The sequence below is a fragment of the Nonomuraea sp. CX421 genome, from assembly GCF_059358955.1.
The window spans coordinates 622,703-680,244 of sequence record NZ_JCADBK010000001.1 but is presented as its reverse complement, the minus strand read 5'-3'; the positions used below and the strand labels follow the sequence as shown (position 1 = coordinate 680,244).

Annotated in this window: 48 protein-coding genes and 1 pseudogene (2 of these 49 running past the window's edge); 28 read left to right on the top strand and 21 right to left on the bottom strand. The window is 71.1% G+C overall.

Features of this window, described 5'->3' with window-relative positions; all coding sequences use genetic code 11:
• From AC5L3X_RS03155 to AC5L3X_RS03145, 3 genes are all read right to left on the bottom strand, one after another.
• On the bottom strand, positions 1-826 hold the 5' portion of the coding sequence (locus tag AC5L3X_RS03155; protein ID WP_494854937.1) for a 1,4-dihydroxy-2-naphthoyl-CoA synthase. The gene continues 53 nt to the left of window position 1, outside the view; 826 of the gene's 879 nt are visible here — the first part of the coding sequence; its start codon is at positions 824-826; its stop codon lies beyond the left edge, outside the window.
• 10 nt (positions 827-836) lie between these two features.
• Positions 837-1,349, bottom strand: a complete 513-nt coding sequence (locus AC5L3X_RS03150; RefSeq protein ID WP_494854936.1) for a PadR family transcriptional regulator — start codon at positions 1,347-1,349, stop codon at positions 837-839.
• Positions 1,350-1,446: 97 nt separating this feature from the next.
• Positions 1,447-1,779, bottom strand: coding sequence for an ArsR/SmtB family transcription factor (locus AC5L3X_RS03145; RefSeq protein ID WP_189122310.1), 333 nt, complete (start codon positions 1,777-1,779; stop codon positions 1,447-1,449).
• A gap of 87 nt (positions 1,780-1,866) precedes the next feature.
• Here AC5L3X_RS03145 and AC5L3X_RS03140 point away from each other — a divergent pair, with 87 nt between their 5' ends.
• Positions 1,867-2,037 (top strand): DUF3073 domain-containing protein, encoded by a 171-nt coding sequence (locus tag AC5L3X_RS03140; protein ID WP_189122309.1) that lies wholly within the window; start codon positions 1,867-1,869, stop codon positions 2,035-2,037.
• Between the two features lie 146 nt (positions 2,038-2,183).
• On the opposite strand, the gene AC5L3X_RS03135 is transcribed toward AC5L3X_RS03140, so the two are convergent.
• Positions 2,184-3,590 (bottom strand): LCP family protein, encoded by a 1,407-nt coding sequence (locus AC5L3X_RS03135; RefSeq protein WP_494854934.1) that lies wholly within the window; start codon positions 3,588-3,590, stop codon positions 2,184-2,186.
• Between the two features lie 244 nt (positions 3,591-3,834).
• On the opposite strand from AC5L3X_RS03135, the gene AC5L3X_RS03130 reads away from it, so the two are divergent.
• From AC5L3X_RS03130 to AC5L3X_RS03120, 3 genes are read left to right on the top strand one after another with little or no spacing between them, the layout of a single operon-like run.
• The gene (locus AC5L3X_RS03130; protein ID WP_494854933.1) at positions 3,835-4,050 is read left to right on the top strand and encodes a hypothetical protein; all 216 of its coding nucleotides are present in this window, start codon (positions 3,835-3,837) and stop codon (positions 4,048-4,050) included.
• 46 nt (positions 4,051-4,096) lie between these two features.
• Positions 4,097-6,400 carry a xanthine dehydrogenase family protein molybdopterin-binding subunit gene (locus AC5L3X_RS03125; RefSeq protein WP_494854932.1) on the top strand — a complete coding sequence of 768 codons (2,304 nt, stop codon included), beginning with the start codon at positions 4,097-4,099 and terminating at the stop codon, positions 6,398-6,400.
• Between the two features lie 10 nt (positions 6,401-6,410).
• Positions 6,411-7,967, top strand: a complete 1,557-nt coding sequence (locus tag AC5L3X_RS03120) for a phospholipase D family protein (protein ID WP_494854931.1) — start codon at positions 6,411-6,413, stop codon at positions 7,965-7,967.
• Between the two features lie 42 nt (positions 7,968-8,009).
• On the opposite strand, the gene aroQ is transcribed toward AC5L3X_RS03120, so the two are convergent.
• Both aroQ and AC5L3X_RS03110 read right to left on the bottom strand, forming a co-directional pair.
• Positions 8,010-8,459: a type II 3-dehydroquinate dehydratase gene (aroQ, locus tag AC5L3X_RS03115; RefSeq protein ID WP_494854930.1), complete on the bottom strand. Its 450-nt coding sequence runs from the start codon at positions 8,457-8,459 to the stop codon at positions 8,010-8,012.
• Between the two features lie 159 nt (positions 8,460-8,618).
• The gene (locus AC5L3X_RS03110) at positions 8,619-9,437 is read right to left on the bottom strand and encodes an NAD(P)-binding domain-containing protein (protein WP_494854928.1); all 819 of its coding nucleotides are present in this window, start codon (positions 9,435-9,437) and stop codon (positions 8,619-8,621) included.
• A gap of 301 nt (positions 9,438-9,738) precedes the next feature.
• On the opposite strand from AC5L3X_RS03110, the gene AC5L3X_RS03105 reads away from it, so the two are divergent.
• The 6 genes from AC5L3X_RS03105 to AC5L3X_RS03080 are packed head-to-tail and all read left to right on the top strand — an operon-like array spanning position 9,739 to position 17,828.
• A complete protein-coding gene (locus AC5L3X_RS03105) occupies positions 9,739-9,831 on the top strand; it encodes a potassium-transporting ATPase subunit F (RefSeq protein ID WP_189122302.1) in 93 nt (30 codons plus the stop codon).
• Complete coding sequence (gene kdpA / locus AC5L3X_RS03100) at positions 9,828-11,489, top strand: potassium-transporting ATPase subunit KdpA (protein ID WP_494854927.1); 1,662 nt, start codon at positions 9,828-9,830, stop codon at positions 11,487-11,489. The genes AC5L3X_RS03105 and kdpA overlap by 4 nt, the downstream gene beginning before the upstream one ends.
• Position 11,490: 1 nt before the next feature.
• Positions 11,491-13,728, top strand: coding sequence for a potassium-transporting ATPase subunit KdpB (gene kdpB, locus AC5L3X_RS03095; RefSeq protein ID WP_494854926.1), 2,238 nt, complete (start codon positions 11,491-11,493; stop codon positions 13,726-13,728).
• Positions 13,729-14,568, top strand: coding sequence for a potassium-transporting ATPase subunit C (locus AC5L3X_RS03090; protein WP_494854925.1), 840 nt, complete (start codon positions 13,729-13,731; stop codon positions 14,566-14,568). It abuts the gene before it with no gap.
• Between the two features lie 13 nt (positions 14,569-14,581).
• A complete protein-coding gene (locus AC5L3X_RS03085; RefSeq protein WP_494854924.1) occupies positions 14,582-17,122 on the top strand; it encodes a DUF4118 domain-containing protein in 2,541 nt (846 codons plus the stop codon).
• Between the two features lie 37 nt (positions 17,123-17,159).
• Positions 17,160-17,828, top strand: coding sequence for a response regulator (locus tag AC5L3X_RS03080; RefSeq protein WP_494854923.1), 669 nt, complete (start codon positions 17,160-17,162; stop codon positions 17,826-17,828).
• Here AC5L3X_RS03080 and AC5L3X_RS03075 read toward each other — a convergent pair.
• Positions 17,810-19,003 carry a site-2 protease family protein gene (locus AC5L3X_RS03075; protein ID WP_494854922.1) on the bottom strand — a complete coding sequence of 398 codons (1,194 nt, stop codon included), beginning with the start codon at positions 19,001-19,003 and terminating at the stop codon, positions 17,810-17,812. The genes AC5L3X_RS03080 and AC5L3X_RS03075 overlap by 19 nt on opposite strands.
• Before the next feature lie 89 nt (positions 19,004-19,092).
• Here AC5L3X_RS03075 and AC5L3X_RS03070 point away from each other — a divergent pair, with 89 nt between their 5' ends.
• From AC5L3X_RS03070 to nrfD, 5 genes are all read left to right on the top strand, one after another.
• Positions 19,093-21,345: a polysaccharide lyase 8 family protein gene (locus AC5L3X_RS03070; protein WP_494854920.1), complete on the top strand. Its 2,253-nt coding sequence runs from the start codon at positions 19,093-19,095 to the stop codon at positions 21,343-21,345.
• Positions 21,346-21,396: 51 nt separating this feature from the next.
• On the top strand, positions 21,397-22,353 hold the full coding sequence (locus tag AC5L3X_RS03065; protein ID WP_494854919.1) for a hypothetical protein: 957 nt from the start codon (positions 21,397-21,399) through the stop codon (positions 22,351-22,353).
• Between the two features lie 79 nt (positions 22,354-22,432).
• Complete coding sequence (gene fdh, locus AC5L3X_RS03060; RefSeq protein WP_494854918.1) at positions 22,433-25,597, top strand: formate dehydrogenase; 3,165 nt, start codon at positions 22,433-22,435, stop codon at positions 25,595-25,597.
• Positions 25,590-26,471 carry a 4Fe-4S dicluster domain-containing protein gene (locus AC5L3X_RS03055; protein WP_494854916.1) on the top strand — a complete coding sequence of 294 codons (882 nt, stop codon included), beginning with the start codon at positions 25,590-25,592 and terminating at the stop codon, positions 26,469-26,471. Before fdh ends, AC5L3X_RS03055 begins: the two co-directional genes overlap by 8 nt.
• Positions 26,468-27,427 (top strand): NrfD/PsrC family molybdoenzyme membrane anchor subunit, encoded by a 960-nt coding sequence (gene nrfD / locus AC5L3X_RS03050; RefSeq protein ID WP_494854914.1) that lies wholly within the window; start codon positions 26,468-26,470, stop codon positions 27,425-27,427. The genes AC5L3X_RS03055 and nrfD overlap by 4 nt, the downstream gene beginning before the upstream one ends.
• A 66-nt stretch (positions 27,428-27,493) precedes the next feature.
• On the opposite strand, the gene selD is transcribed toward nrfD, so the two are convergent.
• Positions 27,494-28,468: a selenide, water dikinase SelD gene (gene selD, locus AC5L3X_RS03045; protein ID WP_494854913.1), complete on the bottom strand. Its 975-nt coding sequence runs from the start codon at positions 28,466-28,468 to the stop codon at positions 27,494-27,496.
• A gap of 302 nt (positions 28,469-28,770) precedes the next feature.
• Between selD and selA the strand changes: the two genes are divergently transcribed.
• From selA to fdhA, 4 genes are all read left to right on the top strand, one after another.
• A complete protein-coding gene (gene selA / locus AC5L3X_RS03040) occupies positions 28,771-30,060 on the top strand; it encodes an L-seryl-tRNA(Sec) selenium transferase (protein WP_494854912.1) in 1,290 nt (429 codons plus the stop codon).
• A complete protein-coding gene (gene selB, locus AC5L3X_RS03035) occupies positions 30,060-31,922 on the top strand; it encodes a selenocysteine-specific translation elongation factor (protein ID WP_494854911.1) in 1,863 nt (620 codons plus the stop codon). Before selA ends, selB begins: the two co-directional genes overlap by 1 nt.
• A gap of 66 nt (positions 31,923-31,988) precedes the next feature.
• On the top strand, positions 31,989-32,882 hold the full coding sequence (locus tag AC5L3X_RS03030) for an MIP/aquaporin family protein (protein WP_494854909.1): 894 nt from the start codon (positions 31,989-31,991) through the stop codon (positions 32,880-32,882).
• 56 nt (positions 32,883-32,938) lie between these two features.
• A complete protein-coding gene (gene fdhA / locus AC5L3X_RS03025; protein WP_494854907.1) occupies positions 32,939-34,162 on the top strand; it encodes a formaldehyde dehydrogenase, glutathione-independent in 1,224 nt (407 codons plus the stop codon).
• A gap of 66 nt (positions 34,163-34,228) precedes the next feature.
• Here the strand turns inward: fdhA and AC5L3X_RS03020 are convergent, their stop codons facing one another.
• On the bottom strand, positions 34,229-36,667 hold the full coding sequence (locus tag AC5L3X_RS03020) for a PEP/pyruvate-binding domain-containing protein (protein WP_494854906.1): 2,439 nt from the start codon (positions 36,665-36,667) through the stop codon (positions 34,229-34,231).
• Positions 36,664-37,323 (bottom strand): TetR/AcrR family transcriptional regulator, encoded by a 660-nt coding sequence (locus AC5L3X_RS03015; RefSeq protein ID WP_494854905.1) that lies wholly within the window; start codon positions 37,321-37,323, stop codon positions 36,664-36,666. Before AC5L3X_RS03015 ends, AC5L3X_RS03020 begins: the two co-directional genes overlap by 4 nt.
• 143 nt (positions 37,324-37,466) lie before the next feature.
• On the opposite strand from AC5L3X_RS03015, the gene AC5L3X_RS03010 reads away from it, so the two are divergent.
• Together AC5L3X_RS03010 and AC5L3X_RS03005 are read left to right on the top strand one after the other, a co-directional pair.
• The gene (locus AC5L3X_RS03010; protein WP_225262058.1) at positions 37,467-37,847 is read left to right on the top strand and encodes an ArsR/SmtB family transcription factor; all 381 of its coding nucleotides are present in this window, start codon (positions 37,467-37,469) and stop codon (positions 37,845-37,847) included.
• 159 nt (positions 37,848-38,006) lie between these two features.
• The gene (locus tag AC5L3X_RS03005) at positions 38,007-38,990 is read left to right on the top strand and encodes a cation diffusion facilitator family transporter (protein WP_494854903.1); all 984 of its coding nucleotides are present in this window, start codon (positions 38,007-38,009) and stop codon (positions 38,988-38,990) included.
• Positions 38,991-39,102: 112 nt separating this feature from the next.
• On the opposite strand, the pseudogene AC5L3X_RS03000 reads toward AC5L3X_RS03005, so the two are convergent.
• The 6 genes and pseudogenes from AC5L3X_RS03000 to tnpA form a co-directional block, all read right to left on the bottom strand.
• A pseudogene (locus AC5L3X_RS03000) lies at positions 39,103-39,402 on the bottom strand (response regulator); the annotation flags it as partial.
• Positions 39,403-39,513: 111 nt separating this feature from the next.
• Positions 39,514-40,362: a phosphate ABC transporter ATP-binding protein PstB gene (gene pstB / locus AC5L3X_RS02995; RefSeq protein ID WP_494854902.1), complete on the bottom strand. Its 849-nt coding sequence runs from the start codon at positions 40,360-40,362 to the stop codon at positions 39,514-39,516.
• 7 nt (positions 40,363-40,369) lie between these two features.
• Positions 40,370-41,260: a phosphate ABC transporter permease PstA gene (gene pstA, locus AC5L3X_RS02990; RefSeq protein ID WP_494854901.1), complete on the bottom strand. Its 891-nt coding sequence runs from the start codon at positions 41,258-41,260 to the stop codon at positions 40,370-40,372.
• Positions 41,260-42,159: a phosphate ABC transporter permease subunit PstC gene (gene pstC / locus AC5L3X_RS02985; RefSeq protein ID WP_494854900.1), complete on the bottom strand. Its 900-nt coding sequence runs from the start codon at positions 42,157-42,159 to the stop codon at positions 41,260-41,262. The genes pstA and pstC overlap by 1 nt, the downstream gene beginning before the upstream one ends.
• Positions 42,160-42,198: 39 nt before the next feature.
• On the bottom strand, positions 42,199-43,197 hold the full coding sequence (locus AC5L3X_RS02980) for a PstS family phosphate ABC transporter substrate-binding protein (protein WP_494854899.1): 999 nt from the start codon (positions 43,195-43,197) through the stop codon (positions 42,199-42,201).
• A gap of 258 nt (positions 43,198-43,455) precedes the next feature.
• The gene (gene tnpA, locus AC5L3X_RS02975; RefSeq protein WP_494854898.1) at positions 43,456-43,884 is read right to left on the bottom strand and encodes an IS200/IS605 family transposase; all 429 of its coding nucleotides are present in this window, start codon (positions 43,882-43,884) and stop codon (positions 43,456-43,458) included.
• Between the two features lie 24 nt (positions 43,885-43,908).
• Here tnpA and AC5L3X_RS02970 point away from each other — a divergent pair, with 24 nt between their 5' ends.
• Positions 43,909-45,051 (top strand): RNA-guided endonuclease InsQ/TnpB family protein, encoded by a 1,143-nt coding sequence (locus tag AC5L3X_RS02970; RefSeq protein ID WP_494854897.1) that lies wholly within the window; start codon positions 43,909-43,911, stop codon positions 45,049-45,051.
• A 53-nt stretch (positions 45,052-45,104) separates the two neighbouring features.
• On the opposite strand, the gene AC5L3X_RS02965 is transcribed toward AC5L3X_RS02970, so the two are convergent.
• The 4 genes from AC5L3X_RS02965 to AC5L3X_RS02950 form a co-directional block, all read right to left on the bottom strand.
• Positions 45,105-45,866: a FadR/GntR family transcriptional regulator gene (locus AC5L3X_RS02965; protein ID WP_494854896.1), complete on the bottom strand. Its 762-nt coding sequence runs from the start codon at positions 45,864-45,866 to the stop codon at positions 45,105-45,107.
• Between the two features lie 30 nt (positions 45,867-45,896).
• The gene (locus AC5L3X_RS02960; protein ID WP_494854895.1) at positions 45,897-46,637 is read right to left on the bottom strand and encodes a hypothetical protein; all 741 of its coding nucleotides are present in this window, start codon (positions 46,635-46,637) and stop codon (positions 45,897-45,899) included.
• 228 nt (positions 46,638-46,865) lie between these two features.
• Positions 46,866-47,054 (bottom strand): hypothetical protein, encoded by a 189-nt coding sequence (locus AC5L3X_RS02955; protein ID WP_358469055.1) that lies wholly within the window; start codon positions 47,052-47,054, stop codon positions 46,866-46,868.
• Between the two features lie 61 nt (positions 47,055-47,115).
• Positions 47,116-48,036: a DUF4437 domain-containing protein gene (locus AC5L3X_RS02950; protein WP_494854894.1), complete on the bottom strand. Its 921-nt coding sequence runs from the start codon at positions 48,034-48,036 to the stop codon at positions 47,116-47,118.
• A 544-nt stretch (positions 48,037-48,580) separates the two neighbouring features.
• Here AC5L3X_RS02950 and AC5L3X_RS02945 point away from each other — a divergent pair.
• From AC5L3X_RS02945 to AC5L3X_RS02920, 6 genes are all read left to right on the top strand, one after another.
• Positions 48,581-49,474 carry an isocitrate lyase/PEP mutase family protein gene (locus tag AC5L3X_RS02945; RefSeq protein WP_494854893.1) on the top strand — a complete coding sequence of 298 codons (894 nt, stop codon included), beginning with the start codon at positions 48,581-48,583 and terminating at the stop codon, positions 49,472-49,474.
• A gap of 46 nt (positions 49,475-49,520) precedes the next feature.
• Positions 49,521-50,972, top strand: coding sequence for a 3-isopropylmalate dehydratase large subunit (gene leuC / locus AC5L3X_RS02940; RefSeq protein ID WP_494854891.1), 1,452 nt, complete (start codon positions 49,521-49,523; stop codon positions 50,970-50,972).
• A 2-nt stretch (positions 50,973-50,974) separates the two neighbouring features.
• A complete protein-coding gene (locus tag AC5L3X_RS02935; protein WP_494854889.1) occupies positions 50,975-53,026 on the top strand; it encodes a hydantoinase/oxoprolinase family protein in 2,052 nt (683 codons plus the stop codon).
• Between the two features lie 23 nt (positions 53,027-53,049).
• Complete coding sequence (locus AC5L3X_RS02930; RefSeq protein WP_494854888.1) at positions 53,050-54,786, top strand: hydantoinase B/oxoprolinase family protein; 1,737 nt, start codon at positions 53,050-53,052, stop codon at positions 54,784-54,786.
• Complete coding sequence (locus tag AC5L3X_RS02925) at positions 54,783-55,418, top strand: isochorismatase family protein (protein WP_494854886.1); 636 nt, start codon at positions 54,783-54,785, stop codon at positions 55,416-55,418. Before AC5L3X_RS02930 ends, AC5L3X_RS02925 begins: the two co-directional genes overlap by 4 nt.
• 274 nt (positions 55,419-55,692) lie before the next feature.
• On the top strand, positions 55,693-56,454 hold the full coding sequence (locus AC5L3X_RS02920) for a FadR/GntR family transcriptional regulator (protein ID WP_494854885.1): 762 nt from the start codon (positions 55,693-55,695) through the stop codon (positions 56,452-56,454).
• Positions 56,455-56,526: 72 nt separating this feature from the next.
• Here AC5L3X_RS02920 and AC5L3X_RS02915 read toward each other — a convergent pair whose 3' ends face one another.
• A protein-coding gene (locus AC5L3X_RS02915; RefSeq protein WP_494854883.1) for an FAD-binding oxidoreductase crosses the window boundary here: on the bottom strand, positions 56,527-57,542 show its 3' portion. The gene runs 619 nt beyond the window's last position; only the last 1,016 of its 1,635 coding nucleotides appear in the window; its start codon lies off the right edge, out of view; its stop codon occupies positions 56,527-56,529.

Sequence of the window (57,542 nt, the reverse complement as noted above, 5' to 3'; positions counted from 1 at the left end):
AGTCGCGCCCCTCGGCGGCCTCGTCGGTCATGTAGGCGAGCCGGGTCGCCTCGCCGGCGAGCACCTGCTGCCCCACCAGACCGTCGTCGATCAGGTTGAAGGAGAACTTCAGCATGCGCTGCGACGTGGGCGACTTGCCGTTGATCTTGCGGCCCCACTCCAGGGCCGTGGTCTCCAGGTCGGCGTGCGGCACGACGGCGTTGACCATGCCCATCCGGTGGGCGTCGGCGGCCGAGTAGGTGTCGCCCAGGAAGAAGATCTCCCTGGCGAACTTCTGGCCCACCTGCCGCGCCAGGTAGGCGGAGCCGAAGCCGCCGTCGAAGCTGGCCACGTCGGCGTCGGTCTGCTTGAAGCGGGCGTGCTCCTCGCTGGCCAGCGTCAGGTCGGCCACCACGTGCAGGCTGTGCCCGCCGCCCGCGGCCCAGCCGGGCACCACGCAGATCACGATCTTGGGCATGAACCGGATCAGCCGCTGCACCTCGAGGATGTGCAGCCGCCCGGTCGAGACCGTGCCGTCGGAGTACTGATAACCGTCCTTGCCCCTGATGCGCTGGTCGCCGCCGGAGCAGAAGGCCCAGCCGCCGTCCTTGGGCGAGGGGCCGTTGCCGGTGAGCAGCACGCACCCGACGTCGGTGGTCTGCCGGGCGTGGTCGAGCGCCCGGTAGAGCTCGTCGACCGTCCGCGGCCGGAAGGCGTTGCGCACCTCGGGACGGTCGAACGCGATGCGGACGGTGCCCTGGTCGACCGCGCGGTGGTAGGTGATGTCGGTGAAGTCGAATCCCTCGACAGCCTGCCACGCTTTGGGATCGAACAGTTCGGAGACCATGGGCGAGAGCCTACCGAATCTGCTCTTCGGCCCATGCGGCCCACTCCTGCTGCGCCCTGCTGATGCGCAGGCCGTACTCGAGGGCGATGCGGCCGTAGACGGACAGGTTGTCGGTGCCGCTCTCGACGAACCCGCGGAGGCCCTCCAGGCGCTCTGCCTCCTTGCCGGACAGCTCGGCCTGGCGGTGGAGGTAGCCGCGGGCCCGCTCGGGTGAGATCTGGGCGAGGAAGAAGACCCGCAGCAGCATGTCGCTGCGCGTCGCCCTGGCTGGCTCGACGTCGGTGATCCAGCGGCGCAGTTCGGTCAGCCCCTCGGGGGTGATCGCGTATTCCTTGCGGCCGCGCGGCCCCTCCGCCACCACGTCCACGAGGCCGGCGTCGGCCAGCTTGCCCAGCTCGGCGTAGAGCTGGCTCTGCGTGGCGGGCCACGTGTTGGAGAGCGAGACCTCGAACAGCTTCATCAGGTCGTATCCGCTCGCGGGTCCCTCGGACAAAAGCCCGAGTGCGGCGTGTCGAAGACTCATATTCCTATGCTGACATATCTCGACAGGAGGTTCTAGCTTCGACCTGTCTCTATAGGAATGTTGAAGGAGCTCCGTCCGCGCCGCCGGCCGGAGTCGGTCAGGGGACCTCGGCGCGCAGCTCCGCCAGCAGCTCGCCCTGATCGGCCAGCATGTCGGTGAGGATGCGCCGGGCCGCGCCGAGCAGGTCGGCCAGCTCGGGGGTGGCCAGGGTGTAGACGACGGTGCTGCCTTCGCGGATGGCGCTCACGATCCCGGCTCTGCGCAGGACCGCCAGCTGCTGGGAGAGGCTCGAAGCCTCGATGTCGATCTGAGTCAGAAGATCCCGGACGGGAAGCGGGCCTTCCTGGAGTAGCTCCAACACTCGGATGCGAGCGGGGTGGCCGAGAGTTCGGAAGAAATCAGCCTTGGCCTGATAGACCTCCACGTGCATACTGCCCACACTAATCCAGTTCAGTTGCATAATTCTTCAAGTCGTAAGGTTGTTGGCTAGGATGAGCGCGGGGACTAGGGAGTAGCCATGGGTCGAGGAAGAGCCAAGGCGAAGCAGACGAAGGTCGCTCGCCAGCTGAAGTACACCAATCACAACATCGACTACGATCGGCTCCGCGAGGAACTAGGCGCGGACACCGGGCGAGACGAGATGCACGCGAACGCGGGGTCCGAGCAGGAGTCCGAGCGCGCGCAATGACGCGGGCCAGCCTGGTCGGCGCGCGCAGGTGACGTGTCGGGCCGTCCGGCCTCCGGAGCCCGCTCGGGTCCCGAGGGCCGCGGACGGCTCCGCACCTCACGGCGGCGAGGCCGGCCGGCCCTCCACACCCATCGCTTCCGCGACCGTCACGCGGCGCAGGTGTCGTGGGTGGCGTCGAACCCGTCGAGCGCGTCGGTGTCACCCGTGCGCAGGGCCTTGAGCCCCTTCCAGTCGTCGCCGACGACCAGCACCAGGCGGCTGGTCCGCGCGCCGGGCACCGGCCTGGGCGTGGCGGTGATCAGATCCTTGGCCAGCGTGGGCACTCTCGTCTCGCCGTTCGGCGAGTAGAGAATCAAGGTCTTCGCCTGCGGCTTTCGCGCCGCGTCGGTGACCTTGGTGATGTGATAGCCCCGCTGCTCCAGCGCGGCGGCCACCTGCGAGCCGAGACCGCCCCGATAGGTGCCGTTGCGCAGCTCGATCTGGACCTTCGACCGGGAGACCTTCGTCTGGCCCCCCTTGACGCGCTCCGGCCCACTGTCCCTGGCGACGAGCCGGAAGAGCCGCGTCGCCTGCGGCTGGACCCACTCGACGCGGCCTGGCTGGCTCAGTGAGTAGTGCCACGGCGTGGTGATGAAGCGGATCTGCCCGGCGGTGAGGCCCTGGAGGCTGCCGGCCAGGTCCTTCATCACGCCGGGCGTGAGGCCGGGGTCGGTGGTGACGGCCTTGGTGCCGGCGTCGAGGAAGCCGAGGAGTCTGGCGGGGTTGGTCAGCGTCTCGCCGCTCATCACCTTCTGGACCATCGACGCGATGAACATCTGCTGGCGCTGGATGCGGCCGATGTCGGAGCCGTCGCCGAGGCTGTAGCGGGCTCGGACGTAGCCGAGCGCCTGCTCGCCGTCGAGCGTCTGCCGCCCGGCGGGCAGGTGGAGAAGCGCCTTGGTGTCGTCGACCCGCTCCGGCAGGCAGACCTCGACGCCGCCGACGGCGTCGACCATGCTCTTGAAGCCGGTGAAGTCGACCTTGACGAAGTGGTCGATGTGGATGCCGGTCAGCGCCTCGATCGTCTTCCAGGTGCAGGTGATGCCGCCGGAGTTGAACGACTCGTTGATCATGCCGAGGTGCGGCCGCTGGCCGGGCAGGGCGCCCTTCGCGCGGCAGAAGGGGAGCTGCACCAGCGAGTCGCGGGGGAAGCTGACCACGATCGCGGTGTCACGCCGGGACGAGACGTGCGCGAGCATGATCGTGTCGGTGCGCTCGCCCGGGGTCCGGCCGTACCTGGCGTTCTTGCCGTCACGCTGGTCGGAGCCGACGATCAGCACGTTCATCGCGGTGCCCGCCACCTTGGGCGGGCGGGTCGCGCCCAGGTCGTCCTGGGTGACCTCGATGTGCTTGACGTTGCCGGTCAGTTTGACGTAGATGACGGCCGTGGTGCCCACGACCAGCAGCACCAACGCCAGCGCGATCGCGATCGACCAGTGCAGCCAGCGCACGCCGGCGCGGCGCGACGTGCTCGGTGACGGGGAAGGCGGCGCATCGACAAGCCCGCGGCTCACGTGACTCCCAAACAGGACGGGGCCGAGCGCGCCGCCCGTGGCGAGAGCCTCTCCGTGCAGATGTCGGCCGGTTGAACCTCGCCGAGTCTACTCAGGCGGTGCGCGAGCCACATGGGGACGGCGAGATCTCCCGTTAGTCCGGCCCGTTCACCCGTAGGGAGACCCGCGGGCTCTGGGTAGCCGCAACGAGGCCACCGACGAGCTGTGGTGGATCAAGCAGAAGCTGGAGAGCGAGCACCTCTCCATGCCGTTGCCGCCGACGCTCGCCCTGCGCAAGGAGGCCGAGCAGGCCCTGGCCGACGCGTTGGGCGCCCGGACCGAGGCCGAGGCCAGGCGGATCGTGGAGGAGATCAACGCGAGGATCCGCGAGGCGATCAGGACAGGACTGTCCGGCCCGCCGCTCAACCTGATGCCCTTCGACGTCGAGCGCGTCGTGTCCGACTGGCGGCGCGCCCGGTAGCCCTCGGCGTCTGGACCGCCCGTGTGAGCGAGTTCACAATCGGTCCATGGGTGACGGGACACAGATAGGCACCAGGAAACCGCGCAGGGAGGACGCCCGGCTGCTCACCGGCCGGGCCGGATACGTCGGCAACGTACGGCTGCCGGGCATGGCCCACGCCGTCGTGGTCCGCAGCCCCATCGCCCACGGGCGGCTGGTCGGCTGCGACGCCAAGGCGGCCTGGACGGTCGAGGGCCTGCTCGACGTCATCACCCCGGCCGAGGCGGACGCCGTCCGCCTGCCCTGCGTCACCCTCGCGGCCGGCCAGCGTCACACGTCCTATCCGGTGCTGGACGAAGCGGTCCGCTACGCGGGCCAGCCGCTCGTGCTGGTGGTCGCCGAGACGCCGGAGGCCGCGGCTGACGCGGCCGGGCTGGTCGACCTGGAGTTCGACGAGCTGCCCGCGGTCATCGGGATCGAGCGGGCGCTGGATCCCGGGGCTCCGCTGCTCTATCCCGAATGGGGCACGAACCTGGTCACCGACTCCGTGCTCGGCGACCCCGACTGCGACGAGGCCATCGCGGGCGCGGAGCACGTCGTGGAGCTGACGTTCGGCTTCGGCCGGGCCACGCCCCACCCCATCGAGCCGCGCGGGATCGTCGCGTCCTTCGACGGCGATGAGCTCACCGTCCGCACGTCCACGCAGGCTCCGCACCACGTGCGCGAGCACGTCGCGGAAGCGCTCGGGCTGACGCAGGACCGGGTGCGCGTGGTCAGCCGCGAGGCCGGCGGCGGGTTCGGCGGGAAGGAGCACCTCTACCCGGACGAGGCGCTCGTCTGCCTGGCCGCGATGCGGCTGATCCGCCCGGTGAGCTGGACCGAGTCGCCCGGCGACCGGCTGGTCGCCACGCTGCCGGCGCGGCCCGCCGTGCACCGGGCCCGGCTGGCGCTCGACGCCGACGGGCGGTTCGTCGCCCTGCACGCCGACGTGGTCGGCGACCTCGGCGGTCACCCGTCCAACGTCGGCATCTCGCCGTTCGCGGTGACGGCCATCATGCTGCCCGGCCCCTACCGCTTCGACCGGGTCGCGGTACGGCTGCGCGGCGTCGTCACCACGACCACGCCGACCGGCTCCTACCGGGGCTTCGGCCAGCCCGAGGCCACCTGGACCCGCGAGCGGCTGGTCGACGAGGCGGCCCGGCGGCTCGGCGTTGACCCCGTGGAGCTGCGGCTGCGCAACCTTCTCGGGCCGGACGAACTGCCCTGCACCACCAGGACCCATCAGCCGTACGACTCCGGCGACTATCCGCGCGCCCTGCGGACGCTCCGCGACCTGGTCGAGCCGCCGGCGGGAGGCGACGGGCGCCGCCGTGGGATCGGGTTCTCCTGCCACGTGGAGGCCACCGGTCTGGGCCCGTCGATGGCCATGAAGGCGACCGGCATGCTGGCGGGCGGTTACGAGACCGCGGTGCTGCGGATGGAGCCGGACGCGTCGGTCGTGGTCTCGTCGGGCGTGGCGGCCATGGGGCAGGGCATCGAGACGGCGCTGGCCCAGATCGCCGCTGACCGGGTCGGGGTGCCGTTCGAGCGGGTGCGGGTGGTGCTCGGCGACACCGCCGTCACGCCGTACTCCTCGATCGGGTCCATCGCCAGCCGTTCGCTCGCGGTGGGCGGGGGCGCGCTCACGCAGGCCGCGGCGCGGCTCCGGGACAAGATCGTGGCCATCGCGGCCCACCGGCTGGAGGCGGCCCCGGAGGACCTGGAGTTCGCGGGCTCCGCCGTACAGGTGAAGGGGGACCCGCAGGCGGCCCTGACGTTCCGGGAGATCGCGACGTCGGCGTGGCGCGGCTGGGACCTGCCCGAGGGCATGTCGCCGGGGCTGGAGGAACGGGTCAGCTACGACCCCGTGGCCTACACCTTCGCCTACGGGGCGCACGCCGCGGCCGTCGCGGTCGATCCCGAGACGGGGGCCGTGGAGGTTGAGGGCTACTGGGCCGTCGGCGACTCGGGCGTGCAGGTGAACCCGGCCATCGTCGAGGGCCAGCTGCGCGGCGGCATCGCGCAGGGCATCGGCATGGCGCTGACCGAGGAGATCGTCTACACCGACGACGGGCAGCCCGTCAGCGAGTACCTCCTGCCGACGACGCGCGAGATCCCCGACATCCACGTCGTGATGCTGGAGACACCCTCGCCGATCACGCCCGGCGGCATGAAGGGCGCCGGTGAGGCCGGGACGATCGGGCCGCCCGCCGCCATCGGCAACGCGTTGGCCGCCGCCCTCCCGGAGATCGCCGACCGGGTCACCAGAACGCCGCTGACCCCGGAGGCCGTCTGGTCGCTGCTGACGCATGAACCCAGGGCGACCGGGTAGCCCGGGTCGGATGGGGCTCACGGACTGGTTCCTCACTGAGGAGGAACGCGACAATCCGTCCACCCGGCTGGCCGCCTGGTCGACGGGAAACCTGGTGCGCCCGCTCGCCCACGGCGCCACGTACTTCACCGAACTTCAGGAGCGGCTCGACGGGCTCGGCCGCGACGACCTGCTGCTGTTCGCCGACTGGCGCGGCGATCCCGACGAGCGGCTGAGCGACGGCGGCCCGCGGGTGGCGAGCGCGATGGCCCGCGCGGCGGGCAAGGGAGCGCTGGTCAGGGGGCTGATCTGGCGATCGCACCTCGACCTGCTGCGGTTCAGCGCCGCCGAGAACCGGCGCCTCGGCGCGGACATCGAGGAGGCCGGCGGGCAGGCCGTGCTCGACACGCGGGTACGGCCCGGCGGCTCGCACCACCAGAAGTTCGTCGTGCTGCGCCACTCGTCGAGTTCGGCGCGGGACGTGGCCTTCGTCGGCGGCATCGACCTGTGCCACAGCCGCCGCGACGACGCCCGGCACGGCGGTGACCCGCAGGCCGCGCCCATGCCCGACGTGTACGGCGAGCGCCCGCCCTGGCACGATCTCCAGGTGGCGATCCACGGGCCGGCCGTGGCCGAGGTGGAGAAGGTTTTCCGCGAACGCTGGGAGGACCCGGCCCCCGCGACCCGCCAGCCGCTCCGGCGATTACGCGACCACTTCCAGCGGATGGACGACGTGCCGCCGCTGCCCCCGCCCGGACCGCCGCCGGACCCGGCCGGGACCCATGCCGTGCAACTGCTGCGCACCTATCCCCACCGGCGCGGCGCCTACCCGTTCGCCCCGAGGGGGGAGCGGAGCGTGGCGCGCGCCTACCAGAAGGTGCTGCGCCGGGCGAGCACGCTCGTCTACCTGGAGGACCAGTACCTGTGGTCGACCGAGGTGATCGAGCCGTTCGCCGAGGCGCTGGAGCGCGAGCCGGAGCTTCGCATGGTCATCGTGGTGCCGCGCTACCCCGACCAGGACGGCTGGCTGGCCGGTCCCGCCAGCCTGATCGGCAGGAGCGAGGCGCTCGCCCGGCTCCGGCAGGCGGGCGGCGACCGGGTCGCGGTCTACGACCTGGAGAACCACGCGGGTACGCCGGTGTACGTGCACGCGAAGGCGTGCGTGGTCGACGACGTGTGGGCGAGCGTCGGGTCCGACAACGTCAACCTGCGGTCGTGGACGTACGACTCGGAGCTGAGCTGCGCGGTCGTGGACGAGGAGCGGGACCCGCGCCCGCCCGGCGGTGCCCGCGTGTTCGCCAGGCGGCTGCGGCTCGCGCTGGCCGCCGAGCACCTCGACCGCGACCCGGACGACGTGGACGAGCTGTGCGATCCGAAGGTCGCCTTCGAGGCGTTCGCCGAGTCGGCGCGGCGCCTGGAGTCCTGGCATCGCGGTGGTCGCCGGGGGGCGCGCCCGCCCGGGCGGCTGCGCCCGCACCCTCAGCCGGAGCTGGGGCGGCTGAGGCGGGCGCTGGCCATGCCGTTGTACCGGCTCGCGGTCGATCCCGACGGCCGTCCCCCGGACCTGCGCCGGTCGCGCCGGTTCTGACGGCCGGTCTGCTCACGGTCAGGCCGGCCGGTCTGCTCACGGTCAGCGGGTGGCCTGGAACAGGCCGTTGATGGCCAGGACGTAGCCGTACACGCCGAAGCCGACGACGATGCCGCGGGCGACCGGCGACAGGTAGGAGTGGTGCCGGAACGGCTCGCGCCGGTGCACGTTGGAGATGTGCACCTCGATCACGGGCAGCTCGACGCTCTCGACGGCGTCGTGCAGGGCGACCGAGGTGTGGGTGTAGGCCCCGGCGTTGAACACCGCGCCGATGGACCGGCCGGCCTTCACCTCGGCGCCCGCCTCCTGGATCCAGTCGATCAGCTGGCCCTCGTGGTTGGACTGACGGAAGTCGACGTCGAGCCCGAGCTTCCCGGCCTCCTGCCGGCACAGCTCCTCGACCTCGGCCAGCGTGGTCGAGCCGTAGACCTCGGGCCTGCGGGTGCCGAGCAGGTTGAGGTTGGGGCCGTTGAGTATCAGGACCGATGCCATGGGTGCCTCGATTCGGGTGGACTTCTCGGAGCTGCGCCCAATCCTCTCCGATCCGTTCCTCGTCTCCTGCCCAGCCGGGTCCGATCCGCTCCTTTTCCCTGCCCGGCCGTACGGCGAAGCTTCCCTGCCCGGCCGTACGGCGAAGCCGACCCGGGGCGGTCAGTGGGCGAAGGAGAACCCGGCGGCCCGGAGCTTGGCGGAGCTCAGCGGAACGGTCGGCGTCCTGATCTCGCCGCGGAAGGTCAGCGCCGGCCACCCCTCGGCGGCGCAGATCTCGCCGAACAGCTCTTGGTTCGTCCGAGGCGTGACCGCGTCGGGGACGGCGTTGTAGATGCCGGTCAGGCCCTCGCTCACCACGAAGTCGAGCGCCGCCGCCGCGTCGCGGTAGTCGATCCGGTAGAGCAGCGCGTCGGCGGAGAAGGGGACGCTGCCGCCGAGCATCTCGTGGGCGAGCTTGACCCGGGTGGGGTAGTCGAGGTCGCGGGGGTGGCCGTAGACGTCGGGGATGCGGACGACCGCGCCGCCGGCCGTGGCGAGCACGGCCTGCTCGGCGGCGACGAAGTTGCGCGGCGAGGCGTCGGGATCGGTGGTCGTCGGCGTCTCCTCGTCCACCACGGCTCCCGTGCCGGCGCCGTACACGGAGACCGAGCTGGTGAAGATCACCCGAGGGTGCGCCTCGGCGGCGGTCCGCGCGCTCGCGGTCAGCGTGTCCGCGTATTCGGCGACGCGCTGGCCGGCGTCGAAGGAGCGGGCGAGGCGCGGGCTGACGGTCAGTACGACGGCGTCGGCCCCGTGGGTCACCCGCTCCACGGCCGGCCGGTCGCTGCCCCGCAGGACCGCCACGTCGGAGCAGACCTCCCGCAGCTCCTCGATCCGTCCGGGTGTGGTGGTGGTGCCGGTCACCTGATGGCCCGCCCCGGTCCAGCGGCGGGCGAGCTCCATGCCCACGTTGCCGCAGCCGATGATCACATAACGCACGTCACGACCTCCTAGGGAAACGCTGTTTCACTTTGCCCCAAGAGGTGCCCTCGCCGCCACCATGGAGGGGTCGCTCCGTAGAGATCGCGTCAACTTCCTGTCGCTGCGCGTATGGAACCCGTCAAGAAGTGAAAAACCGCCCGATTCCGGGGCTTTGCTAGCCATGTCGCCACCTGTCCTGGTGGTCGACAGGCAACTCTGTCCCGAACCGAGGAGTGGGGATGACCGACGTCATCTTCGTCGCCCTGACGATCGCGGTCTTCGCGATCCTCGGGCTGGTCGTGAAGGCGGTGGAGCGCCTGTGAGCGCGATCAACGCCGCCGGTCTGGCCGTGGCCGTCGTCCTGGTGGTCTTCATGGTGGCCGCCCTGCTCTTCCCGGAGCGGTTCCAGTGAGCACGACCGTCGCCGGGATCATCTTCATCGTTTCGCTGATCGTCGTACTGGCCCTGGTGCACCGGCCGCTGGGCGACTACATGTACCGGGTCTACACCGGCACCCGGCACAACCGGGTCGAACGCGGCGTCTACCGCCTGCTCGGCGTCCGGCCCGAGGTCGAACAGACGTGGGGCGTCTACGCGCGCAGTCTCCTGGCGTTCTCGGTGGTCTCCGTCCTCGTCCTGTACGCCCTGCAGCGCCTGCAGGACAAGCTCTTCCTCAGCCTGGGTCTCGGCCCGGTGACCGACCACGTCGCGTGGAACACCGCGATCAGCTTCGTCACCAACACCAACTGGCAGGCGTACGCCGGCGAGTCCACGATGGGCCAGTTGACGCAGATGGCCGGGCTGGCGGTGCAGAACTTCGTGTCGGCCTCGGTCGGCATGGCCGTGGCGATCGCGCTCGTCCGCGGGTTCGCCCGGAACAGGACCGACCTGCTCGGCAACTTCTGGGTGGACCTGGTCCGCGGCTGCGTACGCGTCCTGCTGCCGATCGCCTTCGCGGGAGCGCTGGTGCTGGTGGCCGGCGGCGTGATCCAGAACCTCGCCGAGCCCCAGACCGTCACCACGCTGACCGGCGGCACCCAGGCGATCACCGGAGGGCCGGTGGCCAGCCAGGAGGCCATCAAGGAACTGGGCACCAACGGCGGCGGCTTCTACAACGTCAACTCGGCCCACCCGTTCGAGAACGCCACGAGCTGGACCAACTGGTTCGAGATCTTCCTCATCCTGCTGATCCCGTTCGCGCTGCCGCGCACCTTCGGCCGGATGGTCGGCCAGGTCCGGCAGGGGCACGCGATCCTCGCCGTGATGGCGACCATCGCGCTGGCCAGCGTGGTGCTGACGAACGTCTTCGAGCTGGCGGGCAACGCGACCGTGCCGCAGGCCGTGGGGGCGGCGATGGAGGGCAAGGAGGTCAGGTTCGGCGTCTCCAACTCCGCCACCTTCGCGGCGGCGACCACGCTCACGAGCACCGGCGCGGTCGACTCCTCGCACGACTCCTTCACGCCGCTCGGCGGCATGATGACCCTGACCAACATGATGCTCGGCGAGGTCGCGCCGGGCGGCGTGGGCGCCGGCCTGTACGGCATGCTGATCCTCGCCGTCATCACCGTCTTCGTGGCCGGCCTGATGGTCGGCCGTACCCCCGAATACCTGGGCAAGAAGATCGGCGCCCGGGAGATCAAGCTGGCCTCGCTGTACTTCCTGGTCACCCCGGCGCTGGTGCTGACCGGCACGGCGCTGGCCATGGGGTCGGCCGAGCTGCGCGCGAGCATGCTCAACTCGGGGCCGCACGGGTTCTCCGAGGTGCTCTACGCCTTCACCAGCGCCTCCAACAACAACGGCTCCGCCTTCGGCGGCCTCACGGTCAACACTCCCTGGTACGACGTGGCCCTCGGACTGTGCATGGCCTTCGGCCGGTTCCTGCCGATCATCCTGGTGCTCGCCCTGGCCGGTTCGCTGGCCCGGCAGGCGCCCGTCCCGGCGTCCGCCGGAACGCTGCCCACCCACCGGCCGCAGTTCGTCGGCATGGTCGTCGGCGTCACGGTCGTCCTCGTGGCCCTGACGTTCCTGCCCGCTCTGGCCCTCGGTCCCCTCGCAGAAGGGCTCGTCTGACATGTCATCCCCAGTGCTCCCGGCGCCGGGACCGGCCCGGGGGCCGAAGAGGAACGGCCGGATCGGCGGTGGCCTGCTCGACCCCAAGCAGGTGATGAGGTCGCTGCCGGACGCCGTGAAGAAGCTGAACCCGGCCACGCTGTGGCGTAAGCCGGTCATGTTGATCGTGGAGATCGGCGCGGTGTTCAGCACCGCGCTCGCGATCCTCGATCCGTCGGTGTTCGCCTGGGCCATCGTGGTCTGGCTGTGGCTGACCGTGCTCTTCGCCAACCTGGCCGAGGCCGTGGCCGAGGGGCGGGGCAAGGCGCAGGCCGCCACGCTGCGGGCGGCCAAGCGCGACACCATGGCACGCCGGCTCCGCCCCGGCGCCACCGCGGGCGACGGCTCCGCGAGGGACGGCTCCACGGGCGACGGCTCCACGGGCGACGGCTCCGCGAAGGACCGCTCCGTGGGTGAGGGTTCCGCGGGGGAAAGTTTCACGTGGGACGTCGTCGGCGCGGGTGAGCTGAGGCCGGGCGACCGCGTGATCGTCGAGGCCGGGGAGATCATCCCGGGCGATGGCGACGTCATCGACGGGATCGCGTCGGTGGACGAGTCGGCGATCACCGGCGAATCCGCCCCGGTGATCCGCGAGTCGGGCGGCGACCGGTCGGCCGTGACCGGCGGCACCAAGGTGCTGTCCGACCGGATCATCGTCGCGATCACCCAGAAGCCCGGCGAGAGCTTCATCGACCGCATGATCGCCCTGGTGGAGGGCGCGAACCGGCAGAAGACGCCGAACGAGATCGCGCTGGACATCCTGCTGGCCGCCCTGACGATCATTTTCCTGGTCGCCACCGTCACCATGCAGCCGCTGGCGATCTATGCCAAGTCCGTCAATCCCGGCATCGCGGACTCCGTGGCGCTCGGCGCCGACGGAGTCACCGGCATCGTGCTGGTCTCGCTGCTGGTCTGCCTGATCCCGACCACGATCGGGGCGCTGCTGTCGGCCATCGGCATCGCCGGGATGGACCGCCTGGTCCAGCGCAACGTGCTGGCGATGAGCGGGCGCGCGGTCGAGGCGGCGGGCGACGTGTCCACGCTGCTGCTGGACAAGACCGGCACCATCACCCTGGGCAACCGGCAGGCGTCGGAGTTCCAGGCCGCCTCCGGTGTCGCCCCGGCCGACCTGGCCGAGGCCGCGCAGCTGGCCAGCCTCGCGGACGCGACGCCCGAGGGCCGCTCGATCGTGGTCTACGCCAAGCAGGCGTACGGTCTGCGTGAGCGGCAGGCCGGCGAGCTGGCTCAGGCCGCGTGGGTGCCGTTCACCGCGCAGACCCGCATGTCGGGGGTGGACGTGGACGGACGTCAGGTGCGCAAGGGCGCCGCGACCGCCGTGATGAAGTGGATACGCGACAACGGCGGCCACCCCACCGACGAGGTCGGCCACCTCGTGGACGGCATCTCGGCGTCCGGTGGCACCCCGCTCGTGGTCGGCGAGGTCGCCGACGGCAAGGCGCGGGTGCTGGGCGTGATCCATCTCAAGGACGTGGTCAAGCAGGGCATGCGCGAACGGTTCGACGAGATGCGCCGCATGGGCATCCGGACCGTGATGATCACCGGTGACAACCCGCTGACCGCCAGGGCCATCGCCGGCGAGGCCGGGGTGGACGACTTCCTGGCCGAGGCCACGCCGGAGGACAAGCTGGCGCTGATCAGGAAGGAGCAGGAGGGCGGCCGGCTGGTCGCGATGACCGGCGACGGCACCAACGACGCGCCGGCGCTCGCGCAGGCCGACGTCGGGGTGGCGATGAACACCGGCACCTCGGCCGCCAAGGAGGCCGGCAACATGGTCGACCTCGACTCCAACCCGACCAAGCTGATCGAGATCGTCGAGATCGGCAAGCAACTGCTCATCACCCGCGGCGCGCTGACCACCTTCTCCATCGCCAACGACGTCGCCAAATACTTCGCGATCATCCCGGCGATCTTCGCGGCGGTCTATCCCGGCCTGGACGCGCTCAACGTCATGCGCCTGGCCAGCCCCCAGTCGGCGATCCTGTCGGCGGTCGTCTTCAACGCCCTCGTGATCATCGCGCTCATCCCGCTGGCGCTGCGCGGCGTGCGCTACCGCCCGTCCAGCGCCTCCAAACTGCTCAGCCGCAACCTGTACGTCTACGGCCTGGGCGGCATCGTCGCGCCGTTCATCGGCATCAAGATCATCGATCTGTTCGTTCGATTCCTTCCGGGGATGTCATAAATGGAACGTCTACCCAGCTGGCTGCGTCTGCATCTCGCCGCGATCCGGGCGGTCGCCGTCCTCACCGTGCTGCTCGGCCTGATCTACCCGCTGGTCACCACCGGCGTCGCCCAGGCGCTGTTCAACGACAACGCCAACGGCTCGATCGTCCAGGCCCGAGGCAAGGACGTGGGCAGCGCGCTCATCGGCCAGTCCTTCACCGACGCCGACGGCAACCCGGTCCGGAAGTACTTCCAGTCGCGTCCGTCGGCCGCCGGAGACGGCTACGACCCCCTCGCGACCAGCGCGAGCAACCTGGGACCCGAGGACGTTCTGGACGTCCTGCCGGTGCCAGGCGTCGAAGAGGGCAGGCAGTCGCTGCTCACCCAGGTCTGCGCCCGCTCCAAGGCGATCGGCGAGCTGGAGGGCGTCAGCGGCGCCCGGCCGTACTGCACGCCCAGCGGGGTGGGCGCGGTGCTGAAGGTCTTCCCCGACCGGGCGGTCAGCGTCAACCAGGCCTGTCCGGAGGCTCCCTTCGTCACCACCTACGATGGCCTCAAGGTGGAATGCGGCAAGCCGGGTGAGGACTATGCGGCAGGCAGGACCGTCTCCGTCAGGGGCGACACGAGGACACCCGTGGTGCCTCCCGACGCGGTGACGGCGAGCGGATCCGGGCTCGACCCGCACATCTCGGCCGCCTACGCCGAGCTGCAGGCGGCCAGGGTGGCCGCGGCGCGCGGCCGGTCCCTCGACGAGGTCAGGCGGCTCATCGAGGCCAACACCACCGGCCCGGCGCTCGGCTTCATGGGCCGGCCCGCCGTGAACGTGCTCCGGCTCAACCTGGCGCTCGACCGGTCATGACCAGGAGCCGCACGTGACCAGGGGGCGTCTGCGGGTCTACCTCGGGGCCGCTCCCGGGGTGGGCAAGACCTACGCCATGCTCAGCGAGGCCCGCCGGGCGCGCGAGCGCGGCAGGGACGTGGTCGTGGGGCTCGTCGAGACCCACGGCCGGCCCCGCACCGCCGAGCTGCTGGAGGGCCTGGAGATCGTCCCCCGCAGGAGCATGAGCCACCGGGGCGCCGTCTTCACCGAGCTCGACGTCGAGGCGGTCATCCGGCGGGCGCCCATGATCGCGCTGATCGACGAGCTGGCCCACACCAACGTGCCCGGCTCGCGCAACGTCAAGCGCTGGCAGGACATCGACGAGGTGCTGGACGCCGGGATCGACGTGATCTCCACGGTCAACATCCAGCACCTGGAGTCGGTCAACGACGTGGTGCAGGAGATCACCGGCGTCCCGCAGCGCGAGACGGTCCCCGACGAGGTGGTGCGGCGGGCCGACCAGGTGGAGCTGGTCGACATGTCGCCCGAGGCGCTGCGCCGCCGGATGTCCCACGGCAACGTCTACGCTCCCGAGAAGCTGGACGCCGCGCTCGCCAACTACTTCCGTGTCGGCAACCTCACCGCGCTGCGCGAGCTGGCCCTGCTCTGGGTGGCCGGCAAGGTCGACGACCAGCTCGACCGCTACCGCGCCGAGCACGGCATCGCCGGCACCTGGGAGACCCGCGAGCGCGTCGTGGTCGCCCTGACCGGCGGCCCCGAGGGCGACACGCTGGTACGGCGGGCCGCCCGCATCGCCGCCAGGAACAAGGGCGCCGACCTGATCGCCGTGCACGTCACCAGCGCCGACGGGCTGGCCGGAGGCGACCCGGCCCACCTGGCCCGCCAGCGCACCCTGGTCGAGAGCATGGGCGGCACCTACCACCAGGTCGTCGGCCACGACATCCCGCGCGCCCTGCTCGACTTCGCCCGAGGGGTGAACGCGACCCAGCTCGTGCTCGGCGCGTCGAGACGGGGCCGGCTGGCGCAGATCTTCTCGCGCGGGGTGGGCGTCACGACCACGGCGCTGTCCGGCTCGATCGACGTCCACATGATCACGCATGCCGAGGTGAGCAGGGCCGGCACCCGCCGGCCGCGTTCCCGGGCGGCGCTCACCCGCAGGCGGCGGCTGGCCGGGTGGATCATGGCGGTCGCCGGGATGCCCGCGCTGACCGCGGTGATGCTGCCGTTCGCCGGGATGCTGGCGCTGCCCAGCGAGATCCTGCTGTTCCTGCTCATGGTCGTCGGGGTGGCACTGGTGGGCGGCATGTGGCCGGCGCTGACCGCGGCCGTCGGCGGCTCGCTGCTGCTCAACTGGTTCTTCACGCCGCCGTCCGGCCAGTTCACCGTCTACGATCCGCAGAACTTCCTGGCACTGACCGTGTTCGTGCTGGTCGCCGCCGCGGTGAGCGTGATCGTGGACCTCGCGGCCCGGCGCACCCGCGAGGCCGCCCGCGCCGGCGCGGAGGCGGAGCTGCTGTCCACCCTGGCCGGGCATGTCCTGCGCGGCCAGGCCGCGGTGCCGTCGCTGCTCGCCCGGATGCGGGAGACGTTCGGGCTGGGCTCGGTGACGCTGCTGGAGCGGCTCGGCCGGCCGAGCCCGGAGGACCGCTCCGAGCCCGGGGCGTGGCGGATCGTGGCCACGTCGGGCGGCGCTCCGGCCACCTGCCCGGACACCGCCGACACCGACGTGGTGATCGACGACGACCTGGTCCTCGCGGCGCGCGGCCGGCTGACCGAGGCCGCCGACCGGCGGGCGCTGGAGGCGTTCGCCGCCGAGACCGCCGTGGCGCTGCGCCAGGAACGCCTCCAGGAGGAGCTCAACCGGGCCAAGCCGCTGGCCGTGGTGGACCGGATGCGCACAGCTCTGCTCGCGGCCGTCAGCCACGACCTGCGCACCCCGCTGGCCGCCGCCAAGGCGGCGGTCGAGAGCCTGGGCAACACCGACGTCGACTGGTCGGAGCGGGATCGCGTGGAGCTGCTGGCCACCGCCGAGGAGTCGCTGGAAAGGCTGGAGCGGCTCGTCGTCAACCTGCTCGACATGAGCCGCCTGCAGGCCGGGGTGCTGGGAGCCGACCTCCAGCCCGTGCTCGTCGAGGAGGTCCTGCCCCGGGCGATCGACGACCTCGGTCCGGTCCGCGACGAGGTCGAGGGCGACATTCCAGCCGGACTGCCCGAGGTCCTCGCCGATCCGGCGCTGCTGGAACGGGTGCTGGTCAACCTGATGGCCAACGCGGCCCGCTTCAGCCCGCCCGGCGAACACGTGCTGATCACCGCCAGCCAGTACGCCGGCCAGGTCGAGATCCGCGTCATCGACCGCGGCCCCGGCATCCCGCCCGAGGCGCACGACCGCGTCTTCCTGCCCTTCCAGCGCCTCGGCGACCGCGACAACCATTCGGGGGTCGGCCTCGGTCTCGCGCTGTCCCGAGGGCTGGCCGAGGCCATGGGCGGCACCCTCGTGCCGGACGAGACGCCGGGCGGTGGCCTCACCATGATCCTGACGCTGCCCGTCGCGACGGAAGCGGGACTCCCATGACCCGCGTGCCGGTCGTCACAGCGGAAGGGAACCTACCGTGACCCGTGTGCTGGTCGTCGACGACGAACCCCAGATCCTGCGGGCCCTCCGGATCAACCTGGCGGCCCGGCACTACGAGGTCGCGGTCGCCGCGGACGGCGGCACCGCCCTGCGCGAGGCCGCCGACTGGCATCCCGACCTGATCATCCTCGATCTCGGGCTGCCCGACCTCGACGGCGTGGACGTCATCCACGGCCTGCGCGGCTGGACCAGCGTCCCGATCATCGTGCTGTCCGGCCGGGCCGGCGGCCACGACAAGATCGAGGCACTCGACGCGGGGGCCGACGACTACGTCACCAAGCCGTTCGGGGTCGACGAGCTGCTCGCCCGGATCCGCGCCGTGACCCGCCGGACCAGCGCCCAGGAGCCGGAGCCCGCCCAGGTCCGGCTCGGCGAGCACGTGGTGGACCTGGCCGGCAAGACGATCTCCGGCGACGTACGGCTGACGCCCACGGAGTGGCACATCCTGGAGCTGCTGCTGCGCCACCCCGGCAAGCTGATCAGCCAGCGGCAGATCCTCACCGAGGTGTGGGGCGCGCAGTACGTCAAGGAGACCCACTACCTGCGCCAGTACCTGGCCCAGCTACGCCGCAAGCTGGAGCGCGACCCGGCGCGCCCGGTTCATCTGATCACCGAGCCGGGCATGGGCTACCGCTTCCAGCCCTGAGGGTGGTCGGTGTACGGAGGGGCCAGGTCAGCGCCGCCCGGCCGGCGGGGCCGCAGGTCGGCGGTCTGGATCACCCGGCTGATGTCGCTGGGCGTGATCAGCCCGACCAGGTGACCGGCGTCGTCGAGGACGACCGCCCGCCCGTCGGCGCTCCCGTCCATCCGCGTCAGCAGGTCGGTCAGCAGGTCGTCCGGCCGCGCCGTGGGCACGTCGCCCGGCGGGCAGGCGATGTCCCGCAGCAGGGTCGAGGCGCGCCGGTCGGCGGGCACCCGGCGGAGCCGGTTGAGCGTCACCAGGCCGGCGAAGACGCCGTGCTCGTCCACCAGCGGATAGGTGGACAGGTGCGAGACCATCACCACGTGGTCGATCAGGGTGGCCACGGTCTCGTCGGGGTGGGCCGTGACAGGGTGCGCCGACATCACCCGGCTCACCGGGAGGCCGTGCAGGGCGGGGGCGAGCACGGCCTGCTGCTCCTCGGCGCTGGCCGCGTTCACCAGGAACAGGCCGATCAGGGCCAGCCACAGCCCCTGGAAGCCGAGCCCGGTGACGAGCTGGGCGAAGCCCAGGGCGATGAGCACGTAACCGAAGATCCGGCCCGCGCGGGCGGCGGTGATCGAGGCCCTGGACTGGTCGCCGTGCCACTTCCACAGCACCGCGCGCAGCACCCGCCCGCCGTCCAGCGGCGCGGCCGGGATCAGGTTGAACACGGCCAGCAGCACGTTGATCGCGGCCAGGTAGGCGAACACGCCGACGATCAGGGACGTCGCGCCGGCCACGCCGGCCAGCCAGGCCGCCAGCCCGAACACCGCCCCGGCGACCACGCTGGTGAGCGGTCCGACGGCGGCGATCCAGAGGTCGGCGCCCGGCGTGCGGGCCTGGCCGCGCAGCCGGGCCACGCCGCCGAGCAGCCAGAGCGTGATGCCCGCCACCTCGATGCCGTGCCGCTTGGCGACCAGGGCGTGGGCCAGCTCGTGGGCGAGCAGCGAGGCCAGGAACAGCACCGCGGTCACGAGCGCGGCGATCACGTAGACCGCCACCGAGTGCCCTGGAAAGGCGACCGGGAACCGGCCGAAGGCCAGTCCGACCACCAGGATCACCACGATGACAAGCACACTGACGTTGAGACCGACCGGCACTCCACCGATCCGGCCCAGACTGATGGAGGAGCGCATCATCTCTCCCGTGCTAGTTCACGCGTCCCCTTCCCTCCACCGGCACATGCACACAGATCACGCCACAAAGCTCACTTGGCCATAATCGTTGCGTGACGGGGTACTCCAGGCGGTTATTTCTCCAGCTCGGCGGTGTCGCCGCGGCCGGAGCGGCGGTCTCGGCGCAGGACACGCGCTCCCGGGAGTTTGACCGGCTGCGTCAACGGTGGCGGGACGTGACGGCGGGGGCGGGGTTCGACGCGGCGGCGGAGCCGTACCGGACGCGGCTGGCCCGGCTGGGCTCGACGGCGGCGGCCTACCGCGACCTGATGGCGCCGGGCGGCGGGTCGCTCTGGCCCGACCTGCCCTTCCCCTCTTTCCACGACACCCCCGCCCGACTGCGGACCATGGCGCGCGCTTTCGCCCTGCCGGGGACCGGCCTGACCGGCGACGCGGAGCTGGGCCAGGCCGTGGCGGCCGGGATCGACCACTACCGGCGGCGGGTCTACGCGGCGGGCGCGAAGGCGGCCGGCAACTGGTGGAACTGGGAGATCGGTGTCCCCAAGCGGCTGCTCGACGCGGCCGTGCTCATCGGGCCGCACCTGGCGGAACGGCAGGGCGCGGCGCTGGCGGAGGCGGTGGACCACTTCGTCCCCGAACGCCGACTGAACGACTACCGCGGCAACAGCACCGGGGCCAACCGGGTGGACCTGTGCACGGTGCTGCTGCTGCGCGCCGTCCTCACCGCCGACCCCGGCAGAGCCGCGCGGGCCGCCGCGGGGCTCTCCCCGACCTTCCCGTACGTCTCGGAGGGCGACGGCCTCTACCGGGACGGCTCGTTCGTCCAGCACACGTTCGTCCCCTACCAGGGCACCTACGGGGCGGTGCTGCTGTCCGGGCTGGCGACGCTGTTCGCGGTGCTGCGCGGCTCGCCGTGGGAGATCACCGACCCGAACCGGCAGGTCGTGTACGACTCCGTCGAGAGGTCGTTCGCGCCCGTCGTCCACGACGGCGTGTGCATGGACCTCGTCAGCGGCCGGGCGATCGGCAGGCACCCGTACGGCGACCACCGGCGGGGACGCGCGATCGCCGCCGCGATCCTGCTCCTCGCCGAGACCGCGTCCGCCGCCGAGCGGTCCCGCTGGCGGGCCATGGTCAAGGGGTGGGCGGCGCGGAACACGCACCAGCCGATGCTCGGCGCGGCGGAGGCCACCGACCTGGGGTTCCACGCCCGGCTGGCTGCGGTCATGGACGACGGCCGGATCCCTCCGGCCGCCGAGCCCGTGGGGCACCGGCTGCTCGCGATGAGCGCCCGCGCGGTGCACCGCAGGCCGGGCTGGTGCGCGGGGCTCAGCATGGCCTCCGACCGGATCGGCCACTACGAGCACGGCAACGGCGAGAACCTGCGTGGCTGGCACACCGGCTCCGGGATGCTCTACTGGTGGACCGAGGGCCACGGCGACCAGTATTCCGACGGCTTCTGGGCCACGGTCGACCCCTACCGCCTGCCGGGCACGACGGTCTCCACCAGACGCCTGCCCGACGGCGCCGGCGCGAGCTGGGGCGACACCTGCCCGCCGGGCCGCTGGGTGGGCGGCGCCAGCGACGGCACGTACGCGACGGTCGGCCAGCACCTGAACGGCCTGGAGAGCACCGTGGAGGCGTTCAAGTCGTGGTTCTTCCTCGACGACGCCGTGGTCTGCCTGGGCGCGGGCATCAGCGGTGAGGACGGCGTGCCGGTCGAGACCATCGTGGACAACCGCCGGACCGACGCGTTCCTCACCGTGGACGCGGCCGGGCACTGGGCGCACCTGGAGGGACACGGCGGCTACGTCCTGCCCGACGGCGACCGTCCGCGCGCCTCGCGCGAGCAGCGCGGCTCCGGGCCGGCCCGCCGCACCTACGTGACCCTCTGGTTCGACCACGGCGTCGACCCCATCTCGGCGGGCTACGTCTACCTGCTGCTGCCGGGGGCGGACCAGGCCGAGACCAGGGCTCGGGCCGCCGACCCCGGGTGGGCGCGGGTGCTCGTCAACACCTCCCGGCGGCAGGGGGTGCACGTCCCGTCGCTCGGGATCACCGCGGTCAACTTCTGGGACGAGGGCGCGGCCGGCGGGCTGAGCGCCGGCGCGCCGTGCGCGGTGCTCGTCCGCGAACGCGGCGACGGCACGGCCACGCTGACCGTGTCGGACCCACGGCGGGACCTGAGCGAGCTGACCGTGACCTGGGACCGGCCGGTGGCGGAGGTGCTCCGGGGGCACCGGCTCCTGGCTCGCGCGACGACCGGAGCGAAGCTCACGCTCTGCTTCGGCCGGCTGTCCGGCCAGGGCGGCTCTATGACGGTGACCGTACGGCTCCGGTCTTGATGATTGAAATTTTCATGACCCCCTGTCAAATGACCCTCTATGCTCTCGATCATGTCATTTCAGGCCCCTCCGCTGAGCTCTCCAAACGCGGACAACTACGAACCGGCGCCGCCTGTGCCGGCCCAACCTCAGAAGGACGACGAGCCTCCCGAAGAGGAGAAAGCGGGCGTTCTTGACATTCTAGAGAAGGCCGGATCGGTACTCGTCCCGCTCGGCGTCACCCTCTACGCGCTGCTCTACATCGGCTACCAAGGGATCTACTCGTTCTTCGGCGTCACTCCTGAGCAGGCGGGCATTGACCAGGCCGTGCTACTGGGGCGGCTGCTGGGCACGATCGTGCCCCTGCTGGTCGCCGGCGGGCTCGTCGTCGGGTTCATCGTCAGCCTGGGCTGGCTGCTGAACGCGATCACCCGCGGCTGGCTGGGCCGAGTGGTCCAGCGAAGCAGACAGCGCCCGTGGATCATCGCGGTCATCGCCGCCGCGTGGGCCGGCCTGTCCTACCTGGGGTACATGTACTACCTGGCCGCGCTGGCCAGCAATCTCGACTCGAAGGAACTGGAACTCGAAGCCCTGGACCTGGTCATGGTCATCGGCGTCGGTGTGCTGGCCTATGTCGTGCCCTTCCGGCTGCTGCGCCGCAAACCGCTCGGCCGCGCGGGCCTGAAGGTGCTGGTCGGAGCGCTCACCGGTGTCGGCGTCGGGTTCGCTCTCATCATCCAGATGTTCATGGGCACGCTCCAGGTGCTGGAGAAGGGCGAGACGACCGCGCTGCTGGACGCCGTGGGATTCCAGACCCAGTGGGCCAAGCTCCAGGACAGCAGCGGCAAGCCGCTCTACGACAGCCGGTGGATGATGATCCTGGGTGAGCGTGAGGGCGGATACGCGATCTACGACTGCGACAAGGCGATAACGTTCCGCAAGTTCTCCGAGAGCACGATCCTGAACGAGCTGCAGACGTATTCGCCTGACCGCGAAGCCGACTTCACCTGCGGAAGTCTCGCGGAATAGGGCCACTGCCCGCAGGAACCGCGCCGGGTGATTACTCCCGCCAGACGGGGGCAGCAATCCTGTCGTGGCAGGTAGGGGCATGTTCTCCCGGTGGTCGCTGATCAGGCAGCTACTGGGCGAGGACGGCAGGAGAGACGCGGCGCGGTCGGCGCGCACCGACGCGTTGCGCCCGCGCACCGAGCGGGCCGACACGGTCGCCCGCTCCGTCTGCCCCTACTGCGCGGTCGGCTGCGGACAGCTCGTCTACGTCAAGGACGGCCGGGTCAGCCAGATCGAGGGCGACCCCGACTCACCCATCTCGCGCGGCCGGCTGTGCCCCAAGGGCTCGGCCAGCAAGCAACTCGTCACCCATCCGGGTCGCCAGACCCACGTGCTGTACCGGCGGCCCCACGGCACCGAGTGGGAGCCGCTCGACCTCGACACCGCGATGGAGATGATCACGGATCGGGTGTTGCGGACCCGGCGCGAGACGTGGCAGCAGACCGACGAGGGCAAGGTCGTGCGTCGCACCATGGGCATCGCCGGCATGGGCGGGGCGACGCTCGACAACGAAGAGAACTACCTGATGAAGAAGCTCTACACCGCCCTCGGCGCGATCCAGGTGGAGAACCAGGCGCGCATTTGACACTCCTCCACCGTCCCCGGTCTGGGGACCAGCTTCGGGCGGGGTGGTGCCACCGGCTTCCAGCAGGACCTGGCGGAGGCCGACTGCATCGTCATCCAGGGCTCCAACATGGCCGAATGCCACCCGGTCGGCTTCCAGTGGGTGATGGAGGCCAAGGCGCGCGGGGCGAAGGTGTTTCACGTGGATCCACGCTTCACCCGCACCAGCGCGATGGCCGACGCCTACCTGCCGATCCGCGCGGGGAGCGACATCGTGCTGCTCGGCGCGCTGATCAATCACGTGCTGGGCAACGGGCTGGACTTCCGTGAGTACGTGCTGGCCTACACCAACGCCGCCACCATCGTGTCCGAGAACTTCCAGGACACCGAGGAGCTCGACGGGCTGTTCTCCGGCTTCGATCCGGAGACGCGTACGTACGACCCCGCGAGCTGGTCGTACGACGAGGATGGCGGGCCGGAGCCGGACGAGCGGCGGGAGGGCGGGCGGCGTCACGCGGAGGCCGCCGGAGCCGACCGCTACGGCTCGGGCGGAGCCGCCGCGCCCTCCAGGCCGCGGACCGACCCGACGCTGAGCGATCCGCGCTGCGTCTACCAGATCCTCAAGCGGCACTTCGCCCGCTACACCCCCGAGCTGGTGGAACGGATGTGCGGCATCCAGGAGGCCGACTTCGCCGAGCTGGCCGAGGCCATCACCGCCAACTCCGGCCGGGAGCGGACCACCGCCTGGGTGTATTCGGTGGGCTGGACCCAGCACACGGTCGGCGCGCAGTACATCCGCACCGCCTCGATCCTGCAACTGCTGCTCGGCAACATGGGCCGGCCCGGCGGCGGCATCATGGCGCTGCGCGGCCACGCCAGCATCCAGGGCTCGACCGACATCCCGACCCTGTTCAACATCCTGCCCGGCTACCTGTCCATGCCGCACGCCCACCGGCACGAGGGCCTGGACGACTACCTGGAGCACGAGGGCGGCGAGACCGGCTTCTGGGGCAACCGGCGCGCCTACCTGGTGAGCCTGCTCAAGGCGTGGTGGGGCGAAGCGGCCACCGAGGCGAACGACTTCTGCTTCGACTACCTGCCGCGCATGACCGGCGACCACGGCCACTACACGACCGTGATGAACCAGATCGACGGCACGGTGAAGGGCTACTTCGTGGTGGGGGAGAACCCTGCGGTCGGCTCCTCCGGCGGCCGGGCGCAGCGGTTCGGCCTGGCCAACCTCGACTGGCTGGTGGTGCGCGACCTGACGCTGGTGGAGACGGCGACGTTCTGGCGGGACGGCCCGGAGCTGGAGACCGGCGAGCTGCGCACCGAGGACATCGCCACCGAGGTGTTCTTCCTGCCGGCGGCGAGCCACGTCGAGAAGGAGGGCACGTTCACCAACACGCAGCGGCTGCTGCAGTGGCGCGAGAAGGCTCTCGACCCGCCCGGCGACTGCCGGAGCGACCTGTGGTTCTACTACCACCTCGGCAAGCGGATCAGGCAGCGGCTGACCGAGGACGAGATCGACCGGCCGCTGCGCGAGCTGACCTGGGACTACCCGGAGGAGGGCGAGCGCGCCGAGCCCTTGGCGACGGCCGTGCTGCGCGAGATCGGCGGCGTCGGCCCCGACGGGCGGGCGCTGTCGGCCTACACCCAGCTCAGGCCCGACGGCTCCACCCGGTGCGGCTGCTGGATCTACTGCGGGGTCTACGCCGACGAGGTCAACCAGGCCGCCCGCCGACGGCCGGGCCGTGAGCAGACCCCCGTGGCGCCCGAATGGGGCTGGGCCTGGCCGGCCAACCGGCGGATCCTCTACAACCGGGCCTCCGCCGACCCCGAGGGCCGCCCGTGGAGCGAGCGCAAGGCGTTCGTCTGGTGGGACGAGGACCGGCGTGAGTGGACCGGGCTCGACGTGCCCGACTTCGAGACGGGCAAGCCGCCCGACTACCTGCCGCCCGAGGGCGCCAAGGCACAGGACGCGCTGGCCGGGACCGACCCGTTCATCATGCAGTCGGACGGCAAGGGCTGGCTGTACGCGCCGCTGGGCCTGGCCGACGGGCCGATGCCGGCGCACTACGAGCCGCACGAGTCGCCGGTGCGCAACCCGCTCTACCGCCAGCAGGCCAACCCGGCGCGCCGGATCTACCGCCGTCCGGACAGCCCCTACAACCCGCCGGAGTCACCCCGGTTCCCGTACGTGCTGACCACGTACCGGCTCACCGAGCACCACACGGCGGGCGCCATGAGCCGGCCGCTGGCCTACCTCGCCGAGCTGCAGCCGGAGCTGTTCTGCGAGGTGTCACCCCAGCTCGCGGCCGAGGTCGGGCTGGTCAACGGCGGCTGGGCGACGATCGTGACCAGCCGCTCGTTGATCGAGGCCAGGGTGCTGGTCACGGGCAGGGTCCGGCCGCTGCGCGTCCAGGACAGGGTGATCCACCAGGTGGGCCTGCCGTACCACTGGGGGTGGGGCAGTGGCGGTCTGGTGACCGGCGACGTCGCCAACGACCTGCTGCCGATCGTGCTCGACCCCAACGTCTACATCCAGGAGAGCAAGGCGATGACCTGTCATGTCCGGCCGGGGCGGCGGCCGAGGGGGCAGGCGCTGCTCGACCTGATGGAGGAGTACCGGTATGGCTGAGCGGATGGGCTTCTTCACCGACACCAGCGTGTGCATCGGGTGCAAGGCGTGCGAGGTGGCCTGCAAGGAGTGGAACGAGCTGCCCGACGACGGGTTCGTCTTCGAGGCGACCTCCTACGACAACACCGGGGCGCTCGGCGCGAGCACCTGGCGGCATGTGGCCTTCATCGAGCAGACGCGCGCGGTGCGGGTGGACGGCCGCGAGGAGGACGTGGACCGCTGGCTGATGTCGTCGGACGTGTGCAAGCACTGCACGCACGCCGCCTGCGTGGACGTCTGCCCGACCGGCGCGCTGTTCCACACCGAGTTCGACACGGTGTTGGTGCAGCCGGACGTCTGCAATGGCTGCGGCTACTGCGTGCCGGCCTGCCCGTACGGCGTGATCCAGCGCAGGCAGGACGACGGGCGGGCCTGGAAGTGCACGATGTGCTACGACCGGCAGCTCGGCGGGCTGGAGCCGGCCTGCGCGAAGGCGTGCCCGACCGACTCGATCCAGTTCGGCCCGCTCGACGAGCTCCGCCAGCGGGCCGCCGACCGGCTGGCCGGTCTGCACGCCGACGGTCACACCGAGGCCCGGCTGTACGGCGAGAGCCCCGACGACGGGGTGGGCGGCACGGGCGCGTTCTTCCTGCTGCTGGACGAACCGGAGGTGTACGGCCTGCCGCCGGATCCCGTGGTCACCACCCGCGACCTGCCGTCCATGTGGCGCTGGGCCGGGGCGGCGGCGGTCTCCATGGCCGGCGTCGTGGCGGTCGCCTTCCTGGAGGGCAGGGTTTCGGGGAACAGGGTTCCGACGGGCAGGAGTCTGGTGGGCAGGGTTCTGGGACGTGGGGTTCTGGGCGGCAGGGTTCTGGGAGGTAGGAGGCGTTGGTGAGGCGGGAGCGGGCGATGGTGCCGGAGGCGGAGTTCCGGTCCTACTACGGGCGGCCGGTGATCAAGGCCCCGATCTGGCACGAACCCCACATGCCGACATATCTATACCTGGGTGGAATGTCGGGGGCGTCGTCCCTGCTGGCCGTCATGGCCAGGTACACCGGCCGCCCGAGGCTGGGCCGCACCGCCCGGATCGCGGCGGCGGCCGGCTCGGCCACCGGAGCCGTTCTGCTCGCCGCCGAGCTGGGCAGGCCCGAACGGTTCCTCAACATGCTGCGCGTGTTCAAGGTCACCTCGCCGATGAGCGTGGGCTCCTGGATCCTGGCCGCGCAGGGTGGGCTCTCGGCGGTCGCCGCCACCTCCGAGCTGACCGGGATCCTCCCGGTGGTCGGCGACGCGGCCGTGCTGGCCACCGGCCTGACCGGCCCGCTCACCGCCACCTACACGGCGGTGCTGGTCGCCGACACCGCCGTGCCCGCCTGGCACGAGGCCTACCGGGAGCTGCCGTTCCTGTTCGCCGGGAGCGCGCTGGCCAGCGCGGGAGCCGTCGGGCTGCTGGCCGTGCCCCGCGCCGAGGCGGCGCCGGCCCGCCTGGTGGCCGTCGCCGGGGCCGCCCTGGAGACCGCCGCCGGCGTGGTGATGGAACGCCGGCTGGGGCTGCTCGGCGAGCCGTACCGGCTGGGGCGGGCGGGCCGGCTGATGCGCGCGGCACGGGTGCTCACGGTCGGCGGCGGGGCCCTCGCCGCGATCAGTGGGCGCGGCCGGACGCTCGCCGTGCTGTCCGGCCTGGCCCTCACCGCCGGCGCCCTGTGCACCCGGTTCGGGATCCTGGAGGCGGGCCGCGCCTCCGCCGCCGACCCGAAGTACACCGTCATCCCCCAGCGGCAACGCCTCGACGCCCGCGCCGAACCGAGCGCGGCTCCACCCGACGAGCGTGAGCCCGCGAACCTGGCGTGACCCCCGGCAACCCGTCGAGGACGATGCGGCGGCCACGTTCATCCGTGGGAAACGCTTCACGGGGGGTCAGCGCAGTCGCAGGGCCGCTCCGTCGAAGGGGATGAGCTCTCCGATGACGGGGGCGCCGGGGATCTCGGCGGCCACCAGCAGGCCGCCGGAGGTCTGGGCGTCGGCCAGGAGCAGGACGTCCTCCTCGGCGGCGTCGCCGGCGTCGAGGTGCGGCCGCACCCAGGCCAGGTTGCGCCGGGTGCCGCCGCTGACGAAACCGTCGCGCACCGCCTCGCGGGCCCCCTCCAGGTAGGGGACGGCGGCCACGTCGACCACCGCCGTCACACCGCTCGCCCGGGCCAGCTTGTAGAGATGACCGAGCAGGCCGAACCCGGTCACGTCCGTGGCGCACCGCGCGCCGGCCGCCAGCGCGGCCCGGGAGGCGTCGCGGTTGAGCGTGGTCATCGAGGTCACCGCCTGCGCGAACACCTCGCCGGTCGCCTTGTGCCGGGAGTTGAGCACGCCGACGCCGAGCGGCTTGCTGAGGGAGAGCGGCAGCCCCGCCCGGCCGCCGTCGATGCGCAGCAGCCGGTCGGGGTCGGCCAGACCGGTGACGGCCATGCCGTACTTGGGCTCCGGATCGTCGATGCTGTGACCGCCCGCGACGTGGCACGAGGCGGCCCGCGCCACGTCCAGTCCGCCGCGCAGCACCTCCTTGGCCAGTTCCAGCGGCAGCCGCGTCATCGGCCAGCCGAGCAGGTTGACCGCCACCAGCGGCTGCCCGCCCACCGCGTAGACGTCCGAAAGGGCATTGGCCGCCGCGATGCGCCCCCAGTCGTACGGGTCGTCCACCACGGGCGTGAAGAAGTCGGCCGTGGCCACGATCGCCCGGCCGTCCTCCACACGTACCACGGCGGCGTCATCACCGTCGTCGAGCCCGATGAGCAGATCGCTCCCAGGGGAGGATCCACCGAGCAGGCCCGCCACGACGGCCTCCAACTCGCCGGGCGGGATCTTGCAGGCACAACCGCCCCCGTGGGCATACTGCGTCATCCGGACAGACCCGCCCCGAGGCGCGGTCTCCGTCGCCCCCGCATCCTGCCCGGCCTGAGCCGCGGTCTCCGTCGCCCCTGCTCGGGCCGAGTCCCGGCCAGCTTGCGGCGTCGTGTCTGCTCGCACCGCTGTCGGCGCGCTCGTTCCGTCGTGTCCGTCCATGCCGCCTCACCGAAGATCGATCGTGGGAACGCCGCCGGTCGGCGTGCCACCCTCAGCCGTACCCGCCTGCGAGCGAATTGTCCCGCGATCTTCGGCAGGGCGAGTTCTGTTCCGGTACGCGGCCGTTCTATGTTCGAACAGTGGACCCTCGAAGGCATGTGCCGCGCACGGATGCCGTGCTCGCCGATCCACGCCTCGCCTCGGCGGCGGAGCGGCTCGGCAGGTCGGTCGTCAAGGACGCGGTCACCCGCGCCCAGCAGCGGGCCCGTGAGGGGGAGATCCGCCCCGAGGAGGTCGCCGACGAGGCGGTGGCGGCGCTCCCGCCGCACGCCGCGAGCCTGCGGACGGTGATCAACGCGACGGGCGTGCTGATCCACACCAACCTCGGCCGGGCGTCCCTCTCGCCCGCCGCGATCGCGGCGACGGCGGCCGCCGCCGGGCCCGCGGACGTGGAGTTCGATCTGGTGACCGGCGCTCGGGCGCGGCGCGGGCGCGGGGCGCTCGACGCGCTCGCCGCGGCCGTTCCCGACGCCGAGGGCGTGCACGTGGTCAACAACAACGCGGCGGCGCTCGTCCTCGCGGCGACCGTGCTCGCGGCCGGACGGGAGATCGTGATCAGCCGGGGCGAGCTGGTCGAGATCGGCGACGGGTTCCGCATCCCCGACCTGCTCGTCTCCACCGGGGCGCGGTTGCGCGAGGTCGGCACCACCAATCGCACCTCCTACGACGACTACGCGGCGGCCGTGGGCCCGGAGACCGGCTGCGTGCTCAAGGTGCACCCGTCGAACTTCCGGATCGACGGCTTCACCGGCTCCGTGGAGGTGCCGGAGCTCACCGGGCTCGGGGTGCCCGTCGTCGTCGACATCGGCTCCGGGCTGCTCACCCGCGAGCCGCTGCTGCCCGACGAGCCCGACGCGGCGACCGTGCTCAGGCAGGGGGCGCACCTGGTGACGGCCAGCGGCGACAAGCTCCTCGGCGGACCCCAGGCGGGGCTGCTGCTGGGCCGCCGCGACCTGGTCGAGCGGTGCCGGCGTCACCCGCTCGCCCGCGCGCTGCGGGTCGACAAGCTGACCCTCGCGGCCCTGGAGGCCACGCTGCGCGGTCCCACTCCGCCGGTGCGGCAGGCACTGCACGCGGATCCGGCCGTGCTCGGCGACCGCGCCGCCGTGCTCGCCGGCAAGCTGGCCGCCGCCGGGGTCGACGCGCGGGCGGTGCCGAGCGAGGCCACGGTGGGCGGCGGCGGGGCGCCGGGCGTGACGCTGCCGAGCGCCGCCGTGAGCCTGCCCGAGCGGCTCGCGATGCCGCTCAGAACGGGCGAGCCGCCCGTCGTCGGCCGGGTCGAGGGCGGCCGGCTGCTGCTCGACCTGCGCGCGGTCCCCGCCGACCGCGACGACGACGTGATGCGCGCGATCCTCCAGGTGAGCCGCTGATGCACGTCGTCGCCACCGCCGGCCATGTCGACCACGGCAAGTCCACGCTGGTACGGGCGCTCACCGGCATGGAGCCCGACCGTCTGGAGGAGGAACGGCGGCGCGGGCTGACGATCGAGCTCGGCTACGCCTGGGCGACGCTGCCCTCGGGCCGGGTGCTCGCCTTCGTGGACGTTCCGGGCCATGAGCGCTTTCTCGGCACGATGCTGGCGGGGGTCGGCCCGGTGCCGGCCGTGATGTTCGTGGTGGCCGCCGACGAGGGCTGGATGCCGCAGTCAGAGGAGCATCTGGTGGCGCTGGAGGCCCTCGGCGTACGGCGTGGCCTGCTCGTGGTGACCCGCTGCGATCTGCGTGACCCGGCGGCGGCGATGGAGCAGGCGCGCGCTCGCCTGGCCGGCGCCGGTCTGGCCGGGGTGGAGGCGCTCGCGGTGAGCGGGCGCACCGGGCAGGGGGTCGCGGAGCTGAGCGACGCCCTGGACCGGCTGGTCGCCGCGCTGCCCCGGCCCGATCCGGCCGCTCCGGTACGCCTGTGGGTCGATCGGGCGTTCACGGTGCCGGGCAGCGGCACGGTGGTGACCGGCACCCTGCCCGAGGGCACGATCTCGGTGGGAGACCGGCTGGAGTTGGACGGTGAGACCGTCGGCGTCAGGTCGCTGGAGTCCCTGAAGGAGTCACTGACCTCGGTGGGCGGGGTGACCAGGGTGGCGGTCAACCTGCGCGGCCGGGGGCTGCCGGAGCGTGGACAGGCGCTGGTCACTCCTGGCCGATGGACCTACACCGACCTGGTCGACGTCCGGATCCACCCGGCCGGAGGCGCGGAGGGCGACCTGCCGGTCAAGCTGACCGCGCACCTCGGGTCGGCCGCGGTGGTGTGCGAGTCACGGCCGCTCGGTCCGCGCGTCGTGCGGCTGCGGCTGGCCCGGCCGCTGCCGCTGCACCTCGGCGACGTGCTGCTGCTGCGCGACCCCGGCCGCGACCGGGGCGAGGTGCGGGTGCTGGCCGGCGCGAGCGTGCTCGACGTGCGCCCCCCGGCGCTGCGCCGCCGGGGTGCGGCGCGGGCCCGCGCGGCCCTGCTGGAGTCGGCCGCCCAGGACGCCGCCTCCGCCCTGCGCTCCCACCGGCTGCTGCGCACCAGCGATCTGCTCGCGATGGGCGCCATCCCCGGCGGAGGCTCGGGCCCCGTTTCCGGCGGAGGCTCGGGTGCCGCCCAGGGCGGAGGCTCGGGTGCGGTCCAGGGCGACGGCGTGGGGGCCGTGGCGGGGAGTGCGCCGGTGTGCGGCGACTGGCATGCCGATCCGGATTACTGGGCCGAGCTGGCGGACCGGCTGGCGGAGGTGGTGGGGCGGCACGCCGCGGAGCATCCCCTGGAGCCCGGCATGCCGGTCGAGGCGGCCCGGCACGCGCTGGGCCTGCCCGACCGGCGGCTGGTCGTAGCCCTGGTCCGCGCGCCGTTCGCGGTCGTCGAGGGCCGGATCCTGAGCCGCCCGCCGGGACTGCCCACACCTGTGGCGCGGGCGGTCGAGCGGCTCGGCCTGGAGCTGGCCGCGAGTCCCTTCCAGGCGCCGGAGGCCGGGCGGCTGGCGGAGCTGGGGCTGGGCATCCGGGAGCTGGCGGCGGCCGTACGAGCCGGGCGGCTGCTGCGGGTGGGCGAGGGAGTCGTGCTGCTGCCCGGTGCCGACGCCCAGGCGGCGGAGTTGCTGCGGGACCTGCCCCAGCCGTTCACGGTCAGCCAGGCCAGGCAGGCCCTCGGCACCAGCCGCCGGGTCGCGGTCCCGCTGCTCGAACACCTCGACCGCACCGGGCTCACCGAGCGGGTGGACGACGTCCACCGCCGCTGCCGGATGCCGTCGTCCGCTCACTGAATGGCTCCAAGAGAGCTGGGTAGGGTCGAAACCAAGGCACAAAACCATCGTTATCGGGAGGTTGCGATGGTTGGAGACCTGCTGCGGCGTCTCGTCGCGGAAGCCATCGGGACGATGTTGCTCGTGCTCTTCGGCGCCGGCTCGATCGTGGCGGCGCTGGTGCTCGGCGACGGCAAGCTGGACTACGCCGGACTCGGGGTGATCTCGCTGTCGTTCGCCGTGGTCGTCGCGATCGTCATCTACGCGTTCGGCAGCACGTCGGGCGCGCACATCAATCCCGCCGTCACCATCGCTCTCGCGGTGAGCCGCCGGTTCCCGTGGGCCGAGGCGCCGTTCTACATCGTCGCCCAGCTCGTCGGGGCGTTCGTCGGAGGGCTGCTCATCGTGGCCGGGTTCGGGCAGCGGGCGGTCGACCTGGCCGGGGTCGGGCTGACCAAGCTCGGCGCGGGCGTCAGCTACGGGCAGGGCATCCTGCTGGAGGCGCTCGGGACGTTCCTGCTGCTGCTCACGATCATGGCACTGGCCGTCGACCGCCGGGCGCCGTCCGGCTGGGCCGGCCTGGTCATCGGCCTGGCCGTGGCCTGCGAGATCTTCCTGATCGGCCCGTTCACCAACGGCTCGGTCAATCCCGCCCGCACCTTCGGGCCGTACCTGACGAACAGCCTGTTCGGCGGCGACACGCCCTGGGCGCAGTTCGGCGTCTACATCGCGGGGCCGGTCATCGGCGCGGTGCTCGGCGTGCTCGTCTACGACCTGGTCGCCCGCCCGGTGCGCGAGCTGCCCGAGACGGCCGAGCAGGGCACCGCCGGGGAGATCGTCGGCGAGCGAGAGCCACTCGACGGCAGCCCGGGAGGCACCGTGTGCGAGATCCCGGAGGCCCGCCTCCCGCAAGAGGACCGCATCCGCGACCGCGAGGCCCACGGGGTCCGCCGTCGATGGCGTCCGGGCCACGGGAGGTGATGCCGTTTCGGTGAGACGACCGGTCAACCATCACGTCGTACGAGGGAAGGAACGTCATGCCTCGCAACAGAGCCGTCATCTACGAAGGCCCGGGCAAGGTCGAGGTAGAAGAGGTCAGCTATCCCGAGTTCGAGCTGAAGGACGGCCCAGGGGTCAACCCGGCCAATGTGGGGCGCAAGCTGCCGCACGCCGCGATCCTCAAGGCCGTCGCGACGAACATATGCGGCAGCGACCAGCACATGGTCCGCGGCCGCACCACGGCCCCGCATGGGCTCGCCCTGGGACACGAGATCACCGGCGAGGTCGTCGAGACCGGGCCGGACGTGGAGTTCATCAAGGTCGGCGACCTCGTGTCCGTCCCGTTCAACATCTCCTGCGGCCGCTGCCGCAACTGCAAGGAGGGCAAGACCGGCATCTGCGAGAACGTCAACCCCGACCGGCCGGGCTCGGCGTACGGCTACGTCGACATGGGCGGCTGGGTCGGCGGGCAGGCCGACTACGTCCTGGTCCCGTACGCCGACTGGAACCTGCTCAAGTTCCCGGACAAGGACCGGGCCATGGAGAAGATCCTCGACCTGGCCATGCTGTCCGACATCTTCCCGACCGGCTACCACGGCTGCGTGAGCGCGGGTGTGGGGCCGGGCTCGACCGTCTACATCGCGGGCGCGGGCCCGGTGGGACTCGCCGCCGCGGCCTCCGCGTACCTGCTCGGGGCCGCCGTGGTCATCGTCGGCGACCTGAACAAGGAGCGGCTGGACCAGGCCCACAGCTTCGGCTGCGAGACCGTCAACGTGGCCGCGGGGGAGCCGAAGGACCAGATCGAGCAGATCCTCGGCGTGCCGGAGGTCGACTGCGCCGTCGACGCGGTGGGCTTCGAGGCCCGTGGGCACGGGCGCGAGTCGGAGGAGGAGCACCCGGCCACCGTGCTCAACACGCTCATGGGCGTCACCCGGGCGGGTGGTGCGCTGGGCATTCCCGGCCTGTACGTGACCGGGGACCCGGGAGCGCGTGAGGAGGCGGCCAAGCACGGGTCGCTGTCGATCCAGCTGGGTCTCGGCTGGGCCAAGTCGCTCAGCTTCGTCACCGGCCAGTGCCCCGTCATGAGGTACAACCGGCAGCTCATGATGGCGATCCTGTACGACCGGGTGCAGATCGCGAAGGCGGTCAACGCCACGCCGATCCCGCTCGACGACGCGCCGCGCGGCTATCACGAGTTCGACGAGGGAGCCGCCCGCAAGTACGTGCTCGACCCGCACGGCATGCTCGCCTCGGCGTCCTGACGAAGCGGTCCAGACGACGCCCGCGAGCGACGCGCCCGCGCCGCTCGCGGCGGGTGTCCGGACCGGTTACGGGCCGAGCGTGACGGTGCCGGCGGCGCCGTCGATGGTCACCCGATCACCGGTGCGGATCTCCCGCGTGGCGTCGCGCACGCAGATCACGGCGGGAATGCCGTACTCGCGGGCCACCGTGGGCCCGTGGGCCATCGGCGAGCCGGTCTCGGTCACCAGCCCGGCGGCCGTCAGGAACAGGGGCGTCCAACCGGGGTCGGTGGTGGGCGCCACCAGGATCTCGCCAGGCTCCACGCGCGCCCCGGCGGGGTCGAGGATCACCCGAGCCGGGCCGCTGGCGGTGCCCGGCGCCGCCGCCAGGCCGACGAGCGTGCCCTCGGCGGGCGGCGTGTCCGGCGCGAGAGCCTCCAGGTCGGTGCCGTCGGAGAGCAGCAGCACCGGGACGCCGCGACGGCGCGACTCCCGCTCGTGCACGGCCCGGCGGGAGGCGACCAGCTCGCGGTGATCAGTGCCCTCGGCCGCCGCGGCCGCCTCCCGGAGGTCGAGGAACATGATGTCGTCGGCCCGGTCGAGCAGGCCGCGCCCGGCCAGCTCGGCCCCGGCCAGCAGGAGCTGGCGGCGCGTCTCGGCCAGTGGATACAGCCAGGCGAACTTGCCGAGCTCCCGCAGGCCGCTCAGCGCGCGGGCCCGGAGCAGGAAGAACCTGGCCAGCCGGGCCCGGACCGGTCGCCGCCGGGCACGCCGTACCAGCTCGTCGATCTTCTGCTCCGCCTCGCGGGCCGCTCGGGCGAAGCGCCGGTCCGGCGCCTGGCCGGGGTCGGTGAGACGGAGGTAGTTGGCGATCGCGGAGAAGAGCGGCGCCGGGTCCTCGGCCCACCGGGGCACGCCGACGTCGGCCTCGGCGGCGCCCCGCATGCCGTACTCGGCGAGGAACGCCTCCAGGCCGATGCCGGGCAGCCCGCCCTCCCGGTAGCGTCGCGCGAGCTCGGTCGCGGGCGTGTCGAGCAGCAGGTCGCGATGCTCGCCGATGTTCGCCGCGAGCCGCCACAGGGTCAGGTCCATCTCGGTGGTGACGTTGTACGGCATGCCGCGCTGCACGGTCTCGATCTCGCCCTCGGCGGTGACGCCCTTGAGCAGCCAGGCGCCCAGCTGGACGGAGAGCATGCCCGCGTACAGCGCCGACATCGACCGCATCATGCTCCCGGTCACGAAGGAACGCTGGAGGCCGGCGGCGAGGCGCACCCGCTCGGCCGCCGTGGCCCCGTTCGCGAAGCCGGGGGGCGGCGCGGCCAGCCGCCGGGCCTCCTCCGCCACCCGGAAGGCCCTCTCGCGGGCCGGAGCCGGGCGGACCAGGGCCCGCACGACTCCGGCCGTGATCAGCGGGGCGAACCGCAGCGTCATCCTGACCACGGTGCTCAGCCGGTACGGCCGGCCGGGCAGCGGCGCGAACCGGGGATCCCCTGACAACCGCTCCATCGCCACGGCGGCCCGGGGCCCGTAGATCCGCAGCACCTCGGGCAGTCGCTCGCGGCTCGCCCGGTGCCGGACGAGATCCGTCAGGTCGACGTAGAGGCGCCCGCCCACGGAGACGACCGACCTGGGCCCGTCGATCGGATCGACCCTGACCCCGCAGACGGCGGCCAGGCCGGCGATGACCACCTTGAACGCCGACATCCCCATGGGGGTGAACGGTCGCAGCATCCCCTCCATGTGGCCGAACTCGAAGTAGACGCGGGGCCCGGGCCGGTCGCTCTCCGGCGGGAGGGGGAAGAGCGTGGTGATGGGCCGGGACTGCAGCAGCCAGAGGGCTCCGTCGCGATCGAAGGCCCACTCGACGTCCTGAGGCGCTCCGAAGTGCTCCTGAAGCCGCTGCCCGGCGTCGTACAGCGCGGTCAGGTGTCGCGGGCCAAGGCAGCCGTGCGCGCCGGTCGGCTCGCGGCCGTCCAGCAGGTAGTGGTCGGTGTCGGCCGACCCGTCGACCACGGCGGTGCCGAGACCGGGGGCGGCGTCGACGACCATCTGGGTGCGGGCGCCGGTGATCGGGTTGGCGGTGAAGAGCACTCCGGCGACCTCGGGGTCGACCATGCGCTGCACCACGACCGCCATGGAGACCGAGTCCTCGTCGATCCCGTTGGCCTTCCGGTAGGCGATCGCGCGCTCGGACCACAGCGAGGCCCAGCAGGCGCGGACGGCGTCGACCAGGTCGGCGGCTCCGCTCACCCCGAGGAAGGTGTCCTGCTGCCCGGCGAAGCTGGCGTCCGGCAGGTCCTCCGCGGTGGCGCTGGACCGGACGGCCACCGGGCCGCCGCCCAGCCTGGTGTAGGCCTCGACGAGCTCGCTCTCGGGGATGACGCCCGCGGCGTGCGCCTCGGTGGTCAGGCAGAAGCCCGCGGGCACCGCCTCACCTGCCCCGATCAGCTCGCCGAGCCCGGCGGCCTTGCCGCCCACCAACTCGACCATCCTCGCGTTCACCCGGGCGAGTTCGATCACGTTCATGGGGGGCCTCCTTGTGGCGGAGCGGGGCTCCGCGAGGTGAGGTCAAGGGCCTGCTCCATGGCGGCCCGGTATTCGGCGGCCTCGCGCGGGGTGAGCATGGGGTGGGACTGGATGTCGAGCAGGGCACGGTAGAACAGCCGCTCGCCCTCCGGGGAGAAGACGTCGGCGCCGAGGCCGCGTGACACGTGCTGGTGCAGGATCCCGATGGCCAGCCCCATCGCGGTGGCCACCGTCGCGCGGGCCTTCCGGTCGACGTCTGACGGGTCGGGCCGTTGCTGGTCGAGCTCGGCGAACCACTCCTCGCTCATCTCGACCATCTCGTCGAACAACTGGGTGGCGCCGCCCTCGGTGAGGGAGCGCGCGAGATAGCGCTGGTAGGGCCCGATCACTCTGATAGGGCTCAGGTTTCCGGGGGTGGGCCCGGCGTGGGCCTGGGCGTTGAGCCGACGGACGATCTTCGCCAGGTGGTCGTCGCAGGCCTCGCGGAGCGCCTGCTTGGAGCCGAAGTGGTGGCGTACCAGCCCCGGTGACACGCCGGCCGTCTCGGCGATGGCGCGGATGGTGGCCCGTTCGAAGCCCAGCTCGCCGAAGTGCTGCACCGCCGCGTCCCTGATGCGGGCGCGAGCGGTGAGGTCTTCGGGGTCAGGTCGGGTCATCTTCATCCTATTCGCCGGTATCGCTAACTGTTCGTCCACATAGCACGCTATACAGCTGTATAGCGGTAAGTCCAGCCCTGGCTTGACGGTTACCGCCACGCCGTACCTATGGTCTTCATGTGAAGGCTTCTTCAACTAACGAGGTGTCCGACATCGAAAGCTGCAGCGCCCGGGTGGTGGACGCGGAGCGCGTGGCCCTGGTGTCCTCGCGGATGCCCGCCGACGGTGACCTGGCCGACACGGCCGACGTCTTCGGCCTGCTCTCCGATCCGGGCAGGCTCCGCCTCCTCCTCGCGTTGCTCGAAGGAGAGCTCTGCGTCTGCGACCTGGCCGTGGTCAGCGGGTTGAGCGAGTCCGCCACCTCGCACGCGCTGCGTCTGCTCCGGGCGCACCGCGTGGTCTCGGTACGGCGGGCCGGCCGGATGGCCTACTACCGGCTCGACGACGCGCACGTGCGGATGCTGCTCGACCTGGCCGTCGCCCACACCGAGCACACCCAGGCGGTGCATCCCGAGCGCGACTGAGCGCCCGGTGGACGGCGCATTGACAGAACCGGATTCGATCGTGCACCCTCACATATGAGCAATCATTCATGCGTTTGAGTGATGTCGTGCCCGCAGGGCAGAAGAGCAGAGAGCCTGGCCTGCGGTGACGCGCGGCTGCCCATAGGAGAGGACGCGACCATGACCGGTCATGGCCACAACGAGCACAACGGTCACGGGCACGGGCATGGTCACGCCGTCACCATCGACGCGGACCGCCGCTACCTCGGCGGCGCCCTGGCGCTGATCGTCGGGTTCATGGCGATCGAGGTCGTCGTCGGTCTGGCGGCCCAGTCGCTGGCCCTGATCTCCGACGCCGGCCACATGCTGACCGACGCGGTGGCGATCATCCTGGCCCTGGTCGCGATGCGGATCGCGGCCAGGCCCCCGCGCGGCGGCTTCACCTACGGGCTGAAGCGGGCCGAGATCATCTCGGCCCAGGTCAACGGCATCACGTTGCTGCTGCTGAGCGCCTACTTCATCTACGAGGGCGTGCGCCGGGTGATCGAGCCGCCGCACGTGGAAGGTCTCTACGTGGTGGTGACCGGCCTGGCCGGCATCGTCGTCAACCTGGCCGCCACCTGGCTGCTGTCGCGGGCCAACCGGTCCAGCCTGAACGTCGAGGGCGCCTACCAGCACATCCTCAACGACCTGTTCGCGTTCACGGCGACCACGGTGGCGGGCACGGTCGTGTGGCTGACCGGCTGGGCCCAGGCCGACGCCCTCGCCGCCCTGGTCGTGGCGGCGCTGATGCTGAAGGCCGGCTGGGGGCTGGTGCGAGACTCGGGCCGGGTGTTCATGGAGGCCGCCCCGGTCGGCATGAACCCCGCCGAGATCGGGCAGCGGGCCGCCGCGCTGGAGCACGTGGTCGAGGTGCACGACCTGCACGTCTGGGAGGTGACCTCCGGCTACGCCGCGCTGTCCGCGCACATCCTGGTCACGCCGGGCGTCGACTGCCATGCCGTACGGCTGGCCGCCGAGCGGCTGCTGCACGACACGTACGGGATCGAGCACACCACGCTGCAGGTGGACCACGCCCCGGACCGGCCACTGCCACCCGGCGAGGTGGACGTCCACTGTGCCGACCCGCACGGTCCCGCGCACCGGGGCAGCTCGGCGGTGTGAGCCCGGTCAGGCGTGCGCGGAGACCAGGCGGTAACCGACCCCTCGCACGGTCTGGATCACGGCCGGCCGCCTCGCCCGACGCGGTGGCCTGGAGCAGCGGCAGCAGCTCGTGCACGCGGTACGGCCTGGCGACGCAGGCCGTCGCGCCGGCGGCGAGCGCCCGCACCGCCAGCTCGGCGTGGCCCTCGCCCACGCCCAGCAGCACGGGGGTGAGCCGGCTGAGGCGGACCGCGCGGACGAAGTCGACGGCGCCGATGAGCGGCAGTGTGGCGCTGACCAGCACGGTGTCCGGCCGCAGCGCTCCGGCCTGGATGAGCGCCTGGGCGCCGTCAGGCACGCCGGTGACGTCGATGCCCTCTCGCCCCAGCGCCTCCGCGAGCTCCCGGACCCCGGCCGTGTCGGGGTCGGCCACCAGCAGCAGGGGCACCCCCGGTTGGCCTCGGGTCCGGCACTCGCCGTTCCGTGCCTCCTCGCCCGGTGTCGCCGGCGGCTGGTTCACCCGGGTTCTCCTCTGCAGAGTGGGTCACCCGAAGCGCCCGGTGATGTAGTCCTCGGTGCGCTTGTCGGTGGGATTGGTGAAGATGCGGCTGGTCTCGTCGAACTCCACGAGGCGCCCGTGCCGCTCGCCGCGCTCGTCGACGTCGGCGGTGAAGAACGCGGTGCGGTTGGAGACGCGGGCCGCCTGCTGCATGTTGTGCGTGACGATCACGATCGTGTAGTCGCGCGACAGCTCCTGCATCAGGTCTTCGATCTTGGTGGTGGCGATCGGGTCGAGGGCCGAGCACGGCTCGTCCATCAGGATCACCTCGGGCTTGACCGCGATGGCCCGCGCGATGCAGAGGCGCTGCTGCTGGCCGCCCGACAGCGACAGGGCGTTCTGCTTGAGCTTGTCCTTGACCTCGTCCCACAGGGCGGCCTGGGTGAGCGCCTCCTCGACGAGGTCGTCCGTCTTGCCCTTCATACCGTTGACCCGCGGGCCGTAGGCGATGTTGTCGTAGATGGACTTGGGGAAGGGGTTCGGCTTCTGGAAGACCATGCCGATGCGCCGCCGTACCTCGATCGGGTCGACGTGCGCGCCGTAGAGGTCCTCGCCGTGGTACATGATCTTGCCGGCCGCGCGGGCGCCGGGGATGAGGTCGTTCATCCGGTTGAAGCAGCGCAGCACCGTGCTCTTGCCGCAGCCGGACGGGCCGATCATCGCGGTGATCTCGCGGTTGCCGATGGTCAGATCGACCTCGCGCACGGCCTCGTACTCGCCGTAGAAGACGCTCAGGCCGGTGACGGTGAAGACCGGGTCGAGGGCTTCGGCGGTGCGGGGGGCCACCGGGCCGCGGACCGTGACGTTCGGCATGGAGGTTCCTATCTCAGTCATCTTTCCCTCACCAGCGCTTCTGGTAGCGGTTACGGAGCCAGATGGCGGCGGAGTTCATCAGCAGCAGGATCACCAGCAGGATCACGATCGCCGCCGAGGCCAGGATGTGGAACCCCTCACGCGACTGGGAGATCCAGTTGAAGATCTGGATCGGCAGCACGGTGTAGCTGGCGAAGATCCCGTCCGGGTTGAACCTGATGAACGACACGGCGCCCAGCATGAGCAGCGGGGCGGCCTCGCCGATCGCCCGCGACAGGGCCAGGATCGAGCCGGTCGCGATGCCCGGGATCGAGGCGGGCAGCACCTGCCGGGAGATCGTCTGCCACTGCGTCGCGCCCAGGGCCAGCGAGCCCTCGCGGATGGACGGCGGGACCGCGCGGATCGCCTCACGCGAGGCGATGATCACGATGGGCAGCACCAGCAGCCCGAGGGTGATCGACGCGGTGATCACGCTGAATCCGAGCCCGAAAGTCCGGGCGATGATGCCGAGGCCCAGGATGCCGTAGACGATCGACGGGATCGCCGCCAGGTTCTGGATGTTGAGCTCGATGACCCGGTTCCACCAGCGGTCCCTGTCCGCGTACTCCTCCAGGTAGATCGCCGCGGCGATGCCGGTGGGCAGGGTGAGGAGCGCGGTGATCGAGATGACCCACAGGGTGCCGGTGATGGCCGACTGGGCTCCGGCGATGTCCGGGTTGCGGACCGACGGCATGTTCTCCCACAGGCGGGAGTCGAGCCGCGGCCAGCCCTCGATGAGGACGTAGGAGAGCAGGGCGAGCAGGAAGACGAACGCGATCGCCAGGCTGGCGATCAGGGCGATGCGGAACAGGTGCTCCCTGAGCGGCTGCCCCTTGCTCGCCAGCTGGACGGCCGAGCGCGGCGTCGAGAGAACGGCCATCACTCGTACACCTCACGGTACTTCCGCACCAGACGGGCGCTGACGTAGTTCATCGCGAACGTCATCACGAAGAGCAGTGAGCCGACCGCGAAGATGGTGTTGTAGTCGACGGTGCCGATGGGCACGTCGCCCGAGCCCGCCTGGGCGATGAACGCGGCCATGGTCTGCATCGCCTTGCCGAGGTCGAGGGTGAAGTTGGGCTGGCCGCCGCCGGCGATGTAGACGATCATCGTCTCGCCCGCGCCCCGCGAGATCGCCAGGATGACGGCCGCGACGATGCCGGAGAAGGCCGCCGGGAGCACCACGCGGAGTGAGGTGATCATCCTGGAGGCGCCCAGCGCGTACGAACCCTCCCGCAGCCCGCTCGGCACCGCCGTCATCGCGTCCTCGGAGAGCGAGGCGACGATCGGGATGATCATGAAGCCGACGACCAGGCCGGCGCACAGCGCGTTGAAGATCTCGATCTCGAACGGCAGGATGCCGCGCAGCAGCGGCGTGACGAAGCTCAGCGCGAAGAAGCCGAAGACCACGGTCGGGATGCCCGCCAGCACTTCGAGGACCGGCTTGCAGATCTTCCTGACCCGCGGCCTGGCGTACTCCGACAGGTAGACGGCGGCGCCCAGGCCGAGCGGCACGGCCACCACGATCGCGATGCCGGTCGTGATGAAGGTCGCGCTGACCAGCGGCAGCACGCCGTAGTGCGGAGGCTCGAACAGCGGCCCCCACTGGGTGGAGGTGAAGAACTCCACCGCGCTGATCTGGCCGAAGAACCTGATCGTGGGTTCCAGCAGCGACACCACGATACCGATGGTCGTGGCGACGGAGACCAGGGCGGCCACCAGCAGGATCGCCTTGATGACCTGCTCGCCGTGACGCGGGCGCGACCGCGCCAGGGACATGGGTGTCCCCGGCGCGGTCGCCGACTGGCGGGGAGCCATTCAGCCCGCCTGCGTCTTGAGCGCGGCGAAGTCGGTCTTGAGCTTGGCCTCCTGCTCGGCGTTCAGCGGGACGAATCGGGCGTCCGTCGCGATCTTGTTGATGTTGGCGACGAAGAAGTCGAGGAAGGCGGCGACCTCGGGTCGCTTCGCCGCCGTGGCCGACGGGTAGACGAACAGCGCCCGGGACAGCGGGGCGTAGGTGCCGTTCTGCGCGGTCTCGACGCTCGGGGCGACGCAGCCCTCGCCGGAGTCGATCTCCACGGCCTTCAGCTTGTCGGCGTTCTCCTCGAAGTAGGTGAAGCCGAAGTAGCCCAGGCCGCCCTTGGAGCCCGTCACCCCCTGGACGGTGATGTTGTCGTCCTCGCTGGGGCTGTAGTCCTTGCGGCTCGCGCCCTCCTCACCGTTGATCTCGTCGGTGAAGTAGTCGAAGGTGCCCGAGTCGGTGCCCGGACCGAACAGCTTCAGCGGCTCGTCGGGGAACTTGGCGTCGATCTGCTTCCAGGTGGTCACCTTGCCCTCGGCCGCCGGCTCCCACATCTTCTTGAGCTGGTCGGTGGTGAGGCAGGTCGCCCAGGTGTTCTCCTTGTTCACCACCACGGTGAGCGCGTCGGTCGCGACGGACAGCTGGCTGTGCTTGATGCCCTTGGCGTCGCACGCGGCCTTCTCCTCGTCCTTGATCGGACGGGAGGCGTCGGCGACGTCGGTCTCGCCGTTGCAGAACTTCTCGAAACCGCCGCCGGTGCCGGAGGTGCCCACCGTGACGTTGATCTTGGGCTGCTCCTCGGCGAAGAACTCCGCGGCGGCGCTGGTCAGGGGCGCGACGGTGCTGGAGCCGTCGATCTTGACCTGCCCGGTCAGCTCGGCGCCCGCGGCCTGGGTGGCGGCAGTGGTGCCCTCCCCGGCGGGCGGCGTGGTGTTGGTGCCGCCGCATGCGGCGGAAAGGGCCACAACGACGGCGGCCGTCGCCACCGCGCTGAGGCGGCGCTGTCCACTGGTCACGGTATGCGTTCCTTCTCCGTAGTGAGCTCTGGTTGCGGTGCAACTAGATACAAACGGGAGAAAGTGAACAGACGGCGAACAGGTCATGACCGCATCTGGAAGGGGTGTGCCAAGGCGCGTGAATCTCCGCTCCACGCGCCCGGAGATTCAGCAGGATCTGGCGTGGAACCCCGGGCGTTTACACCCGGGAGGAAACGACAGCGCGGGAGGGCCCTCAGGCCCGAGCGGTGCCGTGACGGCTGGCTTCGCGTGAGCGGCTCAGCCTGGTCGCTTCTGATTCTCGATGTACTCCTTGATGATCGACAGGGGTGCGCCTCCGCAGGAGGCGGCGAAGTAGCTGGGCGACCAGAAGTGGCCGCCCCAGAGATAGCGGCGGACATGAGCGCCGTACTCCTTCCGCAGCAGCCGGGCCGAGACGCCTTTGAGAGAGTTGACCAAGGTGGAGAGCGCGACCTTGGGCGGGTAGTGAACCAGCAAGTGGACATGGTCGTGCTCGCCGTTGAACTCGACCAGTTCGGCGCCGAAGCTGTCGCATACCTCGATCATGATTTCTTCACAGCGGCGCAGAAGTTCGTCGGTGAACACTCCACGCCGATATTTGGGTGTGAAGACCAAATGGGCATGCAGGGCGTAGACGACGGTGCGCCCACGCCGGATATCGGGATTGGGTTCCCATCGCGGTGACATAGGCCAAATGTTAGTGTGTTCGATGTGAAGGTGGTGGTGCAGGTGCGACTCCTGCCGACGCCCGAGCAGGCGGCGGCGCTGGAGGCGACCCTGCGCGCTGTCAACGCAGCCGCCTGCCAGGTCTCTACGCTGGCCTACGATCAGCGGGTCTTCCGCAACTACGACCTGCGCAAGCACGCCTACACGAGCATCAAAGACCACTACAGGCTGGCCGCCCAGGCCGCTCAGCACGTCATCAAAAAGGTCGCCGACGCCTACGCCGTCCTGCACGCCAACCTGCGGGCCGGGAACCTGGGCAAGCCGGGCTCAGTGCGACGCCTCAAAGTCGAATCCAAGCCGATCGCCTTTCGGCCCGACGCCGCTCAGCCCTTCGATGACCGATGTTTGTCCTGGCAGATCGACGCGCGGACGGTGTCGATCTGGACGGTTGCCGGGAGGCTGAAAGACCTGACGTTCACTGCCTCCGCCGAGCAGCTCAAGACCCTGTCGGCCTACCGGAAGGGCGAGTCCGACCTGGTCTGCCGGGACGGCGTGTGGTTCCTGATCGCGACCTGCGACCTTCCCGACCGGCCGGTGAGTCTGCCGGACGGCTTCCTGGGCGTGGACCTGGGCATCGCCAACATCGCCACTACCAGCACCGGCACCCGGCATTGCGGCAAGAGACTGAACGCGGTCCGCCACCGGCGGCGCGAGCTGCGACGCCGGTTGCAGGCCAAGGGCACCAAATCGGCCAAGCGGCTGCTGAAAAAGCGGCGCCGGGCCGAGGCGCGGTTCGCCGCCAACACCAATCATGTCATCGCCAAGCAGATCGTGACCGAGGCAGAACGCACCGGACAAGGGATCGCCTTGGAAGACCTCCAAGGCATCCGCGACCGGGTACGGCTTCGCAAGCCCCAGCGGGTCACGCTGCATGCGTGGAGCTTCCACCAACTCGGGAGCTTCATCTCCTACAAGGCGGCCCGGGCCGGGGTCGCCGTCATCCACGTCGACCCGTCCTACACCAGCCAGCAGTGCTCGGCCTGCGGGCACGTGGCCAAGAACAACCGGCCCGACCAGGAAACCTTCGCCTGTACGTCGTGCGGCTTCGCTGAGCATGCCGACGTCAACGCAGCCCGGAACATCGCCTCACGCGGTGAGACGGGCTGGGCAGTGAGTCACGCTGCCTGACGCGGACCAGACCGTCGAAGCCATCGACGGCGAGGAACTGCAAGCTCGGTCGTTCACGGCCGAGAAGCTGACAACTCCTCGTGGTAGGCGTCGCGGATGCGGCTCAGGTGGGCCCGCATGGCGTCGCCGGCGCCCTCGGCGTCGCCGGCCTCGACGTGGCCGATGATGACCTCGTGCTCCTGGTCGACCCTCGCCCAGAACTCGGGCGGGGCGTCGGTGTTGAGGAAACGGGTCTGGAGCACCCGGAACACCGGCTCGGTCATCATCGCGAGCAGGCCGTTGCCGCTCGCCTCGATGATGATGCCGTGGAAGTGCCGGTGCTCGCGGAACTTCACGCTGCGGCCACGGCTGTGCTTCTCGCGCTCGACGGCGTCGCGCAGCGCGTCGAGGTGCCGCTGCTCACGCCGGCGCGCGGCCAGGGCGGTGGCAGGGACCTCCAGCAGTTCGCGGCCTTCGAGGATGTCGGCCAGCCGCAGCGCGGCCGAGCCGGACATCAGGCCGATGCCGGTCTCCAGGTAGTCGCTGATCTGGGCCGGCTCGATCCGCGAGACGAAGGTGCCCCCGGCGGTGCCCCGGACGGTCTTCACGAACCCCTGCGAGGCGAGCACGCGCAGTGCCTCGCGGACCGTGCTCCGGCTCACCCCGAAGTTTCCGCAAAGGTCGGTCTCCGACGGAAGGCGATCTCCCGAGGAGAGCCGGCCGTCGAGGATCAGCTCCTCGATCTGGTCGGCGACCTGCTGGTAAGCCGGACGCAGCCGGTTGACCGGCAGTTTCGGCTTCGCGGGACCACCGCCGTTCCCTTGCGAACTGGCCATGTCCGTCCCATTCTCAGAGTCCTGTGCTCGCTACAGGCCGAAGGTGCTGCCGGGCTTCCACAGGCCGAGGAACGCCGCGAGGGCGACGCAGATCCAGATCGTGTACGCGTAGGGCCGGGCGCCGCGCAGCGTCTTGCCGAGCTGCCGCTCGACCTCCGGAGACGAGCCCGACTCGGCGAGCTTGGTGAAGGCCTGGCCGAACGGGAGCAACACCCGTTCCATCCCGACGGCGCTGCCGACCGCGATCGCGTACAGCAGGACCTTGGCGCCGAGCCACGTCGGATTGCTCGTGGCGCCGAACGGTGCCGGCGCCACCATGACGTAGATCGCGATGGCCGCGATGGCCAGCGCGACGACGGCCTTGCCGATGAAGTCGGCGCGTTCGAGGAAGTGCCCGAGCCGGTCGGGGCTCGTCGGCGGCCGGCCGCTGCGGCGGAACAGGTAGATCGTGACACCCGCCCACAGCAGGCACAGGAGCAGGATCGTGACGAGCGGCCAGCCGCGGAAGGGCTCACCGAGCGGGTTGAGCGCCATCAGGCTCACGCCGCTCGCGAGGAAGAGCGTCATGCTGACACGGGGGAAGAAGTCGATCACCCGCATGATCCCGGCCGCGGTGAAGCGGGCCTCGGTGGACAGCTTGCGGTTGATGATCTGCAGATGGGCGAGATAGACGCCCATGTCCGCGCCCAGCCAGAGGACGAAGAGCACGATGTGCACCCAGAGCAGCGACGACTGCAGCAGGGAGTAGTGGACGAACTCACTGGCCTCCATGGGCGGGCCCCCGATCCGGACGTGCCTGGCGGGCCGGACGTGCCTGGCAGGGCGCCGTCAACGTGCGCGGTTGCGCCCGTGAGCGTGAGGGCGGGGGTGCGGGGGTGTGAAAGCGGTTCATACTTCTCCGTCGGTGTGCCGCTGCCGCCGCGTGCGGCAGGCAGGGGTCCAGGACCGAGCCGGGCCAGGCCGGATTGCCGGTAGATGAGATCCGACCTGGCCAGGCGGTCAGTAGACGGGCTTCGGGCCCGGGGTCGGGATGCGCAGGATCTGCGTGATGTAGGTGCCGCAGCGCGGGCAGAGGCCCTCGGCTCCGGCGCTCCCGTCCTTGGACTCGATGACCTCGCCGTTGAAGCCGCTGTGCTCTTCGCACTGCGGGCAGAAGCTGTAGTACTCGTACTCTTCACTGGTCGTCATGGATGTGACCTCGCTTTCCGTGTCCTGGGGGCCGGGTTCGGCGCCCATGTGAGGCGCCCTGCTAGCGGCCCGCGCCGTCCCAGGGGCCGATCGAACGGGAGCGCACCGGCAGGCCCGCGATCTCGGGACGCTGCGCCGGGTTGTCGGGGTCGTAGTTCTTCGGCACTCCGTGCACCTTGACCTCGGGGTGCTCCGTGACCCAGTTGACCAGGTCGCCGTCGAGGCGGAAGAACCACATGGTGCCCTTGTCCGGGCCCGCGTGGAACGCGCCGTGCTTGACCTTGGCCGGACGGAAGAAGTAGGTGCCGGGCGTGATGTGACCGTAGTTGTAGTCCATGTCGCCGTAGATCGTGTACGCCTCCTCGAAGACCGGGTGGTGCGCCACCTTGTGGTCGGTCCAGTTCGGCGGGGCGTACGAGATCAGCGACACGAAGCCCTTGGTGTGGTCGTCCTCGGGCGAGGGGTCGCGGTAGAGGAACTTGACGTGCAGGAACCGCTGGCTGTCGCCCTCGTATATGTTGCGCTGCCAGGCGATGTCCTTCTCCTGCACGCAGGTGAGGAAGCCGGGCTTGTCGGTGGCGGTGTTGCCGCCCTGCGGGACGTACTTCGTGCGGTTCTTCTCCGAGCGGGAGAAGCCGAAGTCACCGTACTCACGGAAGATGAGCGCCTCGGTGCCGGCCTTGGCGGCCATGCGGGGCACCGCGAGGCCGGCCGGCGCGCGGAAGTAACCGCCCTTGCGGAGCACCTGGTCGCCCACCAGGACCTCGCCCTCGAGGACGTACCACTCGGTGTCGGCGTGGTGGTAGCCGGCCGGACGCTCCCAGGCCTCCTCGAAGATGACGCGGGTGGAGGCGGCGCCGTTCTCCTCGTCGTAGGAAAGGTTGCGCTGGAGGACCTTGCCGAGCTGGCTCTCACTGTGGGGCAACTCCACGGGGTGCCAGATCAGATCGGCGCTGTCGATCAACTCCACGTGCGGTCTCATACATGAACTCCTGCCGGCGGTCGTGATGGTGGAAGGGCTGTCCCGTGATTCGACGGGCCCGGCCGGCCATCGGAGATCGACGCTGACGACCTTGCGCCCGGCTCGTTCGGGGATCCCGTGAGATCGAGTGAAGGTTCCTCAGTGAGGAACAGTCTGATGTATTTAGTACAGCATCGTGTGAGCGAACGCGTCAAGGGTCGGAGCGACCTTGGGGGTCGGCATCGGAGGATTCGCGCCCGAGCTCCGGACGGCGCCTGTCCGGAGCTCGTACGGCATAGATCTGATGCTTGCCTCAATCTCGCCGCACCAGCGCCCGAAGCACCGCGAAGACCGACGTCAAACGGCAGATGGCCAGCATCATCGCTGCTCCAGCCGATATGTCTGCTGTATCTACAGGATCGTTGACACCGTCGCAGGTGGCCGACTAGCCTCAGCGCCTAGAGGATTCTCCCGCCGAGGCGCGTCCAGCCTCGCCCAGCGCAGCCCATGGTGCGCCGCGCTGCTCGTCTGAGCAATACATCAGTGTTATTAAGCGGAGGTTTGGATGGAGATCGGTGCGGCATCGGGCCGGCCTGAGTCCAAGAGGGCTCGGTTCAGAAGGCTGCTGGCGCAGGACGCCGTGACCGTGGCTCCAGGGGTGTTCGACGGGATCTCCACCCGGCTGGTCGAGCAGGCCGGATTCGACGTGGGCTACGCGACCGGCGCCGGCGCGGCCGCGTCGATGCTGGGCCTTCCCGACCTGGGGATGATGGGCCTCGCGGACATCGCCGACCACGTCGGCCGGCTGGCCGCCTCCACCTCGATGCCGCTCTTCTGCGACGCCGACACCGGCTACGGCAGCATCGGTTCGGTCATGCGCACGGTCGAGCTCTACGAGGCTGCCGGCGTCGCCGGCCTGCATCTGGAGGACCAGAGCTTCCCCAAGCGCTGCGGCCACTTTCCCGGCAAGCGGGTGGTGCCGGCGGAGGAGTTCGAGCGCCTGCTGAAGGCCGCCCTCTCCGCCCGGTCCGACCCCGACTTCGTGATCGCCGCCCGCACCGACGCCCGCGGCCCGCTCGGGCTGGACGAGGCGATCTCCCGGGCCAACAGATACGCCGACGCCGGGGCCGACCTGCTCTTCGTCGAGGCCCCGTTGAGCGTCGAGGACTTCGAGGCCATCGGCACCAGGGTCCAGGCGCCCAAGGTGGCGAACATGATCTCCAACAGCGTCACCCCGGTGCTGACCCACCAGGAGCTGACCGAGCTCGGATTCGCCCTGGCCATCTACCCCATCGCCGCCCTCGGGCCGGCGGCCGTGGCCATGCAGGAGGCCCTCCGGCACCTGGCCGAGGACGGGCACGACCGGGCCTCCCAGCACGGTTGGAGCTCCATCGACCTCGGCACCACCATGGGCCTGGCGGAGTGGTCCGAGAGAATCGCCGAGTTCGAGGCGCGATGACCACCGCCGAGGGTGGGGTCGGTGCGCCGGCGCGGGGCGTCACGACGTGAGCTCGCCCCGCGGTCCGCGCACTCTCCTCGACAAGATCTGGGACGAGCACGTGGTGGTGCCGGGGGACTCACCGGACGCGCCCGACCTGCTCTACATCGACCTGCACCTCGTCCAGGAGGTGTCCAGCCCCCAGGCCTTCGACGAACTGCGCGCGGCGGGGCGCGCGGTCAGGCGCCCCGACCTGACGATCGCCACCCAGGACCACAGCGTCCCGACGAGAGGCCGCCGGTTCGGCGTCAAGGACGTCGTCGCGCGGACACAGATCGAGCGGCTCGCCCGGAACTGCGAGGAGTTCGGGGTGCCGCTGCTCCCGCTCGGCTCGGCGTACCAGGGCATCGTGCACGTCATCGGGCCGGAGCTCGGGCTGAGCCAACCGGGCATGGTGATCGTGTGCGGCGACAGCCACACCTCGACCCACGGCGCGTTCGGCGCGCTGGCCTTCGGCATCGGGACGAGCGAGGTGGCCCACGTCCTGGCCACGCAGTGCCTGCCGCAGCGCAAGCCCAGGACGATGCTGATCGAGGTCGGCGGCCGGCTGCCTGTGGGCACCACGGCCAAGGACCTGGCGCTGACCGTCATCCGGCGGCTCGGCACCGGCGGTGGCGCCGGCCACGTCATCGAGTACCGAGGTGCGGCCGTCGCGGCGCTGTCCATGGAAGCCCGGATGACGTTGTGCAACATGAGCATCGAGGCCGGCGCCAGGGCGGCGCTCATCCCGCCCGACCAGGTCACCCTCGCCTATCTGCGGGGACGCCGCCGGGCGCCTGGCGGACAGGCGTGGGACCTGGCCGCGGCCCACTGGTCGCGGCTGCGCGGCGACCCGGGCGCCCGCTATGACGCGTCCCTGAGCATGGACGCCGGCGACGTGGTGCCCACGGTGACATGGGGGACGAACCCGGCGATGAGCGCGCCCGTGACCGGGCACGTGCCGCACCCGCGTGACACCGACGATCCCGAGGCCACCGCCCGCGCCCTTGAGTATCAGGGCATCAGCCCCGGCACCCCCATCGAGGAGATCGCCGTCGACCGGGTGTTCATCGGATCGTGCACGAACGCGCGGATCGAGGACCTGCGGTCGGCCGCCGCCGTGCTGCGTGGCCGGACCCTGGCCGCGCACGTCCGGGCCATGGTGGTGCCCGGGTCCACCCAGGTCAAGGCCCAGGCCGAGCGCGAGGGGCTGGACGGGGTCTTCCGCGCCGCCGGGTTCGAGTGGCGTGACGCCGGCTGCTCGATGTGCCTGTCGATGAGCGAGGACGTGGTCGCTCCCGGAGAGCGGTGCGCCTCGACCTCCAACCGCAACTTCGAGGGCCGCCAGGGCCCGAAGAGCCGTACCCACCTCGTCTCCCCGGCGATGGCGGCCGCCGCCGCCGTCGCGGGCCACTTCACCGACGTCCGTCGTCTCAACGCTCAGGAGACGTCTGAACCAGAAAGCGAAGGAACTCTATGAGCATGCGAATCGGAATAGACGTCGGTGGCACCTTCACCGACATCTACCTGCAGGATTCGGATACGGGCCGATTCTGGCTGGGCAAGACTCCTTCGACCGTCGAGCAGTCCGAAGGCGTGGCCACCGGGATCCGTCAGGTGTGCGAGCTGGCCGGGATCCAGCCGCAGGAGCTCGACGCCGTGCTGCACGGCACCACCGTCGCGACCAACGCCGTGCTGGAGGGCAAGGGCGCGCGGGTCGGGCTGCTGGTGACGGCGGGCTGGCGCAACATCCTCCACCTGGGCAACTCGTGGACCCCCGGACCGCTGTTCGGCTTCTTCGACTACCAGCCTCCTGAGCCGATGGTGCCGTTCGAGCGGATCCAGGAGGTCACCGAGCGGATCAGCCCGTCCGGTGAGGTCATCATCGCCCTCGACCCGGAGTCGGCGCGCCGCGCCGTCGACGCGATCCTGGACGAGGACGTCGAGGCGATCACGATCTGCCTGCTCAACGCGCACGGCGACCCCACCCACGAGCTCGCGGTCCGCGAGATCGCCCTGGAGCGCTGCCGGGCACGCGGCGCCGACCTCCCCATCTCGGTCTCCTCCGAGGTCAGCGCCGAGTTCCGCGAGTACGAGCGCACGGTCACCACCGTGATGAACTCCTACCTCGGCCCCGCCATGCGCCGCTACCTGTCCCGGCTCGAGGAGCGGCTGGCGAGCGCCGGCGTCTCCGCCCCCCTCCAGGTCGTACGCTCCGACGCCGGTCTCATGTCCGGCCGGGCCGCCCAGGAGTATCCGGTCCACACCGTGCTGTCCGGCCCGTCCGGTGGCGTCAACGGCGCCGCCCACATCGGTGGCCGAGCCGGGTTCGACCGGGTCCTGACCCTCGACATGGGCGGCACCTCGACCGACGTGGCCGTCTGCATGAACGGCGCGGCCGCGGTCTCCCGCGAGAGCAAGGTGGGCAGCTTCCCGATCCGGGTCCCCTCGGTGGACGTTGAGACGATCGGCGCGGGCGGCGGCAGCATCGCGAACGTCTCGGAGATCACCGGCGGCCTGCGCGTCGGCCCGGAGAGCGCCGGCGCGCAGCCCGGCCCGGCCTGCTACTCGCGCGGCGGCACGCTGCCCACGGTGTCCGACGCCAACGTCGTGCTCGGCCACCTGCCGGCCGAGCTGCTCGGCGGCGCGATGAAGCTGGACGTCGAGGCGGCCCACGCCGCCGTCCAGACCGTCGCGACCGAGCTGGGCGTCGGCGTGCACGAGGCGGCGCAGGCCATCGTGGACATCGTCAACGGCAACATGCTCGGCGCGCTGCGCGTCGTCACGGTGCAGAAGGGCCTCGACCCGGCGGACTTCGCGCTCATGTCCTTCGGCGGGGCCGGCGGGCTGCACGCCAACGCGATCGCCGCGGAGCTCGGCAGCTTCCCGGTCATCGTGCCGCCCGAGCCGGGCGTGCTGTCGGCCCTCGGCTTCATCGTCGCCGACGTCCGCAACGAGTTCGTCCAGTCCTTCCACCACAAGCTGGGCGACGAGGCGGTCAGCGGCCTGGCGGAGGTCACCCGCTCGCAGGCGGCGCGCGGTCGCGAGTGGCTGCGGTCGGAGGGCGTGGACGAGTCCGACGTGCGGCTGATCCACCTGTTCGACATGCGCTACCTGCGCCAGGGCTACGAGATCTCGGTGGAGTTCACCGAGGAGGAGGCCCGGACGCTCACGCTCGACCGGCTGACCGAGAGGTTCACCGACGAGCACCGGCGGCTCTACGGCTTCGAGCTGCCGACGCAGATCGAGCTGGTCAACGTCGGCACCCGGGCCATCGGCGTGACCAGCAAGCACGCCGTCGAGGCGCGGGAGGGCGGCGACCGTGACGCGAGCGCGGCCATCACCGGCACGTCGAACAGCTGGCACGACGGCGAGGAGATCGAGATCCCGATCTACGATCGCGCGAAGCTGGAGCCGGGCATGGTGATCTCCGGCAAGGCGCTCGTGCAGCAGTTCGACTCGACCACCGTCATTCTTCCGGGCTACCTCGCCGAGGTGGACGCCTGGCGCAACCTGCTCATCAGGGAGGCCTGACCATGATCGGCACGATTGATCCAGTGACCCTGGAACTGATCGAGAACGCGCTCAAGAACGTGCGCGCCGAGATGGACGAGGTCCTCCGGCGCTCGGCGATGTCGTCGTCGATCCGCGAGCAGCACGACGAGTTCCCGATGATCGCCGACAGCGAGGGCCGGATGATCGTCGGCCAGTTCGGCTCGTACATCCCCGAGGTGATCGGGCGGTTCGGCGGCGACGTGCACCCGGGCGACGTGATCATCCTGAACGACCCCTACCTGTGCAAGGGGTCGATCAGCCACACCAACGACATCCTGGTGATCGTCCCGATCTTCTTCGACGGCGCCCTGGTCGGCTACTCCAGCCAGTTCGGTCACGTCCTGGACATCGGCGGCCGGACGGCCGGCACCCAGTCGGCCGATGCCGAGTCGATCTGGGACGAGGGCCTGCGCATCCCGCCGGTCAAGATCCACGACCGCGGCCAGATGAACGACCAGCTGTTCAACCTGATCCTGAACAACACCCGCACCCCGGACGTCGTCCGGGCGGACATCCTCGGGCTCATCGCGGGCTGCAAGCGCGCCGAGCACCGAGTGATCGAGATCTGCGAGAGGTACGGCCGCGACACCTACCTCGCGGCCTGCGACGCGCTCCTGGAGCGCACCAAGCAGGCGATGATCAAGCTGATCCGCAGGTACATCCCCGAGGAGCGGACCACCTTCTGGGACTGGGTCGACGACGACGGGCTCGGCAACGGCCCGTTCAAGCTGCAGCTGACGGTGTGGCGCGAAGGCGACAAGGCGTTCTTCGACTGGACCGGCACCGACCCGCAGGCGCCCGGCTCGATCAACTTCCACATCCATGAGAGCCTCTGCAAGATGTTCTTCGGCGTCTACCTGATCATGGCGTTCGACAAGACCATCCTGTTCAACGAGGGCTACAACGACGTCTTCGAGACGACGCTGCCGCCCGGCTCCCTGCTCAACCCCGATTTCCCGTCGCCGCTGTCCAACCGGCTCAACGTGCACACGCGGTTCTTCGACTGCCAGTCGGGCGCGCTGGGGCAGAACGCCCCCGAGCTGTCGATGGCGGCCGGCTACGGCACCAGCCCCTACTTCGTCTTCTCGGGCCACACCGCCGACGGCGAGTACTTCCAGATGACCGAGTTGCTGTTCGGCGGCCTGCCGGGCCGGCCGGTGGGAGACGGTCTCGACGGGCACTCCTGGTGGCCGGAGTTCAAGAGCACGCCGGCCGAATACCTGGAGACCAACTACCCGCTGACCATCCTGCGCTACGAGCCGGTCATCGACTCGGGCGGCCCCGGCCTGCACCGGGGCGGCACGGGCATCGAGAAGGAGTACCTGTTCCACGCGCACGGCAAGGTGACCGTCAACGACGACCGGGCCACGCACCAGCCGTGGGGCATCGGCGGCGGCCGGGCGGGCGGCGTCTCGGAGAAGTCGGTGATCCGGGCCGGCGGCGAGGTCGAACACCTGCCCTCCAAGGTCGACAACGTGCCGGTGAGCCCGGGTGACCGGCTGGTGTTCCGCACGGCGGGCTCCGGCGGCTGGGGCGACGCCCTCGACCGGCCCGAGGCCGCCGTCACGACCGACGTGCGGCGACGGCTCGTCTCGGCGGAGTCGGCCGAGCGTGACTACGGCGTCGTCGTGGGCGACCCGGAGGCGACGGCCGCGCTGCGCGAGAAGCTGCGGGCCGAGCGCGCCACGGACGGCCGCTTCGACTTCGGCGCGCTCCCCGAGGGGCTGACGGCGCCATGACCGCGGCCTACGAGGATCTGGGCGAGGACTACACGGCGCACGGCTTCGCGCAGCGGCTGGGTTTCGGCTCGCGCCCCGCGCTGGTCGTGGTGGACTTCGTCAACGCGTACGTCACTCCGGGCTGCGACCTGTACGCCGGGGTGGAGAGCGCCGTCGAAGCGGGCGCCCAGGTGCTGGCCGCCGCGCGGAAGGCCGGCATCCCGATCATCTTCACCCGGGTGGTCTACCAGCCGGGCGGCGCCGACGGCGGGCTGTTCTACAAGAAGGCGCGAGCGCTCAAGCAGTTCGAGGGCCACTCCCACCTGGGGGCCATCGTCCCGCAGCTCACGCCGCGCGAGGGTGAGCTGGTCATCGACAAGCAGTTCGCCAGCGCGTTCTTCGGCACGTCGCTGTCGTCGATCCTGGCCGCGTCGGGGCGTGACAGCGTGATCGTCATCGGGCTGTCGACGAGCGGGTGCGTGCGGGCGACGTCGCTCGACGCGTGCCAGCACGGCTACATTCCCATCGTGGTGCGCGAGGCGGTCGGCGACCGTGACGCGCGGCCGCACGAGCAGGCGCTCTTCGACCTCGACGCGAAGTACGCCGATGTGGTCGGCCTCGACGAAGTGGTGGCCCACCTCGGTGGGTTGTGAGTTTCCAGAGCGGTGATGTCACCGCGGCCGGCCGGGAAGTCCCGGCCGGCCGCGGCGGGCGTTTCCGCGACCGTGATCCAGAAAGTACATCAGACACGAGCGAGCTGATTCGAGCCGGCCGCCTTGCGCATTCCTCGTACGAATGTGGAGGAAGTGCCTGGCTGAACACTCGCGGCCCTGAGATCGGACGGGTAAAATCGCCCGGATCGGTTATGGGGGCACATCTCGCGGGGGCGAGCACATGGTACGCACAGGCCAGGAAAGCGGGTCGTCAATGACATCGGATTCGCCCAATTTCACCGCTGACGGCCCCGATTCCGAAAATGTCGGATCTAAACCTCCGATACTTCCGGTCAGCAAGCTCAGGCCGGCCTACCAGCAGGTCGCCGACCAGCTCCGGACACTGATCCTCGACGGCTCACTGGCACCCGGAAACCGGCTGCCCAACGAGGTCAACCTCGCCACCAATTTCGGCACCAGCCGCACCACCGTGCGTGAGGCGCTCCGGGCGCTCACCTCGCAGGGCCTCATCTACACGCTGCGCGGCACCACCGGTGGCACGTTCGTGTCCCGCGTCCAGATCGACCAGGTGAGCGACTATCTCGAAACGAGCATCGGGCTGATGTCCGACGAGGACGGCGTCACCGCCCACGCGCTCTTCGAGGCGCGGCAGGCGCTCGAAGTGCCGTCGGCCGCGCTCACGGCGGAGCGGCGCACCGACGCGCATCTCAAGGCGCTCGGCGAGGTCATCACGATGGGCTCGCGCAAGGTGTCACAGGCGCGCGGCACCCCGGAGCACCGCACGTTCCACGAGATCGTCGTCGACGCCACGGACAACACCGTGCTGCGGCTCTTGACCGAGCCGATCTTCCGCGTGCTCCGCACCCGCATGCCCCGCGTCATGCCGGCCGAGTTCTACGTCGGCGTCGACGAGGACCACGAGGAGATCTTCGCCCTGGTCGAGGCGCGCGACGTCGAGGGAGCGTCCGACGCCATGCGCCGTCACCTCGAACACCTGCGCCGGGCTTACATGTGAACGACCGGCCCGCGCCAGGCGGGCCGGTCGTTCCGGGCTCGGCCCGCCTCGCGCGGGCCCGGGGGGCGGGGGTCAGGGGCCCCCGGCGGGCATTCCCAGCGAGCCCGGGTTCACGAGGCCGCGCGGGTCCAGGATCGACTTCACCTGGCCCAGCAGGGCGGCCACCTCCGGGGAGAGGCCCTCCTGATACTCGTAGCGCTTGCCGATCTGCAGGTGGGCGGCGCCCAGCTCACGCAGCCGGGCGCGCAGCGCGGTGCTCGCTTCGAGCACGACCGCCGTGGCCGCGGAGTCGGGCGTGTTGCCGTCGGCGAACTTGGCGTGCGTGCCCGGGTCGAGCATGAGGCTGTGCCACGGCGTCAGGCCGTCCATCCAGTAGAAGACGAACTCGATGATGAAGCCCGTCCCCGCCGAGGTGGCCAGGGCGCCGATCTCGATGCCGTGCTTCTCGAAGGACTCCCGCCACGGGGCCAGCGCCTTGTCCATCTCGGCCCAGGCCGTATCGGCCTCGCTGAACGGGAAGATGCCGTGCTGCGGCAGCATCAGCTCGCCGGCCCGGCTGACCGTGCCCGTGATGTCGACGAACGGATTGCCGTACATGACGCTCGGGACGGAGTTGGTGACCTCGGTCCCACCGGCGGCGCAGATCTTCCTGATCTGCGCGACCGAGGCGTCGGCCTCGGCGTCGGAGCGCGCCTCGACGATGCCGTGCAGGGCGTAGTGGTGCTCCCGGGCGACCCTGCGGCCGGCCAGCGCGACCTTCGCCGCCTGCCTGATGCCGCGGACCAGGTTGCCCTGCGAGCCGATGACGCCGGTCATGGCGCGGGCGCCGTCGGCGATGCTGGCGTCTCGCACCTCCCGGCCCTGCAGCACCGGATCCATGCCGAACAGCGTCTCGGCCAGGCCGCTGCGGGCCACGCCGGTGGCCGCGCGCAGGTAGTCCGACCTGTTCGCGTACTGGAAGGACACGAAACGTACGGCCGCCGGGGCGGGGACGAGACGCAGGGCGACCTCCACCTTGACGCCGAAGGCGCCGGTGTCGCCGAGGAAGAGCCCGGTGAGGTCGGGCCCGTGGGAGCGGAAGAACGGCC

Coding starts and splice junctions, on each gene's coding strand:
- AC5L3X_RS03150 (WP_494854936.1), bottom strand. CDS start 1,349: ATGAGTCTTCGACACGCCGCACTCGGGCTTTTGTCCGAGGGACCCGCG.
- AC5L3X_RS03145 (WP_189122310.1), bottom strand. CDS start 1,779: ATGCACGTGGAGGTCTATCAGGCCAAGGCTGATTTCTTCCGAACTCTC.
- AC5L3X_RS03140 (WP_189122309.1), top strand. CDS start 1,867: ATGGGTCGAGGAAGAGCCAAGGCGAAGCAGACGAAGGTCGCTCGCCAG.
- AC5L3X_RS03130 (WP_494854933.1), top strand. CDS start 3,835: ATGCCGTTGCCGCCGACGCTCGCCCTGCGCAAGGAGGCCGAGCAGGCC.
- AC5L3X_RS03125 (WP_494854932.1), top strand. CDS start 4,097: ATGGGTGACGGGACACAGATAGGCACCAGGAAACCGCGCAGGGAGGAC.
- AC5L3X_RS03120 (WP_494854931.1), top strand. CDS start 6,411: ATGGGGCTCACGGACTGGTTCCTCACTGAGGAGGAACGCGACAATCCG.
- aroQ (WP_494854930.1), bottom strand. CDS start 8,459: ATGGCATCGGTCCTGATACTCAACGGCCCCAACCTCAACCTGCTCGGC.
- kdpB (WP_494854926.1), top strand. CDS start 11,491: ATGTCATCCCCAGTGCTCCCGGCGCCGGGACCGGCCCGGGGGCCGAAG.
- AC5L3X_RS03090 (WP_494854925.1), top strand. CDS start 13,729: ATGGAACGTCTACCCAGCTGGCTGCGTCTGCATCTCGCCGCGATCCGG.
- AC5L3X_RS03075 (WP_494854922.1), bottom strand. CDS start 19,003: ATGATGCGCTCCTCCATCAGTCTGGGCCGGATCGGTGGAGTGCCGGTC.
- AC5L3X_RS03065 (WP_494854919.1), top strand. CDS start 21,397: ATGTCATTTCAGGCCCCTCCGCTGAGCTCTCCAAACGCGGACAACTAC.
- AC5L3X_RS03055 (WP_494854916.1), top strand. CDS start 25,590: ATGGCTGAGCGGATGGGCTTCTTCACCGACACCAGCGTGTGCATCGGG.
- selD (WP_494854913.1), bottom strand. CDS start 28,468: ATGACGCAGTATGCCCACGGGGGCGGTTGTGCCTGCAAGATCCCGCCC.
- selB (WP_494854911.1), top strand. CDS start 30,060: ATGCACGTCGTCGCCACCGCCGGCCATGTCGACCACGGCAAGTCCACG.
- AC5L3X_RS03030 (WP_494854909.1), top strand. CDS start 31,989: ATGGTTGGAGACCTGCTGCGGCGTCTCGTCGCGGAAGCCATCGGGACG.
- fdhA (WP_494854907.1), top strand. CDS start 32,939: ATGCCTCGCAACAGAGCCGTCATCTACGAAGGCCCGGGCAAGGTCGAG.
- AC5L3X_RS03020 (WP_494854906.1), bottom strand. CDS start 36,667: ATGAACGTGATCGAACTCGCCCGGGTGAACGCGAGGATGGTCGAGTTG.
- AC5L3X_RS03015 (WP_494854905.1), bottom strand. CDS start 37,323: ATGACCCGACCTGACCCCGAAGACCTCACCGCTCGCGCCCGCATCAGG.
- AC5L3X_RS03005 (WP_494854903.1), top strand. CDS start 38,007: ATGACCGGTCATGGCCACAACGAGCACAACGGTCACGGGCACGGGCAT.
- pstB (WP_494854902.1), bottom strand. CDS start 40,362: ATGACTGAGATAGGAACCTCCATGCCGAACGTCACGGTCCGCGGCCCG.
- pstA (WP_494854901.1), bottom strand. CDS start 41,260: ATGGCCGTTCTCTCGACGCCGCGCTCGGCCGTCCAGCTGGCGAGCAAG.
- pstC (WP_494854900.1), bottom strand. CDS start 42,159: ATGTCCCTGGCGCGGTCGCGCCCGCGTCACGGCGAGCAGGTCATCAAG.
- tnpA (WP_494854898.1), bottom strand. CDS start 43,884: ATGTCACCGCGATGGGAACCCAATCCCGATATCCGGCGTGGGCGCACC.
- AC5L3X_RS02965 (WP_494854896.1), bottom strand. CDS start 45,866: ATGGCCAGTTCGCAAGGGAACGGCGGTGGTCCCGCGAAGCCGAAACTG.
- AC5L3X_RS02960 (WP_494854895.1), bottom strand. CDS start 46,637: ATGGAGGCCAGTGAGTTCGTCCACTACTCCCTGCTGCAGTCGTCGCTG.
- AC5L3X_RS02955 (WP_358469055.1), bottom strand. CDS start 47,054: ATGACGACCAGTGAAGAGTACGAGTACTACAGCTTCTGCCCGCAGTGC.
- AC5L3X_RS02950 (WP_494854894.1), bottom strand. CDS start 48,036: ATGAGACCGCACGTGGAGTTGATCGACAGCGCCGATCTGATCTGGCAC.
- AC5L3X_RS02945 (WP_494854893.1), top strand. CDS start 48,581: ATGGAGATCGGTGCGGCATCGGGCCGGCCTGAGTCCAAGAGGGCTCGG.
- AC5L3X_RS02935 (WP_494854889.1), top strand. CDS start 50,975: ATGCGAATCGGAATAGACGTCGGTGGCACCTTCACCGACATCTACCTG.
- AC5L3X_RS02925 (WP_494854886.1), top strand. CDS start 54,783: ATGACCGCGGCCTACGAGGATCTGGGCGAGGACTACACGGCGCACGGC.
- AC5L3X_RS02920 (WP_494854885.1), top strand. CDS start 55,693: ATGACATCGGATTCGCCCAATTTCACCGCTGACGGCCCCGATTCCGAA.